General features: G+C 71.8%; 41 protein-coding genes (1 of these 41 cut by a window edge). 23 read left to right on the top strand and 18 right to left on the bottom strand.

Annotated elements, in window-relative coordinates:
- From ACFC1R_RS03905 to ACFC1R_RS03885, 5 genes are all read right to left on the bottom strand, one after another.
- On the bottom strand, positions 1 to 126 hold the 5' portion of the coding sequence (locus ACFC1R_RS03905; RefSeq protein WP_375932166.1) for an Ig-like domain-containing protein. The gene continues 765 nt to the left of window position 1, outside the view; the window shows 126 of its 891 coding nt (coding positions 1-126); the start codon lies at positions 124 to 126; its stop codon lies beyond the left edge, outside the window.
- A 41-nt stretch (positions 127 to 167) separates the two neighbouring features.
- Positions 168 to 1,355: an Ig-like domain-containing protein gene (locus tag ACFC1R_RS03900; RefSeq protein WP_375932163.1), complete on the bottom strand. Its 1,188-nt coding sequence runs from the start codon at positions 1,353 to 1,355 to the stop codon at positions 168 to 170.
- A gap of 41 nt (positions 1,356 to 1,396) precedes the next feature.
- Positions 1,397 to 2,596 carry an Ig-like domain-containing protein gene (locus tag ACFC1R_RS03895; protein WP_375932160.1) on the bottom strand — a complete coding sequence of 400 codons (1,200 nt, stop codon included), beginning with the start codon at positions 2,594 to 2,596 and terminating at the stop codon, positions 1,397 to 1,399.
- Between the two features lie 171 nt (positions 2,597 to 2,767).
- Positions 2,768 to 4,036, bottom strand: a complete 1,269-nt coding sequence (locus ACFC1R_RS03890; RefSeq protein ID WP_375932157.1) for an Ig-like domain-containing protein — start codon at positions 4,034 to 4,036, stop codon at positions 2,768 to 2,770.
- A gap of 170 nt (positions 4,037 to 4,206) precedes the next feature.
- Complete coding sequence (locus tag ACFC1R_RS03885; protein WP_375932154.1) at positions 4,207 to 5,394, bottom strand: Ig-like domain-containing protein; 1,188 nt, start codon at positions 5,392 to 5,394, stop codon at positions 4,207 to 4,209.
- A 238-nt stretch (positions 5,395 to 5,632) separates the two neighbouring features.
- On the opposite strand from ACFC1R_RS03885, the gene glgX reads away from it, so the two are divergent.
- The 3 genes from glgX (at position 5,633) to ACFC1R_RS03870 (ending at position 11,684) form a co-directional block, all read left to right on the top strand.
- On the top strand, positions 5,633 to 7,918 hold the full coding sequence (glgX, locus tag ACFC1R_RS03880) for a glycogen debranching protein GlgX (protein WP_375932151.1): 2,286 nt from the start codon (positions 5,633 to 5,635) through the stop codon (positions 7,916 to 7,918).
- Positions 7,919 to 7,992: 74 nt separating this feature from the next.
- Positions 7,993 to 9,795 (top strand): ABC transporter ATP-binding protein, encoded by a 1,803-nt coding sequence (locus ACFC1R_RS03875; RefSeq protein WP_375932149.1) that lies wholly within the window; start codon positions 7,993 to 7,995, stop codon positions 9,793 to 9,795.
- Positions 9,795 to 11,684, top strand: coding sequence for an ABC transporter ATP-binding protein (locus ACFC1R_RS03870; RefSeq protein WP_375932146.1), 1,890 nt, complete (start codon positions 9,795 to 9,797; stop codon positions 11,682 to 11,684). The genes ACFC1R_RS03875 and ACFC1R_RS03870 overlap by 1 nt, the downstream gene beginning before the upstream one ends.
- A gap of 71 nt (positions 11,685 to 11,755) precedes the next feature.
- Here the strand turns inward: ACFC1R_RS03870 and glgP are convergent, their stop codons facing one another.
- On the bottom strand, positions 11,756 to 14,461 hold the full coding sequence (glgP, locus tag ACFC1R_RS03865) for an alpha-glucan family phosphorylase (protein WP_375932143.1): 2,706 nt from the start codon (positions 14,459 to 14,461) through the stop codon (positions 11,756 to 11,758).
- Positions 14,462 to 15,303: 842 nt separating this feature from the next.
- Between glgP and ACFC1R_RS03860 the strand changes: the two genes are divergently transcribed.
- The 8 genes from ACFC1R_RS03860 (at position 15,304) to pyk (ending at position 29,505) form a co-directional block, all read left to right on the top strand.
- The gene (locus tag ACFC1R_RS03860; protein ID WP_375932140.1) at positions 15,304 to 17,259 is read left to right on the top strand and encodes an alpha-1,4-glucan--maltose-1-phosphate maltosyltransferase; all 1,956 of its coding nucleotides are present in this window, start codon (positions 15,304 to 15,306) and stop codon (positions 17,257 to 17,259) included.
- Complete coding sequence (gene treS, locus ACFC1R_RS03855; protein WP_375932137.1) at positions 17,256 to 18,959, top strand: maltose alpha-D-glucosyltransferase; 1,704 nt, start codon at positions 17,256 to 17,258, stop codon at positions 18,957 to 18,959. The genes ACFC1R_RS03860 and treS overlap by 4 nt, the downstream gene beginning before the upstream one ends.
- Positions 18,960 to 19,226: 267 nt before the next feature.
- Positions 19,227 to 20,717 carry a maltokinase gene (locus ACFC1R_RS03850; protein WP_375932134.1) on the top strand — a complete coding sequence of 497 codons (1,491 nt, stop codon included), beginning with the start codon at positions 19,227 to 19,229 and terminating at the stop codon, positions 20,715 to 20,717.
- A gap of 73 nt (positions 20,718 to 20,790) precedes the next feature.
- A complete protein-coding gene (glgB, locus tag ACFC1R_RS03845; protein ID WP_375932131.1) occupies positions 20,791 to 23,241 on the top strand; it encodes a 1,4-alpha-glucan branching protein GlgB in 2,451 nt (816 codons plus the stop codon).
- A gap of 229 nt (positions 23,242 to 23,470) precedes the next feature.
- Positions 23,471 to 24,400 carry an undecaprenyl-diphosphate phosphatase gene (locus ACFC1R_RS03840; protein WP_375932128.1) on the top strand — a complete coding sequence of 310 codons (930 nt, stop codon included), beginning with the start codon at positions 23,471 to 23,473 and terminating at the stop codon, positions 24,398 to 24,400.
- 210 nt (positions 24,401 to 24,610) lie between these two features.
- A complete protein-coding gene (gene pta, locus ACFC1R_RS03835; protein ID WP_375932125.1) occupies positions 24,611 to 26,767 on the top strand; it encodes a phosphate acetyltransferase in 2,157 nt (718 codons plus the stop codon).
- Positions 26,764 to 27,972 carry an acetate kinase gene (locus ACFC1R_RS03830; protein ID WP_375932122.1) on the top strand — a complete coding sequence of 403 codons (1,209 nt, stop codon included), beginning with the start codon at positions 26,764 to 26,766 and terminating at the stop codon, positions 27,970 to 27,972. The genes pta and ACFC1R_RS03830 overlap by 4 nt, the downstream gene beginning before the upstream one ends.
- A gap of 102 nt (positions 27,973 to 28,074) precedes the next feature.
- Complete coding sequence (gene pyk / locus ACFC1R_RS03825; protein ID WP_375932119.1) at positions 28,075 to 29,505, top strand: pyruvate kinase; 1,431 nt, start codon at positions 28,075 to 28,077, stop codon at positions 29,503 to 29,505.
- Positions 29,506 to 29,577: 72 nt separating this feature from the next.
- Here the strand turns inward: pyk and ACFC1R_RS03820 are convergent, their stop codons facing one another.
- From ACFC1R_RS03820 to trxA, 4 genes are all read right to left on the bottom strand, one after another.
- A complete protein-coding gene (locus ACFC1R_RS03820; protein ID WP_375932116.1) occupies positions 29,578 to 30,969 on the bottom strand; it encodes a hypothetical protein in 1,392 nt (463 codons plus the stop codon).
- Positions 30,966 to 31,511 (bottom strand): DUF6114 domain-containing protein, encoded by a 546-nt coding sequence (locus tag ACFC1R_RS03815; RefSeq protein WP_375932113.1) that lies wholly within the window; start codon positions 31,509 to 31,511, stop codon positions 30,966 to 30,968. Before ACFC1R_RS03815 ends, ACFC1R_RS03820 begins: the two co-directional genes overlap by 4 nt.
- 126 nt (positions 31,512 to 31,637) lie before the next feature.
- Positions 31,638 to 32,267 carry a DUF6230 family protein gene (locus ACFC1R_RS03810; RefSeq protein ID WP_375932110.1) on the bottom strand — a complete coding sequence of 210 codons (630 nt, stop codon included), beginning with the start codon at positions 32,265 to 32,267 and terminating at the stop codon, positions 31,638 to 31,640.
- Positions 32,268 to 32,940: 673 nt separating this feature from the next.
- Positions 32,941 to 33,933: a thioredoxin gene (gene trxA, locus ACFC1R_RS03805; protein ID WP_375932107.1), complete on the bottom strand. Its 993-nt coding sequence runs from the start codon at positions 33,931 to 33,933 to the stop codon at positions 32,941 to 32,943.
- 400 nt (positions 33,934 to 34,333) lie between these two features.
- On the opposite strand from trxA, the gene ACFC1R_RS03800 reads away from it, so the two are divergent.
- A complete protein-coding gene (locus ACFC1R_RS03800; protein WP_375932104.1) occupies positions 34,334 to 34,996 on the top strand; it encodes a TetR/AcrR family transcriptional regulator in 663 nt (220 codons plus the stop codon).
- 127 nt (positions 34,997 to 35,123) lie between these two features.
- Here the strand turns inward: ACFC1R_RS03800 and ACFC1R_RS03795 are convergent, their stop codons facing one another.
- Both ACFC1R_RS03795 and ACFC1R_RS03790 read right to left on the bottom strand, forming a co-directional pair.
- Positions 35,124 to 36,110, bottom strand: a complete 987-nt coding sequence (locus ACFC1R_RS03795; RefSeq protein ID WP_375932101.1) for an SDR family NAD(P)-dependent oxidoreductase — start codon at positions 36,108 to 36,110, stop codon at positions 35,124 to 35,126.
- Positions 36,107 to 37,252, bottom strand: coding sequence for a glycosyltransferase (locus tag ACFC1R_RS03790; RefSeq protein ID WP_375932098.1), 1,146 nt, complete (start codon positions 37,250 to 37,252; stop codon positions 36,107 to 36,109). Before ACFC1R_RS03790 ends, ACFC1R_RS03795 begins: the two co-directional genes overlap by 4 nt.
- A gap of 64 nt (positions 37,253 to 37,316) precedes the next feature.
- Here ACFC1R_RS03790 and ACFC1R_RS03785 point away from each other — a divergent pair, with 64 nt between their 5' ends.
- Entirely contained in the window at positions 37,317 to 38,021 is a 705-nt protein-coding gene (locus ACFC1R_RS03785) for a response regulator transcription factor (RefSeq protein ID WP_375932095.1), read from the top strand.
- Between the two features lie 74 nt (positions 38,022 to 38,095).
- A complete protein-coding gene (locus ACFC1R_RS03780; RefSeq protein ID WP_375932284.1) occupies positions 38,096 to 39,442 on the top strand; it encodes a sensor histidine kinase in 1,347 nt (448 codons plus the stop codon).
- 149 nt (positions 39,443 to 39,591) lie between these two features.
- Here ACFC1R_RS03780 and ACFC1R_RS03775 read toward each other — a convergent pair whose 3' ends face one another.
- From ACFC1R_RS03775 to ACFC1R_RS03765, 3 genes are all read right to left on the bottom strand, one after another.
- Complete coding sequence (locus ACFC1R_RS03775; RefSeq protein ID WP_375932092.1) at positions 39,592 to 41,277, bottom strand: methylmalonyl-CoA mutase; 1,686 nt, start codon at positions 41,275 to 41,277, stop codon at positions 39,592 to 39,594.
- 176 nt (positions 41,278 to 41,453) lie between these two features.
- The gene (locus ACFC1R_RS03770) at positions 41,454 to 41,786 is read right to left on the bottom strand and encodes a DUF3817 domain-containing protein (RefSeq protein WP_375932090.1); all 333 of its coding nucleotides are present in this window, start codon (positions 41,784 to 41,786) and stop codon (positions 41,454 to 41,456) included.
- A 44-nt stretch (positions 41,787 to 41,830) separates the two neighbouring features.
- Positions 41,831 to 42,346, bottom strand: a complete 516-nt coding sequence (locus ACFC1R_RS03765; protein WP_375932087.1) for a MarR family winged helix-turn-helix transcriptional regulator — start codon at positions 42,344 to 42,346, stop codon at positions 41,831 to 41,833.
- Positions 42,347 to 42,842: 496 nt separating this feature from the next.
- Between ACFC1R_RS03765 and ACFC1R_RS03760 the strand changes: the two genes are divergently transcribed.
- Both ACFC1R_RS03760 and ACFC1R_RS03755 read left to right on the top strand, forming a co-directional pair.
- On the top strand, positions 42,843 to 44,486 hold the full coding sequence (locus tag ACFC1R_RS03760; RefSeq protein ID WP_375932084.1) for a M4 family metallopeptidase: 1,644 nt from the start codon (positions 42,843 to 42,845) through the stop codon (positions 44,484 to 44,486).
- 593 nt (positions 44,487 to 45,079) lie between these two features.
- Complete coding sequence (locus ACFC1R_RS03755; RefSeq protein ID WP_375932081.1) at positions 45,080 to 46,726, top strand: M4 family metallopeptidase; 1,647 nt, start codon at positions 45,080 to 45,082, stop codon at positions 46,724 to 46,726.
- A gap of 97 nt (positions 46,727 to 46,823) precedes the next feature.
- Here ACFC1R_RS03755 and ACFC1R_RS03750 read toward each other — a convergent pair whose 3' ends face one another.
- The gene (locus ACFC1R_RS03750) at positions 46,824 to 47,138 is read right to left on the bottom strand and encodes a DUF3817 domain-containing protein (protein WP_375932078.1); all 315 of its coding nucleotides are present in this window, start codon (positions 47,136 to 47,138) and stop codon (positions 46,824 to 46,826) included.
- A 214-nt stretch (positions 47,139 to 47,352) separates the two neighbouring features.
- On the opposite strand from ACFC1R_RS03750, the gene ACFC1R_RS03745 reads away from it, so the two are divergent.
- The 5 genes from ACFC1R_RS03745 to ACFC1R_RS03725 all read left to right on the top strand — a co-directional run bounded on the left by ACFC1R_RS03745 (position 47,353) and on the right by ACFC1R_RS03725 (position 51,066).
- Complete coding sequence (locus ACFC1R_RS03745; protein ID WP_375932075.1) at positions 47,353 to 48,129, top strand: DUF2127 domain-containing protein; 777 nt, start codon at positions 47,353 to 47,355, stop codon at positions 48,127 to 48,129.
- Positions 48,130 to 48,208: 79 nt separating this feature from the next.
- Complete coding sequence (locus ACFC1R_RS03740; protein WP_375932072.1) at positions 48,209 to 48,847, top strand: AIM24 family protein; 639 nt, start codon at positions 48,209 to 48,211, stop codon at positions 48,845 to 48,847.
- Positions 48,847 to 49,497, top strand: coding sequence for an AIM24 family protein (locus ACFC1R_RS03735; protein WP_375932069.1), 651 nt, complete (start codon positions 48,847 to 48,849; stop codon positions 49,495 to 49,497). Before ACFC1R_RS03740 ends, ACFC1R_RS03735 begins: the two co-directional genes overlap by 1 nt.
- Positions 49,498 to 49,640: 143 nt before the next feature.
- Complete coding sequence (locus ACFC1R_RS03730; RefSeq protein WP_375932281.1) at positions 49,641 to 50,483, top strand: AIM24 family protein; 843 nt, start codon at positions 49,641 to 49,643, stop codon at positions 50,481 to 50,483.
- 67 nt (positions 50,484 to 50,550) lie between these two features.
- On the top strand, positions 50,551 to 51,066 hold the full coding sequence (locus ACFC1R_RS03725; protein WP_375932066.1) for a MarR family winged helix-turn-helix transcriptional regulator: 516 nt from the start codon (positions 50,551 to 50,553) through the stop codon (positions 51,064 to 51,066).
- A 91-nt stretch (positions 51,067 to 51,157) separates the two neighbouring features.
- Here ACFC1R_RS03725 and meaB read toward each other — a convergent pair whose 3' ends face one another.
- Both meaB and ACFC1R_RS03715 read right to left on the bottom strand, forming a co-directional pair.
- On the bottom strand, positions 51,158 to 52,114 hold the full coding sequence (gene meaB / locus ACFC1R_RS03720) for a methylmalonyl Co-A mutase-associated GTPase MeaB (RefSeq protein WP_045298936.1): 957 nt from the start codon (positions 52,112 to 52,114) through the stop codon (positions 51,158 to 51,160).
- 117 nt (positions 52,115 to 52,231) lie between these two features.
- Positions 52,232 to 53,419: an acetyl-CoA C-acetyltransferase gene (locus ACFC1R_RS03715; RefSeq protein ID WP_375932063.1), complete on the bottom strand. Its 1,188-nt coding sequence runs from the start codon at positions 53,417 to 53,419 to the stop codon at positions 52,232 to 52,234.
- 300 nt (positions 53,420 to 53,719) lie between these two features.
- Between ACFC1R_RS03715 and mce the strand changes: the two genes are divergently transcribed.
- Both mce and ACFC1R_RS03705 read left to right on the top strand, forming a co-directional pair.
- Positions 53,720 to 54,163: a methylmalonyl-CoA epimerase gene (gene mce / locus ACFC1R_RS03710; protein ID WP_375932060.1), complete on the top strand. Its 444-nt coding sequence runs from the start codon at positions 53,720 to 53,722 to the stop codon at positions 54,161 to 54,163.
- Between the two features lie 397 nt (positions 54,164 to 54,560).
- A partial coding sequence (locus tag ACFC1R_RS03705) for a hypothetical protein (RefSeq protein WP_375932058.1) occupies positions 54,561 to 57,671 on the top strand: 3,111 nt, incomplete at its 3' end.

Here is a 57,671-nt window from a genome sequence, read left to right as displayed (position 1 = left end):
GGCGCTCTGCTGCACGGCCGCCGCCGGCTGGGCCGCGAACGCACTGCCGCCGCCGACCGCGACACCGCCGACCGCGGTGGTCAGCACCAGCGCGGTCGCGGCCGTCCTTCGGGGTATCCGCCTCATGTCCCCGTCCTCCCCTACGAGTTCGTACCGGCCGTGGCCGGCTACCAGTTCTGCCAGTCCGTGTTCCAGCCGCTGAGGCCGTTGTCCGGGGCCACCTCGGCACCCTTGGAGTTGACCACGGTGACCGGGTCGCCCACCAGAGCGGAGTTGAAGTACTTTCCGGCGTTCGAACCGTCGCTCCCGTACCGGGCGTCCGCGACCCCGATGCAGCCGTGGCTCGCGTTGTAGGAACCCATCGCGCCGATGGCCCAGGAGTTGCCGTGGACGTAGGTGCCGGAGTCGGTGAGCCGCATCGCGTGCGGGACGTCGGAGAGGTCGTAGGACTCGGCCGCCGAGACGCCGCTGACGCCCTGCGAGCTCATCCGGGTGCGCTCGGCCTTCTCCGAGATCACCATGGTGCCGTTCCAGGAGTCGAAGCCCGGCTTGCCCGCGGTGATCGGCACCGTGTCGACCGTCTCGCCGTCCCGGACCACGGTCATGGTGTCCTTGCGGGCGTCGACCGTGGTGCGCTGGTCACGGCCGATGGTGAAGGTCTGGTCGCTGTCCACCCCGCCGTAGACGTCCGGCGAGACCTCGACGCTCTTCAGCCGGTAGTGCACGGTCACCTTGGTGCCCGACTTCCAGAACTTCTCCGGCCGGAAGTCGACCCGCTGGTCGCCGAACCAGTGGCCCTTCACCACGGTGTTGTCCGAGGTCTCGAAGCTGATGCCCTTCTCGACCGCCGCCCTGTCCTTCACCGGCTTCCTGAAGTTGAGCGAGACGATCATCGCGACGCCGTACTTGCCGTCGTTGTCGATGTTGTCGTACGGGCCCGCGTCCTTCTCCGGGGTCAGGGTGCCGAAGGTGCTGTCCGCCTGGGTGGCGACGCCGTCGGCGTCGATGGCCTGGGCGGTGACCTTGTACTGCGAGGCGACCGACAGGTTCGCCGAGGGCACCCAGCTGGCACCGTCCGCGGATATCGCCCCGGCCACCGCCTTGCCGGCCTGGTCCGTCACCGTGACCTTGCTCAGCTTGCCGCTCGCCACCGACACCTTCAGCGCACCCGACGGCTTCACGTCGCTCGCACCGCTCGCGGGCTCGATCGCGATCCGCGCCGCCGACACGGTCGGCTTCGGCGACGGTGCGATCCGGGCCGCGGCGTCGCCGGAGGCCCCGCCGCCGCCCGCGCTGCAGGCCACGGTGGTCAGCACCAGCACCCCTGCGGTCAGGCCCCCGCGGATCAGCTTCATGTCCCTGTCTCCCCTACGCGTTCGTACCGGCGGTGACCGGCCTACCAGTTCTTCCAGTCGAGGTTCCAGCCGCTCAGACCGTTGTCCGGCTTGACGTCGTCACCCACCGAGTTCTTGACCGTCACCACGTCACCGACGATCGAGTCGGCGTAGAACTTGCCGGCCGAGCTGCTGTCGTCGCCCTTGTCACCGGGCGCGTCCCGCAGGCCGATGCAGCCGTGGCTGACGTTCTGGTGGCCGAAGACGCTCGCGTCGGACCAGTTGTTGCCGTGGACGTAGGTGCCCGAGTCGGTCAGCCGCAGCGAGTGCGGGACCGGGTGCTTGTACGGGGTGCCCTCCAGGCCCGGCACGGTGGAGGAGTCCATGATCGCCGAGCCCTCGCGGGCCTCGATCACCATCGTGCCGTTGTAGGCGTTCCAGGACTTCGGCGAGGAGGCGCCGGTGCTGATCGGGATGGTCTGGACCACCTGACCGTCCTTCTCGACGGTCATCTGGTGGGTCTCGGCGTCGACCGTGCTCTGCTTGTCACGGCCGATGGTGAAGGTCTCGTCGCTGTCCACCCCGCCGTAGACGTCCGGCGAGACCTCGACGCTCTTCAGCCGGTAGTGCACGGTCACCTTGGTGCCCGACTTCCAGAACTTCTCCGGCCGGAAGTCGACCCGCTGGTTGCCGAACCAGTGGCCCTTCACCACGCTGCCGTCACTGGCCTCGAACGTGATGTTCTTGGCCACGTCGTCCTTGTTCTTGACCGGCTTCTTGAAGTCGACCCGGACGATCATGCCGACACCGTAGGTGCCGTCGTCGCTGATGTTGTCGTGCGCGCCGGCGTCCTGCTTCGGAGTGAGCGTGCTGAAGCTGCTCTCCGCCGTCGCCACCACGCCCTTGTCGTCCGCCGCCTGGGCGGTGACCTTGTACTGCGCGCCGACCGACAGGTTCGCCGAGGGCACCCAGCTGGCACCGTCCGCGGATATCGACCCGGCCACCGCCTTGCCGGCCTGGTCCGTCACCGTGACCTTGCTCAGCTTGCCGCTCGCCACCGACACCTTCAGCGCACCCGACGGCTTCACGTCGCTCGCACCGCTCTTGGGCTCGATCGCGATCTGCGCCGCCGACACCGCCGCCTTGGAGTCGGCCGGCTTGCCCCCGTCCGAGGACCCGCCGTTGCCGCCACCACCGCTGCTGCAGGCCGTGGTCAGCGCCAGCGCGCCTCCGAGCAATCCTGCCACCAGGGCCCTGCTCACCGACTTCACGTTCGTCCCCTCAAATCCCTGGATCCCAGCGGTATACACGTCGTATCCGCTCGATAAGTTGCGCCCGACACCGAGGATCGAGTCACGAAAGCACAACAACGGTCCGGCCACTCGCCGGAGCGGCCGGACCGTGCCGTGCTGTCCGAGGAGGCCGATCGGCTCCTACCAGTTGGCCCAGCTCAGGTTCCAGCCACTCAGACCGTTGTCCGGCTGGACCGTCTTGCCCTTGGAGTTGACCACCTTCACCACGTCGCCGACGATCGAGTCCGCGAAGAACTTGCCGGCCGTGGAGGAGTCGTCGCCGCCCTTGGCGTCCTGCATCGAGATGCAGCCGTGGCTGGCGTTGGCCTTGCCGAACGACGAGCCCCAGTAGTTGCCGTGCACGTAGGTGCCCGAGGTGGTGAGCCGCATCGCGTGCGGCACGTCCGAGATGTCGTACTCGGAGCCCTTGACGTTGGAGACGGTGGCCGAGTTCATCCGGGTCACCTTCTCCTTGCTGGAGATGACCATGGTGCCGTTCCAGGACGGGTTGTCGTCGTTCCCGGCCGTGATCGGAATGGTCTTCACCGTGCTTCCGCCCTGCTGGACGGTCATCTGGTGGGTGGCCGCGTCCGCGGTGCTGATCCGCTCCCGGCCGATCTTGAACGGCTCGTCCCGGTCCACGTCGCCGTAGACGCCGGGCGCGACCTCGACGTTCTTCAGCCGGTAGTGCACGGTCACCTTGGTGTCCGGCTTCCAGTACTTCTCCGGCCGGAAGTCCAGCCGCTGGCTGCCGAACCAGTGGCCCTTCACCGTGCTGCCGTCGCTGGTCTCGAACGTGATGTTCTTGACCACGTCGTCCTTGTTCTTGATCGGCTTGTTGAAGTTCACCGAGACGATCATGCCGACGCCGTAGGTGCCGTTGTCCGCGATGTTGTCGGTGGCGGCGGCGGTCTTGGCCGGGGAGAGCGTGGTGAAGCTGCTGGTGGCGGCCGAGACCAGCCCGGCCGAGTCCTTGGCCTGGGCGTTCACGGTGTAGACCGTACCCACCGCGAGCGCGGTCCCGGGCTTCCAGCTCAGGCCGTCGGCGGCGATCCGGCCCTCCACCGCCGTGCCGTTCTTGTCGGTCATCTCGACGGTGGTCAGCTTGCCGTCGGCCACCGTGACCTGGAAGCCGGACGGGGCCACGTTGGTGGCGCCGTCCTTGGCCGAGACCGTCACCACGGCCGCCGAGGTCTTCGGTACGGCCGAGGCCGAGGAGCCGCCCGCGGAGCCGCCCGCGGCGTCGTCCTTGGCCGCCGAACCGCCGGAGCTGCAGGCCGCACCGAGCAGGAGCACGCCGCCCATCACCAGCGCGACGCCGGCCCGTCGGCCCGTCCCGCGGGCAACGCCTCGCCGGGTCGGCCCCGGGGCCGTCGATATCGCGGCGCCGGCCGTCTGCACGGGCTTCACTGCTGCTCCCCTCCCGGTATCCACACCGAATACACGCATCACGAGCCCGGAAAGTTGCACCGGACCGGAGAATTCCGCCGCACCCGGCCGTCGGAGCAGAGCCTCGGCCGGTGCGGTACGTCAGGATAACTGGAGCATCTGAGTGAATCCTGGGCGGAGGTCGTGCGTACTCAGTGCGCCACCGGATCGACCACCGGGTGCCACTGATCCCACGGCAGGTTCCAGCCGTTGAGCCCGTTGTCCGCCGGCACCCGGGCACCCTCGTGACCGTGCACCTCGACCACGTCGCCGACCAGCGAGTGGTCGAACAGCCACCCCGCCGCGCTGCCGTTGGAGCCGCCCTTCTCGTCCTCCAGGCCGATGCAGCCGTGGCTGGTGTTGGCGCTGCCGAAGACGTCCCTGGGCGTCCAGTAGTTGCCGTGCAGGAAGGTGCCGGACTGGGTGAGGCGCATGGCGTGCGGCACGTCATTGATGTCGTACTCGTCGCCCAGCCCGACGGTCTGCGAGTCCATCCGGGTCGCCTCGAACTTCTCCGAGATCACCATGGTGCCGAGATAGGTGAGGTGCTCCGGGCCGCCCGCGGAGATCGGCAGGGTGTTGACCACCCGGCCGCCCTGGCGGACGGTCAGGCGGTGGCCGTCCAGGTCGACGGTGCTGATCTGGGAGCGCCCGACGGTGAAGTGGACGTCCTTCTGCTGGGTGCCGTAGTCGCCGGGTGCGCCCTCCACGTCCTTCAGGTGCAGCGACAGGGTCACCCTGGTGCCCGGCACCCAGTACTTCTCCGGGCGGATGTCCAGCCGCCGGTTGCCGAACCAGCGGGCGCGCAGCGGCACCCGCGGCCTGGCACTGACCCCGATGCCGTGCTCCACCGCGGCCCGCTCGGTGATCGGGCGGTTGAAGTGCAGCGAGACCGGCATGCCGACGCCGACCGTGCTGCCGTCCTCGGGGGTGAAGAAGGCCGCGAAGGTGTGCTCGGGGGTGACGGTGGTGAAGGAGGTGTGGCTGACCGACCGCAGACCCTCGCGGTCCTTGGCCACCGCGTCCAGCCGGTAGGGGGTGGTGAGGGCGAGCCTGGCGTCCGGGATCCAGCTGGCCCCGTCGGGGCTGGTGTGCCCGGTCAGCTGGTTGCCCCGGCGATCGGCGAGGCGGACGGAGACCAGCCTGCCCCGTTCGACCGTCACCCTGACCCCGCCGTCCAGCGGGACGTTCTGGCTGCCGTCCACCGGACTGGTGGTGATCACCGCGCGGGAGACCTGCGGTGCGGAGTCGCCGGACGGCGCGCCGCCGGAGCACCCGCCGGTCAGCAGCAGCCCGACCGCCCCTGCGCACCGGCCCCAGACCCGTACTGCCGGATGCATGTTCCGGCCCTCCCAGTTTCAGTTGTTCCCATCGGTTCCGCCCGATGCCGGGCATAACGACCGCATCGTCGGGCGGACACGAGGGAACGATTTCAGTCGGCGGACGCCTGCAGGACCAGCGTACGAACACGATCGTTCACGGTCCGTCACGAGACACGCCGTCACGTGACAGCAGCAGCCGATCAGGGAACAAGAGGGAGGCGGGGAACGGGACTCCCCGCGCTGGGAGGGTGCGGGCATGGTGGCGTGGCAGGAGCTGGGGCAGGAGGCCCTTCGACGTGCGCCCGCCAGAGCCCACCCCGACGGAACCGCCCCGCCACCGGTCGCCACCGCCCCCTGGCCCGGTAGCTGGCAGCCGCTCGGCGCCCGGTTCCGGACCGGCCCGCAGGGCAGCCGGGGCACCAATTTCGCGCTCTGGGCCGCCGGGGCCGAGGCCGTGGAGCTCTGCCTCTTCGACGAGGAGGGCCGGGAGAGCCGGCACCCGCTCACCGAGCAGAACTTCCAGACCTGGCACGGCTACCTGCCGGGGGTCCTCCCCGGCACCCGCTACGGCTACCGGGTGCACGGCCGGTGGGACCCGTGGACCGGCGCCCGCTGGAACCCGGCGAAACTGCTGCTCGACCCGTACGCCCGCGCCATCGACGGCCACTACGCCAGCCACGACGCCGTCTGCACCGCCGTCCGCAACTGGCCCGAGCGCGAGGTGGCCGACACCGTGCGGGACAACCGGGACTCCGCCCCGTACGTGCCCAAGGCCGTGGTGGTCCACGACGACGACGACTGGTACGACGACCAGCGGCCCAAGACCCCCTGGGCCGAGACCGTGCTGTACGAGCTGCACGTCCGGGGCTTCACCATGCGCCACCCCGGCGTCCCCGCCGAGCTGCGCGGCACGTACGCCGGACTGGCCCACCCCGCCGCGCTGGAGCACCTGACCGGCCTCGGCGTCACCGCCGTCGAACTGCTGCCGGTCCACCACCACGTCAGCGAGGACCACCTCCAGCAGCGCGGGCTCGGCAACTACTGGGGCTACAACACGCTCGGCTACTTCGCCCCGCACGCCGGGTACTCCGCGGGCGGCAGCCGGGGCCAGCAGGTGGGCGAGTTCAAACGGATGGTGCGCGCGCTGCACGCGGCGGGCATCGAGGTGATCCTCGACGTGGTGTACAACCACACCGCCGAGAGCGGCGTGATGGGCCCGGCCCTCTCGCTGCGCGGCATCGACAACGGCGCCTACTACCGCCTGGACCGCAGCCGCCGCGGCTACGCCGACTACACCGGCTGCGGCAACACCCTGGACACCCGGCAGCCGCAGGTGGTCCGGCTGATCACCGACTCGCTGCGCTACTGGGTCACCGAGATGGGCGTGGACGGCTTCCGTTTCGACCTCGCCGCGGCCCTCGCCCGGGGCAGCGACGGCGTCGAGATGCACCACCCCTTCCTGGCCGCGGTCTCCCAGGACCCGGTGCTCAGCCGGGTCAAACTGATCGCCGAGCCCTGGGACGTCGGCCCGGGCGGCTACCAGGTCGGCGGCTTCCCGCCGCTGTGGGCCGAGTGGAACGACAAGTACCGCGACACCGTCCGCGACTTCTGGCGCGGCGCCCGCCCCGACGTCCGGGAACTCGGCTACCGCCTCTCCGGCTCCTCCGACCTCTACCAGCGCGGCGGGCGCCGGCCGTACGCCTCCGTCAACTTCATCACCGCCCACGACGGCTTCACCCTGCGGGACCTGGTCTCCTACCAGCGCAAGCACAACGAGGCCAACGGCGAGGACAACCGGGACGGCACCGACGACAACCGGTCCTGGAACTGCGGCGCCGAGGGCGAGAGCGCCGAACCCGGGATCGTCGAACTGAGGCACCGTCAACTGCGCAACATGCTCACCACCCTGCTGCTCTCCACCGGCGTCCCCATGCTCACCGCCGGGGACGAACTCGGCCGCACCCAGGGCGGCAACAACAACGCCTACTGCCAGGACACCGACGTCAGCTGGCTCGACTGGTCCCTGCTGGACGACCCCGAGTGGCGGGCGCTGCACCGCCTGACCGCTCGGCTGATCCGGCTCCGGCGCGAGCATCCCGTCCTGCGGCAGCGGGCCTTCTTCTCCGGACGCGCGGCGGTGCCGGGCGGGCAGCAGGACCTGGCCTGGTTCACCGCGCACGGACGGGAGATGACCGAGGCCGACTGGTTCGCGCCGACTGCCGTGCTCGGCATGCTGCTCTCCGGCACCGCGATGTCCGAACGCGACCGGTACGGCCGCGCCCTCACCGACGACAGCTTCCTGCTGGTCCTCAACGCCGGCGCCCAGGCGGTCCCCTTCACCCTCCCCGGCGAACCCTGGGCCGCGGCCTACGAATCCGTCCTCGACACCGCCCGCCCCGACCTCACGCCCCGCCACCACCAAGCCCTGGCCGTCGTCCAGTTGGCCGCCCGCTCCTGCCGCCTGTTCCGCATCGCCGCGGACCGGCCGGGCCCGGGCCGGGCGGGCGCGGACCGGCCGGGCGGCCCGGCAACAGGCCGGTGACCATGGCTGGTTCACGTCGTCAGGCCCGTAAAACCAGATGAGAAATGACAGGCCCCGCGCCTACCCTCTCCGCGATGGCCACGAACCAAACTCCCGTTCCCGTCCACCGGTCCGCGGTGCGCTCACTCCTGCGCCTGTGGCCCTACGCACACGAAGTCCGCTGGCGGATCGTCGGCTCGGTCACCGCAGCGCTGATCGCCTCCGGCAGCGTCCTCGTCGTCCCGCTGGTGCTCCGCGGCATCGTGGACGGCCCGATCGCCGACCACGACCTGCGCGCGCTCTGGCCGCTCGCCGGGCTGCTCCTGCTGCTCGGACTGGTCGAGGCCGGCCTGTTCGGCGTCCGACGGGTGATCGTGGCCCGCCCGCTCGCCCGGGTGGAACGCGCCATGCGCGGCGACCTCTACGCCAAGCTCCAGCGCCTGCCGGTCTCCTTCCACGACCGCTGGCCCTCGGGGCAGTTGCTCTCCCGGGCCACCTCCGACATGTTCACCATGCGGCTGTTCCTGACCTTCCCGCTGGTCTTCCTGATCGTCAACTCCCTGGTCTTCCTGACCGGTACGGTGCTGATGTTCACCCTGGACTGGCGCCTCGGACTGATCACCCTGCTGCCCGCCGTGCCGCTGATGGTGCTCACCCGCCACTTCGAGTCCAGGTACGCCGCGCTCGCCCGCCGCTCCCAGGACCAGAACGGCGACCTGGCCACCGTGATCGAGGAGTCCATCCTCGGCATCCGCATCCTCAAGGCCTTCGGCCGCCACCGCACCATGGCCGAGCGCTTCAAGCAGCAGACCCGCGAACTGCGCGGCACCGAGCTGGCGAAGGCCGACCAGCTGGCCAACCTGTGGGCCGTGATCGTCGGCCTGCCCGAGTTCGCCCTCGGCTGCGCGCTGGCGGTCGGCGCGATCCGGGTCGCCGACGACCAGCTCACCACCGGCACCCTGGTCGCCTTCCTCTCCACCGCGCTCGCCCTGCGCTGGCCGGTGGAGTCGCTCGGCTGGCTGCTCGCCTACGCCAACGAGGCCGCCACCGCCACGGACCGGTTCTTCGAGGTGATGGACGAGCCCGAGCACCCCGACCTGCCCTCCGGACACCCGGCCGGGGGCGAGCCGGGCATCCGGTTCAGCGGCGTGCGCTTCCGCTACCCGGACGCCCCCGCCGACTCCCCCGACCTGTTGCGCGGCGTCGACCTGCACATCCGCAGCGGCGAGACGATGGCCCTGGTCGGGGCGACCGGCAGCGGCAAGACCACGCTCACCGCGCTGCTCCCCCGCCTCTACGAGGCGACCGGCGGCCGGATCACCCTGGACGGCACCGACATCCGGGACATCGCCCGGCCGCGACTGCGCGAGCTGGTGTCGGTCGCCTTCGAGGAGCCGACCCTGTTCTCCGCCACGGTCCGGGAGAACGTCCTGATGGGCTCGCCGGACGCCACCGCCGAACAGCTCACCGCCGCGCTGGACACCGCCCAGGCCGGCTTCGTCGAGCGGCTTCCGGCCGGGGTCGAGACCCAGGTCGGCGAACAGGGACTGAGCCTCTCCGGCGGTCAGCGGCAGCGCCTCGCGCTGGCCCGCGCGGTGGTCGGCGAGCCGGACTTCCTGGTGCTGGACGACCCGCTCTCCGCCCTGGACGTGCACACCGAGGCCCTGGTCGAGCAGGCGCTCCGCCAGGTGCTCGGCGGCACCACCGCACTGGTGGTGGCGCACCGGCCGAGCACCGTACTGCTCGCCGACCGGGTCGCGGTCCTGGACCAGGGCCGGATCGCCGCGGTCGGCACCCACCAGGAACTGCTGAAGAGTTCGCCGGTCTACCGCGAACTGATGTCGGGCGAGGCCGCCACCGGTCCGGCAGCCCCGGCGCTCGAAGGGAGCCCCGCCTGATGACCACCACCGTCGAACCGGCGAAGTCCGAGAAGCCCGAGGATTCCGCCAAGCCCGGCGAGGCCGCCGGCACCGCGACCGGGGCCGCCGGGGCCGAGGAGCTCCCGCCGCCCGACGAGGGCGAGGACATCCCGGTCCCACCGGGCGCCGCCCGCACCCTGCTGCGCGAGCTGCTCGGCCCGCACCGCCGCCGGATCGCCGTCGCGATGCTGGTGGTCATGGTCCAGCAGGCCGCGCTGCAGTCGGGCCCGCTGCTGGTCGCCCTCGCGATGGACCGGGGCATCCCGGCACTGCGCGAGCACGACAGCGGCCCGCTGGTCGCCGTGATCGCCGCCTACCTGGGCTGCGGCCTGCTGAGCACCGTGCTCCAGCGGGCGTTCATCCGCCTCAGCGGCCGGATCAACCAGGACATCCTGCTCGACCTGCGCGGCCGGATCTTCCGGCACGCCCAGCGGCTCGGCCTGGACTTCCACGAGCGCTACACCTCGGGCCGGATCATCTCCCGGGCGACCAGCGACGTGGACGCCCTGCGCGAACTGCTCTCCGAGGGCCTGCAGGAGCTGCTGACGGTCGTCCTGTCGGTCTGCTACATCGCCGTGGTCCTGCTGGTGATGGACTGGCGGCTCGGCCTGGCGGCGCTGGTCTCCTTCCTGCCGATGTACCTGATCGTCCGCTCGTTCCGGCGCCGCTCGCTGCGGGTCTACCGGCGCTCCCGGACGGCGGCGGCCGGGCTGATCGTCAAGTTCAGCGAGACCATGAACGGCATCCGTCCGGTCCAGGCGTTCCGCCGCGAGGCGGCCAACAACGAGGCCTTCGACACCACCAACCGCCAGTCGGCCGCCGCCACCGCGGACGGCCTGCTGGAGATGGCCAGGTACGTCGGCTTCTCCCGGGCCACTGCCAACGTCTGGATCACCGGCGTGGTGGTGCTCGGCGCCTTCCTGGTCAGCGACGGCAGCCTGGAGCTCGGCGTGCTCACCGCGTTCGTGCTCTACCTCCGCCGGCTGTACGACCCGATCGACCAGCTGGCGATGTTCCTGAACAGCTACCAGTCGGCCGCCGCGGCACTGGAGAAGATGGCCGGTCTGCTCGCCCACGAGCCCACGGTCGCCGAGCCCGCGTCGCCCCTCGAACTGCCCGCGAACACGCTGAAGGGCCGCGAGGTGGGCTTCGAGCAGGTCCGCTTCGCGTACCGGACGGGCAAGGAGGTGCTGCCCTCCTTCGACCTGGTGCTGCCCGCCGGGCAGACCACCGCCGTGGTCGGCGCGACCGGCGCCGGCAAGTCCACGCTGGCCAAGCTGCTCGCCCGGTTCTACGACCCGACCAGCGGCCGGATCACCCTGGACGGCGTGGACCTGCGCGATCTCTCCACCGCCGGACTCCGGCGCGGGGTGGTCATGGTGACCCAGGAGTCCTTCCTGTTCTCCGGCACGGTCGCCGAGAACATCGCCATCGGCAGGCCCGGCGCCACCCGTGAGGAGGTGGAGCAGGCGGCCCGGGAGATCGGCGCGTACGAGTTCATCGCGGCGCTGCCCGACGGGTTCGACACCGACGTCCGCAAGCGCGGCGGCCGGATCTCCGCGGGCCAGCGGCAGTTGGTGGCCTTCGCCCGGGCCCTGCTCGCCGACCCGGCGGTCCTGATCCTGGACGAGGCCACCTCCTCGCTGGACGTGCCGGGCGAGCAGGCGGTCCAGCGGGCGATGCGGACCGTGCTGGCCGGCCGGACAGCCGTGATCATCGCGCACCGGCTCTCCACCGTGGAGATCGCCGACCGCGTCCTGGTGATGGACCAGGGCCGGATCGTCGAGGACGGCACCCCGGCCGAGCTGATCGACGGCCGCGGCCGGTTCGCCGACCTCCACCACGCCTGGCGGGAGAGCCTGGTCTGACGCCCCCGGGCGGGGGCGTCCCGGGTGTGCCCGCCCCCTGCCCGAGGGACCCGGCCGGTCTGCTGCGGGCGCTACCGCAGCAGACCGGTCTCCATGCCGGCGGTCTCCGCGGGCAGCGCGACCAGGCCCGGCTCGGCCGGTGAGGCCAGCAGGCGGTGGGTGGGGAGGACCCGGACGGTGTAGCCGAACGGGCCGGTGCGGCAGAGTTCGAGCGAACCCTCGTAACGGTGGCGGCCGTCGAGGTCGGCGCCGCCGGTCGGCTTGAGCACCAGGACGACGGCGTCCGAGATCGCGTCGGACTCGTCCACCCGCCCGGACACCACCTGCACCTCCACGTCGGCCGACTCCAGCTGCCCGAGCGAGACCTGGACCCGGAGGGTGAGCGTGGAGCCCAGTTCCTGGGCCTCGGCCAGGCCCTCGGCCTCGACGTGCTCGACCCGGACGGCCGGCCAGCCCTCGCGGACCCTGGACTTCCACTCCGCCAGCTCCCGTGCCCCGGCGTAGCCGGGCCCGCCGGGCAGCCCGTCACTGAGCTCCCGCCGGGCCACGGCCGCCGGCGCGTACAGCCGCTCGACGTAATCCCGGACCATCCGTCCGGCCAGCACCTTCGGCCCCAGGGTCACCAGGGTGTGCCGGACCATGGCGATCCAGCGGTGCGGCAGCCCGTCCGCGCCCCGGTCGTAGAACCGGGCGGCGACCTGGTGCTCGATCAGGTCGTAGAGCGCGGCGGCCTCGATGTCGTCCCTGCGGTCGGCCTCGGTGCTGTCGGGGTCGAGCGCGGAGCCGATGCCGTCGGCGGTCGGGATGGCCCAGCCGTTCTGGCCGTCGTACCACTCGTCCCACCAGCCGTCCAGGATGGAGAGGTTGAGGCAGCCGTTGAGCGCCGCCTTCATCCCGGACGTGCCGCAGGCCTCCAGCGGCCGGAGTGGGTTGTTCAGCCAGACGTCGCAGCCGGGGTAGAGGTGCTGGGCCATGGCCATGTCGTAGTCGGGCAGGAAGACGATCCGGTGCCGGACCGCCGGGTCGTCGGCGAACGCGACCAGCTGCTGGATCAGCCGCTTGCCGCCGTCGTCCGCCGGGTGGGCCTTGCCCGCCACCACGATCTGCACCGGCCTGGTCGGATGCAGCAGCAGCTCCCGCAGCCTGGCCCGGTCGCGCAGCATCAGGGTGAGCCGCTTGTACGAGGGGACCCGCCGGGCGAAGCCGATGGTGAGCACGTCCGGGTCGAGGGTGCCCGAGACCCAGCCGAGCTCGGCGTCGCCCGCACCGCGCTGGCGCCAGGAGGCGCGCACCCGGTGCCGGGCCTCCTCGACCAGCTGGCTGCGCAGGGTGCGGCGCAGCTCCCAGATCTCGGCGTTGCCGATCCGCTCCAGGCCGGTCCAGCGCTTGGCCTCGCCGGTCATCATGGCGTCCTCGGCGCGCTCCAGGCCGATCTCGGTGGCGCCGAGCCGGACCACGGCCGGGTCGATCCAGGTGGGGGCGTGCACGCCGTTGGTGATCGAGGTGATCGGGATCTCGGTGGCGTCGAAGCCGGGCCACAGCCCGTTGAACATGGACCGGCTGACCTCGCCGTGCAGGGTCGAGACGCCGTTGGCCCGCTGGGCCAGCCGCAGGCCCATGGCCGCCATGTTGAACAGCTTGGGGTCGCCGCCCGTCCAGGTCTCGGCGCCGAGCGCGAGCACCTGCTCCACCGGCACTCCGGCGAGCGCGGCGTCGCCGCTGAAGTGCCGGGCGACCAGGTCGCGGTCGAAGCGGTCGATCCCGGCGGGGACGGGGGTGTGGGTGGTGAAGACGGTGCCCGCCCGGACGGCCTCCAGGGCGGCGGCGAAGCCGAGGCCCGGCGAGTCGTCGGCGGGCTTCTCCCGCTCGTCGATCAGTTCGCGGATCCGCTCGACGCCGAGGAAGCCCGCGTGGCCCTCGTTGGTGTGGAAGACCTCGGGCTCGGGGTGGCCGGTGAGCCGGCAGTAGGTGCGGACGGCGCGGACGCCGCCGATGCCGAGCAGCATCTCCTGGAGCAGCCGGTGCTCGCTGCCACCGCCGTAGAGGCGGTCGGTGACGTTGCGGTCGGCGGTGCTGTTGGGTTCGATGTCGGAGTCGAGCAGCAGCAGCGGCACCCGCCCGACCTGGGCCTTCCAGATGTGGGCGGCGAGGGTGCGTCCGGCCGGGAGGGCCAGGTCGACCCGGCAGGGGCTGCCGTCGCCCTCCCGGAGCAGGCTGACGGCCAGTTCGTCCGGATCGAGCAGGGGGTAGCGCTCCAGCTGCCAGCCGTCCCTGGAGAGCGACTGGCGGAAGTAGCCGTGCCGGTAGAACAGGCCGACACCGATGATCGGCACCCCCAGGTCGCTGGCGGCCTTGAGGTGGTCCCCCGCCAGAATGCCGAGCCCGCCGGAGTACTGGGGCAGTGCGGCGGCGATCCCGTACTCGGGCGAGAAGTAGGCGATGGCGGCGGGCAGCGGGCCGCCCTCGTCGCCGGGCGGCTGGGCGGTCTGGTACCAGCGCGGTCCGGTCAGGTAGTCGCGCAGGTCGTCGTGGAGGTCGCCTAGTCTGCGCAGGAAGCGGCGGTCGGCGGCCAGCGCGGCCAGCCGGGTCGCCGGGACCTCGCCGAGCAGCCGCACCGGGTCCTCGCCGACCGCGGCCCACACCTCGGGATCGACGGAGCGGAACAGCTCCCTCGTCTCCGGATGCCAGGACCAGCGGAGATTGAGCGCGAGTTCGTGCAGCGGCTGGAGTTGTTCGGGCAGGACGGTGCGGACGGTGAATCTGCGGATTGCCTTCACGGCGTGAAGCCTAGACCCCCCAATGGAGATGATGGGCCGTCACCTTTCGTATTGCGCACTCGTTCGGGCTATTGGTGAGATCACATTCGGCGCACACGGCCGCACAGGGGGCGTGCGGGGGCGCATTCCTTGGCTCATATGCGCTCCTGGCGCATGAACAGCCGGGAACAGCTACGTTTCCGCTGGCCGATATGCCCCTGCCTACCGTCCGAAATCACGCGCTTACCCATACGCAGGGCTTGCCGGTGGTGCGAGGATGCACAAAGGTCGTTGGTGCTGCGGGGAGTGCGATCCGGGTGGCGCCTCCCTGCTGCCCCACGGCCGGAAACCTCTTGCGTTGACGAACCATCAGTGCCTTCGTAGCCCATTCGGCCTCAGCCGTGGTCCTCACGCGTGTCCTGGCTCTTGATCCACTCGTTCACGGGTGGGTTGGGCCACTCTGGGGCGTGCTCCGAGGGCTGCGCGCCGGGCGCGCGCACGGCGGCGCGGGCAGGTCTTTCCGGCCGCACGTCCTCCCTCACCCACGTAGTCCTCCCGGTACTCCCCCGGCCCCGCACCGGCCCGCGGGAGCTGCCGCCGATCTCGGGCAGGAGTTTGGCATGCACGGCGACACACGGGACCAGTCCATCTCGGTGACGGGCGAGCCCGATACACCCTCAGACGTGGAACCGCCACTGCCGGCTCCACGAGCGGCAGCCCGCCGGGCCTCCGGCCGTCAGACTCCTGATCAGCAGGCTGCCGTCGGCAGTTCCCGCCGGACGTCCACGCCCCGGACGTCGTCCGCCCCCCGGAAGTCAACCTCCCGAAGGGCCCCAGCCCGCAAGACGACAGAGAGCGACACCGTGATCGGCCGCATCCCCGTCCTTGACGTCACCCCCCTGATCGACGCCGGGCGCCGTCCCGCCAAGGCCGTGGTCGGCGAGAGCTTCCTGGTCACCGCCACCGTCTTCCGCGAGGGCCACGACGCGGTCAACGCCAACGTGGTGCTGCGCGACCCGCGCGGCCGCAGCGGTCCGTGGGCGCCGATGCGTGAGCTGGCGCCCGGTACCGACCGCTGGGGCGCGTACGTCGCGCCGAGCGCTCCCGGGCGCTGGTCCTACCTGGTGGAGGCCTGGTCCGATCCCGTCGCGAGCTGGCGCAAGACCGCCTCGGTGAAGCTGCCCGCCGGGATCGACACCGCGCTCGTCCTGGAGGAGGGCGCGCACCTGCTCGAACGCGCCGCCGCAGGCGTACCGAAGAAGGAGGGGCGCGCGCAGGTCCTGGCCGCCGTGGACGCGCTGCGCGACCCCGGGCTGCCCCCGCTCAGCCGGCTGGCCGCCGCGCTCGCGCCCGAGGTGACCGAACTGCTGGCCCGCTACCCGCTGCGCGAGCTGGTCAGCACCTCCCGCCCGCTGCCGCTCCAGGTGGACCGGCCCCGGGCGCTGTTCGGGTCCTGGTACGAGTTCTTCCCGCGCTCCGAGGGCGCGGTGGTGGACCCGGACGGCAACCTCCCGCCGGTCTCCGGCACCTTCCGCACGGCGGCCGAACGGCTGTCCGCGGTCGCCGCGATGGGTTTCGACGTCGTCTACCTGCCCCCGATTCACCCGATCGGACGCGCCTATCGGAAGGGTCCGGACAACACCCTGACCGCCGGTCAGCACGACGTCGGCTCGCCCTGGGCGATCGGCTCCCCCGAGGGCGGCCACGACGCGGTCCACCCCGACCTCGGCACCATCGAGGACTTCGACCACTTCGTCGCCGAGGCGAGCGGTCTCGGCCTGGAGGTCGCCCTGGACTTCGCGCTCCAGTGCTCCCCCGACCACCCCTGGGTCAACAAGCACCCCGAGTGGTTCACCCACCGCCTGGACGGCACCATCGCGTACGCCGAGAACCCGCCCAAGAAGTACCAGGACATCTACCCGATCAACTTCGACCAGGACTTCGACGGCCTGGTCAAGGAGACCCTGCGGGTGCTGCGGCACTGGATGGCCCACGGCGTGCGGATCTTCCGGGTCGACAACCCGCACACCAAGCCGGTGGCGTTCTGGGAGAAGGTCCTCGGCGACATCGCCCGCACCGACCCCGACGTGCTCTTCCTGGCCGAGGCGTTCACCCGGCCCGCGATGATGCACACCCTCGGGAAGGTCGGCTTCCACCAGTCGTACACCTACTTCACCTGGCGCAACACCAAGCAGGAGCTCACCGAGTACCTCACCGAGCTGTCCGGCGACGCGGCCGCGTACATGCGCCCCAACTTCTTCGCCAACACCCCGGACATCCTGCCCGAGTACCTGCAGACCGGCGGCCGGGCCGCGTTCGCCGTCCGGGCCGCGCTCGCCGCCACCCTCGCGCCCACCTGGGGCGTCTACGCGGGCTACGAGCACTGCGAGAACCAGCCGGCCCAGCCCGGGTCGGAGGAGTACCTGCACTCGGAGAAGTACGAGCTACGGCCGCGCGACTGGACCAGCCCGGACACCCTGGCCCCGCTGATCACCACCCTCAACCGGCTGCGGCGCCGCCATCCCGCCCTCCAGCAGCTGCGGAACATCACCTTCCACGACACCGACAACGAGCAGATCCTCGCGTACTCGAAGAAGGCCACCACCCCCGACGGCCTGGCCGACCACGTGATCACCGTGGTCAACCTCGACCCGCACCACGCCCAGGAGGCCACCGTCACCCTCGACGGCGACCACAGCCTGAGCGTGCACGACGAACTCACCGGCGCCGCGTACACCTGGGCCAGGCACAACTACGTCCGGCTCGACCCGGCCACCGGCCCGGCCCACATCCTCACGGTTCGGAGGAACCCTCAGTGACAGTCAACGAGCCCGTCGCCGACACCTTCGCCGAAACCTCACCCAAGAACCTGGACCCCGAGTGGTTCAAGCGCGCGGTCTTCTACGAGGTCCTGGTGCGCTCCTTCCAGGACAGCAACGGCGACGGGGTCGGTGACCTCCAGGGGCTCACCTCCAAGCTGGACTACCTGCAGTGGCTCGGGGTGGACTGCCTCTGGCTGCCGCCGTTCTTCGCCTCCCCGCTGCGCGACGGCGGCTACGACGTGGCCGACTACAAGGCGGTGCTGCCGGAGTTCGGCGACCTGGCCGACTTCGTGGAGTTCGTGGACGCCGCCCACAAGCGCGGCATGCGCGTGATCATCGACTTCGTGATGAACCACACCAGCGACCAGCACCCGTGGTTCCAGGCCTCCCGCAACGACCCCGACGGTCCGTACGGCGACTTCTACATGTGGGCGGACGACGACAAGCAGTACCCCGACGCCCGGATCATCTTCGTCGACACCGAGACCAGCAACTGGACCTACGACCCGGTCCGCAAGCAGTACTTCTGGCACCGCTTCTTCTCCCACCAGCCCGACCTCAACTACGACAACCCGCGGGTGCAGGAGGAGATGATCGCGGGCCTGCGGTTCTGGCTGGACCTCGGCATCGACGGCTTCCGCCTGGACGCAGTGCCGTACCTGTTCGCCCGTGAGGGCACCAACTGCGAGAACCTGCCGGAGACCCACGAGTTCCTGCAACGGGTCCGCAAGGAGATCGACGCCGACTACCCGGACACCGTGCTGCTCGCCGAGGCCAACCAGTGGCCCGAGGACGTCGTCGACTACTTCGGCGACTTCGGCTCCGGCGGCGACGAGTGCCACATGGCGTTCCACTTCCCGGTGATGCCGCGGATCTTCATGGCCGTGCGCCGGGAGTCCCGCTACCCGGTCTCGGAGATCCTCGCCAAGACGCCGACCATCCCGTCCGGCTGCCAGTGGGGCATCTTCCTGCGCAACCACGACGAGTTGACCCTGGAGATGGTCACCGACGAGGAGCGCGACTACATGTACGCGGAGTACGCCAAGGACCCGCGGATGCGCGCCAACGTGGGCATCCGCCGGCGGCTCGCCCCGCTGCTGGAGAACGACCGCAACCAGATCGAGCTGTTCACCGCCCTGCTGCTCTCGCTGCCGGGCTCCCCGGTGCTCTACTACGGCGACGAGATCGGGATGGGCGACAACATCTGGCTGGGCGACCGGGACGGCGTCCGGACGCCCATGCAGTGGACGCCCGACCGCAACGCGGGTTTCTCCTCCGCCGACCCGGGCAGGCTCAGTCTGCCGCCCATCATGGACCCGGTGTACGGCTACCAGGTGACCAACGTCGAGGCGCAGCAGAGCAGTTCGTCCTCCCTGCTGCACTGGACGCGTCGCATGATCGAGATCCGCAAGCTCAACCCTGCGTTCGGCCTCGGCAGCTACACCGAGCTGCCCTCCAGCAACCCCGCGGTGCTGGCCTTCGTGCGCGAGTACGAGGGCGACCTGGTCATGTGCGTGAACAACTTCTCGCGGTTCGCGCAGCCGACCGAACTGGACCTGCGGCGGTACGGGGGGCGGTACCCGGTCGAGCTGATCGGCGGCGTGCGCTTCCCGTCCATCGGCGAGTGGCCCTACCTGCTCACCCTGGCCGGGCACGGCTTCTACTGGTTCCAACTGCGCAACCCCCGCGCCAAGTAACGCCCGTGGGGTTGCGACCGCCGAGAGACGGTCGCGAAGTAACGATCCATCAGGTTCCACCCCCCGGGGGCGCGAGAACCACCACCCGCGCCCCCGGGTTCTCTCTGCACCACCGCGTACGGCTAACAGCCCAACGGCCACCCACACTATGGCGTGACACCCGAGCCCGGCTCGCGTGCCGTCGCCGTCGCGCCGCCGAAATCCGGAAGACTGACGGACCCGGCCAGACCCGTCGGGCAGTCGGCCCGCTTCCGGGGAAAGGGAGTCATGTCCGAAACCTCCCGTTCTCAAGCCCATGTGCACAGCGATCCCGCGGAGCCGGTCCCCGGGCCTGTCGGAACACGCGGCACCGGGGTCCGGAGAACCAGCCCCGGGGTCAGCGAACTGGTCCAGGCCGCGCTGCCGCTGATCGCCGCCTGGCTGCCCGGCCAGCGGTGGTACGCGGGCAAGGGGCGCGCGATCACCGGTCTCACGCCGGTTGTCGGCACTCCGCTCCAGGTCGGCGACCCGACGCTGCTGCACCTGCTGCTCAGGGTCGAGCACGCCGGTGACGGGTCCGCCGCCTACGGCGACATCTACCAACTGCTGCTGGGCATCCGCTCGCAGCCGTCGACCGGGATCGCCCCCTCCGCCGTGCTCGGGCGGCTCAGCGGCGGCCAGCACGACGGCGCGGCGGTCTACGACGCGGTGCACGACCCCGAGCTGACCGGGCGGCTGCTGGAGCACATGGCCACCGGTGACCGGTTCGGCTCGCTCTCCTTCCGCCGCACCCCGGGCCCCGGGCTGCCGGGCAACCTGCCGGGACGGGCCTCCACCGCCGAGCAGTCCAACAGCTCGGTGATCTACGGAACCTCCTTCATCCTCAAGCTGTTCCGCCGGATCAGCCCCGGCACCAACCCGGACCTGGAGCTCTCACTGGCCCTCTCCCGGGCCGGCTCCACCCGGATCCCCCGGGTCGCCGCCTGGTTCGAGTGCCGCCTGGAGCGATCGGAACCGGCCACCCTCGGACTGCTCCAGCGCTACCTCCCGGACGCCGAGGACGGCTGGGAGCTCGCCCTCGACCAGGTCGCCAGGCTCAAGGGCGACCCGTCCCCCGGCAACTTCGCGATCGAGGCGCACCGGCTCGGCCGGGCCACCGCCGAGGTGCACCGGGTGCTCGCCCGCACCATGCCGGTGGCCAGGCTCGACCGCGCCCAGGTCGGCCTGCTCGCCGGGGCCATGGCCGACCGGCTGGACAGCGCGGTGGCCGCCGTCCCCGGCCTGCTGCGCTACCGGGCCGCGCTGCGCACCGCCTTCCGGCAGCTGACCGCCGACCACCTGGACGGGCTCGCGGTCCAGCGCATCCACGGCGACCTCCACCTCGGCCAGGCGATGCGCACCCCGCACGGCTGGGTCCTGCTCGACTTCGAGGGCGAGCCCGCCAAACCGCTCGCCGAGCGCCGCCTCCCGCAGCCCGCGCTGCGGGACGTCGCCGCGATGCTGCGCTCCTTCGACTACGCCGCCGCCCACCTCCTCGCCGGAGCGCCGCCCGATCCCGAGCTGGCCCACCTCGCGGCGGCCTGGGCGGGGCGCAACCGGACGGCGTACTGCGCGGGTTACACCGCCGGCGGCGGGAGCGATCCGTCCGCCTCGCCGGAACTGATGCGCGCGCTGGAGATCGACAAGGCGGTCTACGAGGTGGTCTACGAGGCTCGGCACCGGCCCAGCTGGCTGCCGATCCCGCTGGCCGCCATCAACCGCCTGGCCCTGACCGTCTGACTCCCGAACACCCCACCCGGACGGGGTCGGGCCCCCGCTCCGACCCGCCACCGATGCCCAGGAGGACCCAGCCGTGACTCCGCTCGGCCCGAAGCCCGACCGCACCACGCCCCCCGTGCCCGCGACCTTCCTCCCAGGGCGGGGCGGGAGGTCCGGCGAGAGCACGCCGGTACGGTCCGCCGACCCGGCCCGGGCGGAGCGGCCCGCGGGACTGGACCCGGAGCTCGGCCCCGGTCCGGGACCGGCCGCCGTGCCCGCGCCCTCGCCCGAGCCATCGCCCGAGCCGGAGCGGCCGGAGCGGGCCGAGCGCTCCGACGTGGTGCAGGCGGCGCTGCGGCTCCCGGAGGCGCCGCTGCCGCCGGCCGAGATCGAGCGCCTGCTGCGCGGCGAGCACCACGACCCGCACGCACTGCTCGGCGCCCACCCCACCTCCGAGGGCATCGCGATCCGGGTGCTCCGCCCGTTCGCGGAGCGGGTGGTGGTGGAGACCGAGCACGGCCCGGTCGAACTGACGCACCTGCAGGGCGGCCTGTTCACCGGCCTGCTGCCGGGCCGGACCGTGCCCGCGTACCGGCTGCTGGTGACGTACCCGGGCGGCGGTCCGCTGGTCCAGCACGACGGTTACCGGACCAGGCCCACGCTCGGCGACCTCGACCTGCACCTGATCTCCGAGGGCCGGCACGAACAGCTCTGGCAGGCGCTCGGCTCGCACGTCCGGGAGGTGGACGGGGTCGCGGGCACCGCCTTCGCCGTCTGGGCGCCGAACGCCGTCGGGGTCCGGCTGATCGGCGACTTCAACCACTGGGACGGCACCGGCCACCCGATGCGCTCGCTCGGCTCCTCCGGCATCTGGGAGCTCTTCGTCCCGGGGCTGGGCGAGGGCGCCCGGTACAAGTACGAGATCCACACCCGCCAGGGCTGGGTGCTCGGCAAGGCCGACCCGCTGGCCCGCGCCGCCCAGTGCCCGCCGGACACCGCCTCGGTGGTGACCGTCTCCCGGCACGTGTGGCAGGACGCCGAGTGGCTGGCCCGGCGCGCGCACACCGTGCACCACCGCACCCCCATGTCGGTGTACGAGCTGCACCTGGCCTCCTGGCGCCCCGAGCTCACCAACTACCGCGAGATCGCCGGGGAGCTCCCCGGCTACCTCACGGACCTGGGCTTCACCCACGTGGAGTTCATGCCGGTGATGGAGCACCCCTTCGGCGGCTCCTGGGGCTACCAGGTCTCCGGCTTCTACGCGCCCACCGCCCGGCTCGGCACCCCCGACGACTTCAAGTACCTGATCGACACCCTGCACCGGCACGGCATCGGCGTGATCGTCGACTGGGTGCCCGCGCACTTCCCCAAGGACGACTTCGCGCTCGCCCGCTTCGACGGCGAGCCGCTCTACGAGCCCGCCGACCCGCTGCGGGCCGAACACCCCGACTGGGGCACGCTGGAGTTCGACTACGGCCGCACCGAGGTCCGCAACTTCCTGGTCGCCAACGCCGTCTACTGGTGCGAGGAGTTCCACATCGACGGCCTGCGGGTGGACGCGGTCGCCTCGATGCTCTACCTCGACTACTCCCGCGAGGGCGGCGGCTGGAGCCCCAACCGGTACGGCGGCCGGGAGAACCTGGACGCCGCGTCCTTCCTCCAGGAGATGAACGCAACGGTCTACCGCCGCTGCCCCGGGGTGGTCACCATCGCCGAGGAGTCCACCGCCTGGGACGGCGTCACCCGGCCCACCGACAGCGGCGGCCTGGGCTTCGGCCTGAAGTGGAACATGGGCTGGATGCACGACTCGCTGGTCTACATGTCCAAGGAGCCGGTGCACCGCAAGTACCACCACAACGAGATGACCTTCTCGATGGTGTACGCCTACTCGGAGAACTACATCCTGCCGATCTCGCACGACGAGGTGGTCCACGGCAAGCAGGCGCTGGTCGCCAAGATGCCCGGCGACTGGTGGCAGCAGCGCGCCAACCACCGCGCCTACCTCGGCTTCATGTGGGCCCACCCGGGCAAGCAACTCCTCTTCATGGGACAGGAGTTCGCCCAGGGCGCGGAGTGGGACCACGAGCACGGCCCGCAGTGGTGGGTGCTCGACGAGGGCTGGCCGGCCGCCGAGGAGCACCGGGGCGTCCGGCGCCTGGTGCGCGAGCTCAACCACGTCTACCGCGACGCGCCCGCGCTCTGGGAGCAGGACACCACCCCCGACGGCTTCCGCTGGTTGGACGGCGGCGCGGCCGACGACAACCTGCTCTCCTTCGTCCGCTACGCCGCCGACGGCACCCCGCTGGTCGCGATCAGCAACTTCTCCCCCGTCGTCCGGCACTGCCACCGCACCGGCCTGCCCGCGCTCCGGAGCGCCGACCAGCTCTGGCGCGAGGTGCTCAACACCGACGCGCAGGAGTACGGCGGCAGCGGGATCGCCAACTCCGAGCCGATCAAGGCCGAGGCCACTCCCTGGAACGGCCAGCCCCGCAGCGCCGAACTGATCCTGCCGCCGCTCGCCACCCTGTGGCTGCGCCCGGCCTGACCGGCCCGCCGCGCCCGGCCGCCCGGCTGATCGGCTGACCACCGGCCCGGCCGGGCGGGTGATCGGCCGGCTGATTGGCCGGCTGATGAGCACTTGGCGAACAGTCGGGGAACGACATCCACACGTCTACGGCGCCGTAGTACGTTCGCGACGGCCGACCCTCCGGACGCGTGTCCGGGGTGCGTTGTCGCGCCCGCCGAGAGCCGTACCGCAGAGCCGAGAGTGTGTGATGTCGTCCCTGACCTACGTGGAATCCGTCGGTGTGGGCCTGTTGCAGGGCGTCACCGAGCTCTTCCCGGTGTCCAGTCTCGGCCACAGCATCCTGATACCCGCCCTGATCGGCGGGCAGACCAGGGCCGACCTGGACGTCACCGCCGACGGATCGCCGTACCTGGCCGTGCTGGTGGGCCTGCACCTGGCCACCGCACTGGCCCTGGTGGTGTTCTTCCGGCGGGACTGGATCCGGATCATCCGCGGGCTGTTCAGCTCGATCCGCGACCGCGAGGTCAGCTCGCCCGACCAGAAGCTGGCCTGGCTGCTGGTGGTCTCCACCATCCCGGTCGGCATCGCCGGACTCGCGCTCGACCACCTGCTGCGCGACGCCCTCGGCAAGCCCACCCCGGCCGCCGCCTTCCTCGCCCTCAACGGCCTGGTACTGCTCGGCGCCGAGCGGCTCAAGCGCGGCGGCACCGGACGCCGCAGGGCCGGACAGCACCCCGTGGCCCACACCCCGGCGCACGTCCCTGACACCGATCCGGCCCTCGACTCCGACCGGCGGATCGCCCGGCTTAGCTACCGCCAGGGCGCCTGGATCGGCGCCGCGCAGATCCTCGCCCTCTTCCCCGGCATCAGCCGCTCCGGCGTCACCATGAGCACCGGCGTGCTGCGCGGTCTGGGCCACGAGGACGCCGCCCGGTTCTCCTTCTTGCTCGCCACCCCGGTCATCCTGGCCGCCTCCGCGCTCAAGCTCCCCGAGCTGCTCAAGCCGGAGAACGCCGCGGTGCGCGGCCCGCTGCTGGCCGGCAGCCTGGCGGCCTTCGTCGCCGGGTACGTCTCGGTCCGCTTCCTCACCAAGTACTTCGAGACCCGCAGCCTGACGCCGTTCGCGGTCTACTGCACCGTGGCCGGCCTCGGCTGCCTGGCCTGGTTCAACGTCTGAGGGCCGGCGGTGGGGCCCGGTCCGGCCTGCCGGCGCAGCCGGGCACGCGCTCCGAGGACGCGCGGTCCGGGCCTTTGGTCCCTCCCTCCGGGGACCGTCGTCCCTTGCCCGATCCGGTCCGTCTCATCTGCGGGCGAAGATCTTCGGTACGAATGTATGGTCGATATGTCTTCTTCTTGCTGATCATGCCGACGAAACGGAGATTGCCACGTGGCGCGCAGCGTGTACGTGACCGGGATCGACCGGGGGGACGGCCGGCAGGCCGTGGAGCTCGGGGTCATGGAACTGCTCACCCGCCAGGTGGACCGGGTCGGCGTCTTCCGGCCGCTGGTGCACGCGTCCGCCCCCGGCGGGCCCGGATCGGACCACGTGGTGGAACTGCTCCGCAGCCGGTACCGGCTCGACCTCTCCCCCTCCGAGCTGTACGGGCTGACCTACGAGGAGGCCGCGGCGCTGCAGGCCGCCCAGGGCCAGGACGAGCTGGTGTCCGCCCTGGTGGACCGGTTCCGCGCGGTGGAGCGCAAGTGCCAGGCGGTGCTGGTGCTCGGCACGGACTTCGCCGACACCAACATCCCGGACGAGCTGGCCTTCAACGCCCGGCTGGCGAACGAGTTCGGCGCCTGGGTGCTCCCGGTGGTCGGCGGCCACGACGAGGATCCGCAGGCCGTGATCGCCGAGGTCCGCAACGCCCACCGGGCCTACCGCGACCTCGGCTGCTCGACCCTCGCGATGATCGCCAACCGGGTCGCGCCGGGTGCCAAGCAGCAGGTCCAGCGGGTGCTCACGGAGAAGCTGTCGATCCCCTCGTACGTGATCCCCGAGGAGCCGGCGCTGGCCGCGCCGACCGTGGGGCAGCTGGTCGAGGCGACCGGCGCCGAGGTGCTGCTCGGCGATGCGGCCGGGCTCGCCCGGGACGTGCGGTCCTTCGTCTTCGGCGGCGCGATGCTGCCGACCTTCCTGGACGCGCTGACCGAGGGCGCGCTGGTGGTGACCCCCGGCGACCGCGCCGACCTGATGGTGGGCTCGCTCGCCGCGCACGCCGCCGGTGCCCCGCCGATCGCCGGCGTCCTGCTGACGCTCGGCCAGCACCCGGGCCCGAACGTGATGGCGCTGGCCGCCCGGCTCGCCCCCGGCACCCCGGTCGCCGTGGTACCCGAGGGCAGCTGGCTGACCGCCGCCGCGCTGACCCACCTGGAGGGCAAGCTCGGCCCGGCCAGCCCCCGGAAGGCCGAGATCGCCCTCGGACTCTTCGAACTCCACGTGGACACCGCCGAGTTGACCAGTCGGATCGAGCTGAGCCGGTCCGAGCGGGTTACCCCGATGATGTTCGAGCACGCGCTGCTGGAGCGTGCCCGCGGCGAACGCCGGCACGTCGTGCTGCCCGAGGGCACCGAGGAGCGGGTGCTGCGCGCCGCCGAGGTCCTGCTGCGCCGCAACATCTGCGACCTCACCCTGCTCGGCGAGCCGGAGGCGATCCGCCGCAAGGCCGCGGGCCTGGGCATCGACCTCCCGTACGAGGAGGCCGCCGCCCACCGCGCCCAGGTGCACATCGTCGACCCGGCGACCAGCCCGCTGCGCCGGCAGTTCGCCGAGCTGTACGCCAGGCTGCGCGCCCACAAGGGCATGACGGTCGAGCTGGCCCTGGACGTGGTCACGGACGTCTCCTACTTCGGCACCCTGATGGTGCAGGAGGGCATCGCCGACGGCATGGTCTCCGGTGCGGTGCACTCCACCGCCGCGACCATCCGTCCCGCCTTCGAGGTGATCAAGACCTCGCCGGGCGCCGCGATCGTCTCCTCGGTCTTCTTCATGTGCCTGGCCGACCGGGTGCTGGTCTACGGCGACTGCGCGGTCAACCCGGACCCGGACGCCCAGCAGCTGGCCGACATCGCCGTCCAGTCCGCCGAGACCGCCGCCCAGTTCGGCGTCGAGCCGCGGGTCGCGATGCTCTCGTACTCGACCGGCACCTCGGGCTCGGGCGCGGACGTGGACAAGGTCCGCAAGGCCACCGAGATCGTCCGCGAGCTGCGCCCGGACCTCCTGGTCGAGGGCCCGATCCAGTACGACGCCGCAGTGGACGCCCGGGTCGCGGCCACCAAGCTGCCGGGCTCGGCGGTGGCCGGGCGGGCGACCGTGCTGATCTTCCCGGACCTCAACACCGGCAACAACACCTACAAGGCCGTGCAGCGCTCGGCCGGCGCGGTGGCGGTCGGCCCGGTGCTCCAGGGGCTGCGCAAGCCGGTCAACGACCTGTCGCGCGGTGCCCTGGTCCACGACATCGTCAACACCGTGGCGATCACGGCCATCCAGTCCCAGGGCCGGCCCCAGGGCCGGTCCCAGAGCCCTTCGGAAGGAGCCGGACAGTGAGTGCAGGCACCCGGGTACTCGTCCTCAACGCCGGCTCCTCGTCGGTCAAGTACCAGCTGATCGACATGCTCGACGGCTCCCGGCCGGCCTTCGGCCTGGTGGAGCGGATCGGCGAGGCGGGCGGGCGGCTCGTGCACACCCCGCAGGGCGGCCCCGAGCGGGAGACCCTGCAGGCCTTCCCGGACCACGCCGCCGCGCTGAAGGCGGTCGCCGAGGAGCTCGCCGCCGACGGGACCGGCCTGGACTCGCCCGGGCTGGCCGCGATCGGCCACCGCGTGGTGCACGGCGGCAAGCGGTTCACCGCCCCGACGCTGATCACCGACGAGGTGCTCACCGAGATCCGCCGGCTGATCCCGGTCGCCCCGCTGCACAACCCGGCCAACATCACCGGCATCGAGGTGGCCCGCCGGCTGCGCCCGGACCTGCCGCAGGTGGCCGTCTTCGACACCGCCTTCCACGCGGGCATGCCGGAGTACGCGGCCCGCTACGCGATCGACAAGGCGGTGGCCGACGAGCACCGGGTCCGCCGCTACGGCTTCCACGGCACCTCGCACCAGTACGTCTCCCGGGCCACCGCCGCACTGCTCGGCAAGGACCCGGCCGAGCTGAACGTGATCGTGCTGCACCTGGGCAACGGCGCTTCGGCCTCGGCCGTCTCCGGCGGCGTCTGCCTGGACACCTCGATGGGCCTGACTCCGCTGGAGGGCCTGGTCATGGGCACCCGTTCGGGTGACGTGGACGCGGGCGTGGTCTTCCACCTGCACCGGGTCGGCGGCCTGGGCATCGACGAGATCGACGACCTGCTGAACCGCCGCAGCGGCCTGCTCGGCCTGTGCGGGGACAACGACATGCGCGAGATCATGCGCCGCGCCGACGAGGGCGACGCCGACGCCCGGCTGGCCTTCGACGCGTACATCCACCGGCTGCGCAAGTACATCGGCGGGTACTACGCCGTGCTCGGCCGGGTGGACGCGATCGCCTTCACGGCCGGGGTCGGCGAGAACGCCGCGCCGGTGCGGGCCGCGGCCACCGCGGGCCTGGAGGAGCTGGGCATCGCGGTGGACCCCGAGCTGAACTCGGTCCGCTCGCGCGAGGCCCGGGTGATCTCCCCGGAGTACGCACGGGTGACGGTGGCCGTGGTGCCGACGGACGAGGAACTGGAGATCGCCCGGCAGGCCTTCGCCCTGGTGCACGCTACGAGCTGAGCCCGTATCAGCCCGACGTCCCACCGGTCGAGACGGTTCGTTGGCGATACCTCAGCATTCGCGCCAAATGCGTCTATAACACGAACGGATAGACTGACCGATATGCGCCGAGCGAAAATTGTCTGCACCCTGGGTCCGGCGACGGACTCCTACGAACAGCTGAAGGCCATCGTCGAAGCGGGCATGAACGTCGCCCGACTCAACATGAGCCACGGCTCGCACGCCGAGCACGAGGAGCGGTACCGCAAGGTCCGCCAGGTGTCCGAGGACACCGGCCGCACCATCGGCGTGCTGGCCGACCTCCAGGGCCCGAAGATCCGACTGGCGACCTTCGCCAACGGCCCGGTCACCGTCGACAACGGCGACGAGTTCACCATCACCACCGAGGACGTGCCGGGCGACCAGCACATCTGCGGCACCACCTACAAGGGCCTCCCGGGCGACGTGAAGCCCGGCGACCCGGTTCTGATCAACGACGGCGTCATCGCCCTGGAGGTCGTCAGCGTCGACGGCCCGCGGGTGAAGACCGTGGTCATCGAGGGCGGCGTGCTCTCGAACAACAAGGGGATCAACCTCCCCGGCGCGGCCGTGAACGTGCCGGCCCTGTCCGAGAAGGACAAGGACGACCTGCGCTTCGCGCTCCGCATGGGCGTCGACATGGTCGCGCTCTCCTTCGTCCGCAACGCCGCGGACATCGAGGACGTCCACAAGGTGATGGACGAGGTCGGCATCCGCGTCCCGGTCATCGCCAAGATCGAGAAGCCGCAGGCCGTCGAGGCCATGGAGGAGATCGTCCTCGCCTTCGACGCCATCATGGTGGCCCGTGGCGACCTCGCCGTCGAGTACCCGCTGGAGCGGGTGCCGCTGGTCCAGAAGAAGCTGATCACGCTGGCCCGCCGGAACGCCAAGCCGGTCATCGTCGCCACCCAGATGATGGAGTCGATGATCCACGCCTCCCGGCCGACCCGCGCCGAGGTCTCGGACGTCGCCAACGCCATCCTGGACGGCGCGGACGCGGTCATGCTCTCCGCCGAGTCCAGCGTCGGCAAGTACCCGGTCGAGACGGTCAAGACCATGAGCCGGATCGCCGAGAAGGCCGAGGAGGAGATGCTCTCGCAGGGTCTCCAGCCGCTGAACCCGGGCCGCAAGCCGCGCACCCAGGGCGGTTCGATCGCCCGCGCCGCGTGCGAGCTGGGCGACTTCCTGAACGCCAAGTCCCTGGTCGCGTTCACCAAGTCCGGCGACACCGCCCGCCGCCTGTCCCGCTACCGCTCGCCGATCCCGGTGATCGCCTTCACCCCGGACACCGCCACCCGCAACCAGCTCTCGCTGAGCTGGGGCGTCGAGGCGTACGTGACCGAGCAGGTCGCCACCACCGACGAGATGGTGGTCCAGGTCGACCAGGAGCTGCTGAGCATGAAGCGGCTCAACGAGGGCGACACGGTCATCGTCACCGCCGGTTCGCCGCCCGGCATCCCCGGCAACACCAACATGGTCCAGGTGCACCACCTGGGCGCCCGCGCCGGGCTGTAGTCCCCGGTAGCGCCGTGGGGCGCGCCTCCCGTCCGTGACGGAGGGCGCGCCCCACCGGCGTTCCCCGGCCGGCTACTGCCCGTAGGGGAGGTTGTCGTTGTACATCTGCATGCCCGGGATGTGCAGGGTGCCGCCGAACTGGCCCGCCTGGACCGCGGTGACCTGCTTCAGTTCCAGGTCGAGCGGGATCGGGATGCTGCCGATCAGGTCGTACAGCCACTGCGGCAGGGTGTCCGGGGTCAGCGTGATCTCGCCGAGGTCGATCGGGATCGGCAGGCCGAGGATCTTGCTGAGGTGGCCGGAGAGCCGCTCCACGTACATGGTCACCTCGCCGTTGCGCAGCGTGGAGGTCGAGCCGGGAGCGCCCTTCACGTGGAAGGTCACACCGTTGCCCTCCAGTGTCGACATGTCGAGATCGCCGATGTCGACCCGGTCCACCATGAACTTCAGCACCCGCTTGGTGGTGGTCGCCGTGCGGACGTCCACCACGCCGTAGAACTTCGCGCCGTACAGGCCGAGCGTGGACGAGTGCAGCGTCCAGTTCTGCTCCGGGACGACCCGGCCCTGCTCCGCCTTGGCGGCGGCCAGGCCCCGGGTGTCCACCTGGCAGTTCGGGTCCTTGCCGGGCGAGGAGGACGACGAGGGGCCGGCGGTGGACCCGGGCCCGCCGGACGGGCTCGCGCTCGGGGACGGGTCCGCGGCGGGCTCCGAGGGCTTGGAGGACTCCGAAGGCGCCGAGGCGGTCGCGGTGGCCGTCCCGGTCGGGCCGGGCGACGGGGCCTGCGGGTCGGCCTCGGGGGTCCGCGGGCCGGGCGCCTCGGTGGCGGTCTTGGCGGGTGTGGCCGACCCGGCCGGCGCCGGGGTGGACCGCGGCGTGGGGGTCGGCGTCGGAGTCGGGGTCGACGTCCGGTGACCGCCCAGGTGCAGGATCGGGTCGAGGATGTCGTCCAGGAGACCGGCCGGCCGGACCGCCCCGGCCTTGGGGTCGGCCTTCGCGACGGAGTCCGCGGCGGCCGGCACGGCGGCCGACGCATCGGGCTTCGGGGCGGGCGAGCCGGTCGCCGCCGCCTGCTGGGGCCGGGGGTGCGTGGTCGCAGTGGCGCCGACGGTCGGCTGCGGCGTGGCGGTCGGCGACGACTGCGCGGTCCGCTGCTGTTCCTGCGGACCGGGACGCTCGGTGGGCTGCGCGCTCTTCGTGGACGTCGGCGTGGGGTCCGGCACCGGGGTGATCTCGCTCTTCGGCACCGGCGTCTCTTCGAGCACCGTGTCGGGGGCGGTGGGACACCCGCTGTCCTTCTGGACATCGGCCATGGCAATGCTCGGAATGGTCCCCATCAGCAGCACCGTGGGTACGGCCGCAATCGCCAGTGCCTTACCCCGCAGGCGGGTCCTGGCACTGACCCGGGGCGCGGCGTGCCGGGGGCCCGGCACCCGGGCGACCGGCTCCTCGCCGCTGCCGGTCACCGCTGCTCCCCGGGGTCGGCCTGCTCCACGGACACCGTCGGCTGCGCGGCCTGGACCGGCTCGACGGGCGCGGCGGCGTACTCGGCGGTGCCGTGCTCCGCCGCCTCGGCCGACCCGCCCACCGGGGCGGCCGACTGCTTCAGCGGGGCCCAGGCGCAGAGCAGCCCTCCGGAGACCAGGCCGAGGATCAGACCCACCCCGAAACCGCCCAGGTTGGAGACCGGGACGGAGACCAGGGACAGGATGGTGACGGCGACACCGCAGAAGATCCGTACCAGCGGCTGGAACCAGGACGTCACGCCCAGGGTCATCATCAGGAGCCCGATGAGCATCGATCCGGCGCCGGCCGTGGTGGCCATCGTGACGGTCAGCTGCCCCAACTGCAGGTTCGCATAGGGGAAGTACAGGATCGGGAGGCCGGCGATCACGGCCAGCAGACCGCCCCAGAACGGCCGGGTACGGCGCCAGGCCCGGAATCGCAGTCGGAGCCGACCGAAGCCGCTCGCCCCTTCGGGCCACTCGATGGCAGTTGCGCTGGACACGATACGAGCTCCTCGATTGCGGTAACGAGGGACGAACAGGTGGTACGGCAGGGACGGCGACATCGCCACCGCCCCTGCCACGGTGGACCGTTGGCCGGCGGTGCGGCACCGCCGGCCGTCAGTGCCCTAGAAGCACTCGACGCCCGCGCCGTCGCCCTGGGCCAGGCCCAGCTTCAGGCCGTTGAGCGAGAAGCTGCTGGCCGAGGTCGACCACGCGGTCTGCTTCACGTTGGTGAGGTGGGCGTGCGTGGCGGTCTGGCCGAACATCCCGGCCCCGCCCTTGGCGGGGCTGGGCAGGGTCGACGCGTCCTGGCCGATGTTGATGTTGTCGAACTGGGCGTCCGCCTCAAGGCTGTTGAGGCCGATCACCAGGTTGTCGGCCTGGACGTACTTGTCCTTGGTGTCCCCACCCGCGTGCAGCTGGAGGGTCCACTTGCCGAGCAGCGGGATGTCGGTGGTGACGGACTGGCACAGGTGCTGGATGGTCGCGTGACTGAAGGTCGACACCGCGACGGCCTCGTGGGCCTTCGGGTTCGGGTCCTTGTCGTTGGTGTGGTGGAGGACATCGCCGTACTGGGCGAAGTTGTCGCCCTGCAGGTCGTCCGCGTAGACCTTGAACTTCTGTCCGGAGATGCTGAACGACGCGGCGAGCGCGTTGTTCGCCAGGCCGACACCGATCGCGGCGGTGGCCGCGATGCTCGGGACCATCACCAGGGCGAAGCGCTTCCAGCGGGTCTTGCCGTAAGTCTGGGACATGCGTGTCCTCCTTCTAGGACGTACATCTCCGACCGCGTCCGGTGCTTCGGGCACCGTCCGGGGCCTGGGATGGGAGAGAGCTACGTCCTCGGTAACGGAGAGCGCCGTGGGCATCGGCGGACCCGGGTTCGGCCGTCATGACGGCACACCCGTTCCAGGCACCGGCTGTCTTCGCGACAGCGGGTACGACCGACGACACCGGCGATCACCCCCGAGCGACAACCAGCGACCGCGCGGGGATGCGCGACCGCGAGGAGGACAGGAACCGCGCGTGGGATCCGCGGACACCCCCCTGCCCTCAAGCCTCAGGACCGGGCCTTCGGCTGCCCGGTGGGGATCCCCTCGTAGGGGACCGGGCGTGGCTGATCGTGCTTGAATCCCGGGCGAAGCACAAGGGGTTCATTACTGACGGGTAATCCAACAGCAGTCGCTGTTGATCATGAACTCCGGAAAATCAACACGGAGAGTGACAATCGAGCGCGTGTACGCCGGTGAAATTTGCCGGAAACACGGACGAAACACCCCTGGCGGTCACCAGAGGTGACCGCCAGGGGGCATTGTCAAGATTTGATAAAGCTCGGAATTTTTGACTGCTTTGTCGTCAAATCCCCAGCGACACCGCAGGTCACCCGCCGTGCCACCGGACCGTCCCGGCCGATGGGCTGACGACCCGTCAGAACAGCACCCTGGCGAGCGCGCCGCGTGCCGCCGTCACCCGGGGGTCGTCCGCGCCGATCACCTCGAACAGTTCCAGCAGCCGGAGCCGGGCGGTGTCCCGGTCCTCGCCGAAGGTCCTGCCGACGGTGTCGACCAGCCGGCCGAAGGCGTCCTCGACGTGCCCGCCGACCAGGTCCAGGTCGGCGGCCTCCAGCTGGGCCGCGACGTTCTTCGGGTCGGTGGCGGCGGCCGTGCGGACCGCCTGCGGGTCCAGCGCCTCGACCCGGCGCAGCAGCTGAGCCTGGGCCAGGCCCAGCTTGGCCTCGGTGTTGCCGGGCTGGTCGACGAGGACGTTCTGGTACGCCTGGATGGCACCGCCCAGGTCACCGCGGTCGAGGGCGTCGTGCGCGGCGGCCAGTGCCGGGTCCTCCGGAGCCGACGGGGCCACGGGGGCCTCGCCGCCCGGGACGCCCGAGCCGCCGACGATGCCGAAGCGCTGCTCGGCGACGGCGATCAGCTGGTCCAGGATCTTGCGGACGTTGGCCTCGTTCTCGGCGCCCTGGAAGAGCGGGACGAGCTGACCGGCGACCACGGCCATCACGGCCGGGATGCCCTGGATGCCGAACTGCTGGGCGATCAGCTGGTTGGCGTCCACGTCGATCTTGGCGAGCACGATCCGGCCGGCGTACTCCTCGGCGAGCCGCTCCAGGATCGGGCTGAGCTGCTTGCACGGGCCGCACCACTCGGCCCAGAAGTCGACGACCACCGGCACCTCGGCCGACCGCTGCACGACCTCGGACTCGAAGGTCTCCTCGGTGACATCGATGACGAGCTGGTACGCCGCGCCCTGCGGGACGACCCCGGCCGCCTCGGCGGCGGCGTTCTGGCGGGCGCGCTCGGCCCTGGCCTGCTCGGCCTTCTGCGCGGCCTCACCGGCCGCCTTCACTGCGGCGAGGTCGACCGCACCACGCAGGGCGGAGCTGTTGAGAGACGAATTCCGTGGCTGCATGGCTCTATCCTCCCCCGTCCGCACGAGTGACGTGCACCAACCGCCGGAATGGGTCGCACCGAACCGGCTTCCCCGCCCCCTTCGGGAGTCCCCTCCCGTGCAGCCCGACGGCTGCCGTACCGCTGAGAGTCGGCGCGGATCCCCACCCGCGCCGCGCGCCCGCCCGATCCCTGGGGTCGAGGCGCGTGGTTGCCACTCTTTCGCTACGAGTCGTAGCGTAACTGCACCCCGACCCGGTGCCGCAAGACCCCCTCGGGATCTCGGGACGTGAGCTGTCCCACTTTCCCGCACGGTCCACTGCCACCGGGTGGACATGTCGCTACGGTTACCAGACCCACCCACGTTACTCACCGGTAGATCGCATGACCGCGCATCTGACCGGTCCAAGCAAGGAGGCTCGGTGGCCCCCACCACCCAGCAGCCCGCTGCCCCGGACCAGGCCGCGCCCCCACGAGGCAAGGGCCGTCCCCGCAGTGTGGCCGCCGACCGGGCGATCCTCGACGCCACCAGGGAGGCCCTGGCCGAACTCGGCTGGGGCAAACTGACCATGGGTGATGTCGCGGTCCGGGCCGGCGTCGCCAAGACAACCCTTTACCGACGCTGGCCGTCCAAGAACGAACTCGTGGTCGACGCGGTCGCAAGCCTCTTCGACGAGCTGGAGATGGTCGACCTCGGCAGCCTGCGCGCCGACATCGAGGCCGTGGTCGCCCAGTTCGCCGCCCTGCTGGCCCGCCCGGAGACCCAGGCCGCCCTGCTCGCCCTGTTCGCCGAGGGCTCCCGCGACCACCTGCTGCGCCGCCGCATCCGTGAACGCATCGTCGAACCGCAGAAGTACCTGGTCCAACAGGGCCGCGCGCAGGCCCAGTCCCGCGGCGAACTCGGCGCCGACCTCGACGAGGCCACCGCCGCCGAGGAGATCGACATCATCTTCGACACCATCGCGGGCACCGTCGAACACCGCGTCCTGGTCAGCGGCCACCCCATCACCCCCGACTGGATCCACCGCTTCACCACCCTGCTCCTGAGCCCCCTCGGCCAGGCCGCCGCCACCGCCGACCACTGACACCGCCCCCGGCGGCCGGTCCGGACCGGCCCGGCCCAGACCGGACCGGGTTTCACCGCGACACTCCGTGCGGCGGCCGTGGGCCGGTTCCGGGACGCCCCCGGCACCGCTCCGGAACCGGCCAGGGTCAGACCTGGTAGCGGCCGGGGGCGAAGGCGGCGAGGTTGTCGGCGATCCAGCGGGAGGTGGCGGCGAGGCCCTCCTCCAACGTGACCCGCGGCTGCCAGCCGGTCAGGGTACGGGCCTTGGTGTTGTCGGAGAGCAGGCGTTCGACCTCGCTGCCGGTGGGGCGCAGGCGGCCGGGGTCGACGACGACCTCGGCGTCCTTGCCGGAGGCGGCGATCAGCGAGCGGGCCAGGTCGCCGATGGAGATCTCGGTACCGGTACCGAGGTTGAGCACCTCACCGAGAGCGCGGTCGGCGACGGCGGCGGCCAGGAAGCCCTCGGCGGTGTCGGTGGCGTAGGTGAAGTCGCGGGTCGGGGTGAGCGAGCCGAGCCGGATCTCCCGCGCGCCGGAGTGGAGTTGGGCCAGGATGGTCGGGATGACGGCCCGTGCGGACTGCCGGGGGCCGTAGGTGTTGAACGGCCGGACCACGGTGACCGGCAGCTCGAAGGAGTGCCAGTACGAGAGCGCCGCCATGTCCGCGCCGATCTTCGAGGCGGAGTACGGCGACTGCGGCTGCAGCGGGTGCCGCTCGCTGATCGGCGCGGTGATCGCGGTGCCGTAGACCTCGCTGGTGGAGGTGTGCACCAGCCGTGCGCCGTGGCGCAGGCAGGCGGCGGCGACGTTCTGGGTGCCGACCACGTTGGTCTGCACGTACGCCTCGGGCGACTGGTAGCTGTACGGGATGCCGATCAGCGCGGCCAGGTGGAAGACCGTGTCGCAGCCGTCCACCGCGTCCAGCACCCGCCCGGCGTCGCGGACGTCCCCGGCGAGCATCTCCACCTCGCCCCCGGCGAGATGGCGGGCGAGGTGGCCGCGCTCGGCGTACGGCTTGTAGTGCACCAGGGCCCGCACCCGCGCCCCGCGCCGCACCAGCAGGTCGACCAGCGTGCTGCCGATGAATCCCTCGGCGCCGGTGACGAGTACGCGCTTGCCGTTCCAGTCGTTCATGCAGTGCTCCCGATCAGAGAAGTGGGTCGGCCGATGGTGCGGAGCACCTTGGCGGCGAGCAGGTCGGCCGCCCTGGCGTGGGTGCCGGGGTCGGCGGCGCGGCCCATCGCGGCGAGCCGCGCCGGGTCCGCCAGCAGCGGTTCGACGATCGAGGCGAGCCGCTCGGTGGTGCACTCGCCGTCGGGCAGCAGGACGCCCGCGCCGGCGTCGACGAGCACCCGGGCGTTGTGGGTCTGGTGGTCGTGCGGCGCGTGCGGGTACGGGACCAGGACGGCGGGCAGGCCGATGTCGGCCAGTTCGGCGACGGTCGCCGAACCCGCCCGGCAGACCACCAGGTCCGCGGCGGCGTAGGCGAGGTCCATCCGGTCCAGATAGGGCACGGCCCGCGCGACGGGCGAGGAACCGAGCCTGGCCCGGACCTCGTCCAGCGCGGCGGGCCCGGTCTTGATCAACAACCGGAGGTCCGGGCGGCCGCGCCAGCGTGCGGCGAGGCCGACCGCTGCCTCGGTGAGCCGGGCCGCACCCAGGCTGCCACCGTTGAACAGCACCAGCTGGACGCCGGGCGGCACCCCGAGCCGGGCCCGGGCCTCGGCCCGCAGCGCGGAGCGGTCGAGTCCGGCGAGCGCGCCGACCAGCGGCATGCCGACCGTCTCGGCCCGGGTCCCGGGCGGCAGGTGCTCCCTGGTCCGGTCGAAGGCGAGCGCGAGGTGCGGGGTGAGCCGGGCGGCGAACCGGTTGGCCCGGCCGGGTACGGCGTTGGACTCGTGCACCACGCTGGGCAGTCCGGCCATCCGGGCCCCGACGATCACCGGGGCGCTCGGGTAGCCGCCCATCCCGACCGCGACCTGGGCTCCCTGGCTCCGCAGGATCTCCCTGCACTGGGCGCCGGACTTCAGCAGGGCCGCGGGCAGCAGGTAGCGCCTGAGGCCCAGCGAGGCGTCGAAGGGGATCATGTCCACGGTGTGCAGCCGGTAGCCGGCCTCCGGGATCAGTCTGGTCTCCAGGCCGCGCTCGGTTCCGACGAAGGAGATCTCGGCCGCCGGGTCGGCCCGGCGCAGCGCCTCGGCGAGGGCGAGGCCCGGGTAGATGTGGCCGCCGGTGCCACCGGCGCCGATGACCACCGACAAGTGTGTTGTCCGCATGGCCTCGACGGTCGCGAGTCGGCCTAAGAGAGTTCTAATAGCCGCATTTGAGAGGCTTGTCCCCATGAGCAGCGTGCCCGAGAGCAGTAGGACGCCCAAGGTCCTGGTGGTGGACGACGACCCCGAGGTGCGGGCCGCCGTGGAGGACGGCCTCGCGGTCGCGGGGTACGCCGTCCGGGGTGCGGGCGACGGCCTGGCCGGACTGACCGAGCTGTCGGCCTGGCAGCCGGACGCCCTGGTGCTGGACCTGATGATGCCGGTGCTCGACGGCCTGGCGGTCTGCCGCCGGCTGCGGGCGCTCGGCGACCGTACGCCGATCCTGGTGCTCACCGCCCGCGACTCGGTCAGCGACCGGGTGGACGGACTGGACGCGGGCGCCGACGACTACCTGGTGAAGCCCTTCGCGCTGGACGAGCTCACCGCCCGGCTGCGCGCGCTGCTGCGCCGGGCCGCACCCGCCGTGCCCGACCAGGGCTACGTGCTGGGCGATCTGACGGTCGACCCGGTCAGCCGCACCGGCAGCCGGGCGGGCCGGGCACTGGAGTTCTCCCGGACCGAGTTCGCACTCCTGGAGGTGCTGCTGCAGAACCCGGGGCAGGTGCTGCCGCGTGAGCTGATCATGGAGCGGGTCTGGGGCGCGGACTTCGGCCCGGACTCCAACTCGCTCGCGGTGTACATCGGTTACCTGCGCCGCAAGCTGGAGGCGGCCGGCGAGCCCCGGCTGGTGCAGACCGTGCACGGCGTCGGCTACCGGCTGGACGCGCCGTGAGCACGGCCGCCGAACCCGCCCCGGGAGCCGGCGAGCCGCACTCCCGGCACGCCCGCTGGCGCCGCCGAAGGCCGCTGCGCACCCGGCTGGCGCTGGCCACCTCGACGGCGGTCGCCCTGGTCACGCTGGGCGTCTGCGCGGCCGGATTCAGCATCATGCGCTACGAGCTGGTGCACCAGCTCGACCTCCAGCTGACCCAGCACGCCACCCTGGTCCAGCAGCAGAACCGGGGGCAGGGCCCGCAGGTGCTCTACGCCGAGTGCGGCTACCTGGCGGCGCCCGCCTGCACCCAGATCGTGCCGGCCGAACCGGCCGCGGACCCGGCCGCGCCGTACTTCCTCCCGGTCACCCCCGCCACCCGGGCGGTCGCGGCCGGACAGCGCGGCGGCTACTACAGCGCCATCACGGTGAGCGGTCACCCGGCCCGGATGCTGACCACCCGGTTCGGGTCCGGCACCGCCGTACAGGTGGCGCTGCGCTCGGACGCCGTCCAGCAGGGCGTCCGGCAGGCCGGGGAGTTGATGGCCGTGGTCGCCGGGGCCGGCGTCCTGCTCGCCGGGGTCCTCGGCTACGCCGCCGCCCGCACCGGCCTGGCACCGGTCGCCCGCCTGACCGCGACCGCCGAGCGGATCGCGGCCACCCGGGACGCGACCGTACGGATCGACCTGCCCGACGCGCGCGGCCGACGCGGCGGCCGGGATGCCGGTGCGGATGAAGTGACCCGCCTGGCAGGGGCGTTCAACGCGATGCTGGGCGAGCTGGAGCAGTCGGTGACCGCCCAGCGGCGGCTGGTCGCGGACGCCTCGCACGAGCTGCGCACCCCACTCACGGCGCTCCGCACCAATGCCGAACTGCTCGCCAGGACGGACCGGTTGACGCCCGAGCAGCGGGCGCGGGCGACGGCCGGTCTGCAGCGCCAGCTGCGCGAGGTGACCGGCCTGGTGAACGACCTGATCGAACTGGCCAGGGACGAGGAGCCGCAGGCCCTGGTCGAACTGGTCCGGCTCGGCCCGCTGGTGGCGCACTGCGTGGAGACCGCCCGGGGCCACTGGCCCGCCGTCGCCTTCGAGTACGCCCCGCAGGGTGACCCGACGCTGCCCGGGGTGCCCGCCCGGCTGGTGCGGCTGGTGGGCAACCTGCTGGACAACGCGGCGAAGTTCAGCCCGCCGGGCGGGCCGGTGGAGGTGACGCTGACCGATCGGCGGCTGACCGTCCGCGACCACGGCCCAGGCATCGCGCCGGAGGACCTCCCGTACGTCTTCGACCGGTTCTACCGCGCCTCCGCCGCACGTGCCCTGCCCGGCTCGGGCCTGGGGCTGGCCATGGCCCGCCAGATCGCCCGTGCCCACGGGGCCGACCTCACCGCCGAGGCCGCCCCGGGTGGCGGCGCGCTCTTCCGCCTCACGCTGCCGTCGGCCTGACGGCGGCCCGACGGCGGCCCGACGGCGGCCGCAGGGCCCTGTGGCGGCGCGGTTGCCCGCGCCGCCGAGGAGCCCTGCGACCACTCCGGCAAGCCGCCCCGGGCGCCACCGGAGCGCCGGAAGGCCGTTGCAGGGTCACCGGAAGGCCGCTAGAAGGCCGCGGTCTCCCGGTAGACGCCCCACTCGGCGCGGAGGGCGTTGCAGATCTCACCGAGGGTGGCCTCCGCGCGGATCGCGGCGAGCATCGGCGGGATCATGTTCTCCCCGGACCGGGCGGCGTCGAGCATGGCGTCCAGTCCGGCCCGGACCGCGGCCTCGTCGCGGGCGGCCTTGCGGGCACCGAGCACCCGGACCTGCTCGCGCTCGACCTCGTGGCTGACCCGGAGGATCTCCAGCTCGGGGGTGACGCTGCCGGGGTGGCAGTTGACGCCGACCACGCGCTTCTCGCCCTTCTCCAGCGCCTGCTGGTACTGGAAGGCGGCCTCGGCGATCTCGCCGGTGAACCAGCCCTCCTCGATGCCGCGCAGGATGCCGGAGGTCATCGGCCCGATCGGGTGGTCGGCCGTGGCCTTGTCGAGGATGCGCTGGAAGATCGCCTCGGCCTGGGCCTCGATCCGGTCGGTGAGCGCCTCGACGTACCAGGAGCCGCCCAGCGGGTCGGCGACGTTGGCGACGCCGGTCTCCTCCATCAGCACCTGCTGGGTCCGCAGCGCGATCTCGGCGGCCTGCTCGGAGGGCAGCGCGAGGGTCTCGTCCAGCGCGTTGGTGTGCAGCGAGTTGGTGCCGCCGAGGACCGCCGAGAGCGCCTCGACCGCCGTGCGCACCACGTTGTTGTACGGCTGCTGGGCGGTGAGCGAGACACCTGCGGTCTGGGTGTGGAACCGCAGCCACTGGGCCTTGTCGGTCTTGGCGCCGTAGCGGTCGCGCATCCAGCGGGCCCAGATCCGGCGGGCGGCGCGGAACTTGGCGATCTCCTCGAAGAAGTCCAGGTGGGCGTCGAAGAAGAACGAGAGTCCGGGCGCGAAGACGTCCACGTCCAGGCCCCGGGAGAGGCCCAGCTCCACGTAGCCGAAGCCGTCCGCCAGGGTGTAGGCGAGCTCCTGCGCGGCCGTCGCCCCGGCCTCGCGGATGTGGTAGCCGGAGACCGAGAGCGGCTTGTAGGCCGGAATGTTGGCGGCGCAGTACGCCATGAGGTCGCCGATCAGGCGCAGGTGCGGCTCGGGGGCGAAGAGCCACTCCTTCTGCGCGATGTACTCCTTGAAGATGTCGGTCTGCAGGGTGCCGTTGAGCACGCCCGGGTCGACGCCCTGGCGCTCGGCGGCGACCAGGTACATGCAGAAGATCGGGACGGCCGGGCCGCTGATCGTCATCGAGGTGGTCACCTCGCCGAGCGGGATGCCGTTGAAGAGCACGTCCATGTCGGCGGCGGAGTCGATGGCGACACCGCAGTGGCCGACCTCGCCGAGCGACTTGCCGTCGTCGGAGTCGTAGCCCATCAGGGTCGGCATGTCGAAGGCGACCGAGAGGCCGCCGCCGCCGGCCTCCAGGATCATCCGGTAGCGCTCGTTGGTCTGCTGGGCGTTACCGAACCCGGCGAACTGCCTTATCGTCCACGTCCGGCCGCGGTAGCCGGTGGGGTGCAGGCCGCGGGTGTAGGGGTACTCCCCGGGCCAGCCGATCCGCTCGAACCCCTCGTACGGCTGCCCGGCGGGCGGGCCGTAGACCGGCTCCACCTCCTCGCCGCTCAGGGTGGTGAAGTCCGCGTCGCGCTTGCGCGCCTTGTCGTACCGCTGCTGCCAGCGCCGGCGGCCGGCCTCGATCTCGTCGGCGTCCATCGACTCCGAACTCCACTCCGTACGGCCGCCACCGTGTGGGGACGACACAGCTAGTAGGACGTCCTACCAATTTACTCGGACGTCCTACTATCTGTCGATGGCCGACCCGCCCCGGGAGCGGAGACGCGAAGGGGCGCCCCCTCCGCTACGGGAGGGGGCGCCCCTGGTCGAGGCGGTCAGGCGCCGACCGGCTCCGGGGTGGCGACCAGCGGCGCCACCTCGCGGGAGACCTTGCGCTCGACGAAGAAGACCGCGGTCGGGATCGTGCCGGCCAGCAGCACCCAGACCAGCTTGCCGATCGGCCACTTCGCCTTGGTGCCCAGGTCGAAGGCGAGCACCACGTAGACGACGAACAGCCAGCCGTGCGCGATGCCGGCGGCGGTGGTGAAGCCGGCCGCGCCCGAGATGCCGAGCACGTACTTGGCGATCACGCCGAGGGTCAGCAGGATCAGGAGGACGCCCGTGACATAGGCCATCGTCCGGTAGCGGGTCAGCACACTCTGCTTCATGCCATCGAGGGTAACCGCCCGCTTCGGGGGTATTTGCGGCACCCCTACTCCGTGGGCGGGGCGAAGTCCCCAGCTGCCACCCGCAGCGGCCTGAGCAGCTCGAACACCTGCTCGCACTGGTCCTCGTCGTAGCCCTCCAGGCCGAAGTCCATCGCCATCAGCGCCCGGGTGGCCTCCTCGACCACGGCCCGGCCGCGCTCGGTGATCGTCGCGAGCACCCCCCGGCCGTCCAGCGGATTGGGACGGCGGGAGACCAGGCCGGCGCCCTCCAGCCGGACGATGGTGTTGGTGACGCTGGTCGGGTGGACCATCAGCCGCTCGCCGATCTTGGAGAGCGAGAGCTCGCCGGTCCGGCTGAACGTGAGCAGCACCAGCGCCTCGTACCGGGCGAACGTCAGCCCGAACGGTCTGACCACCGCGTCCACCCGGGAGAGCAGGATCTGGTGCGCGCGCATCACCGAGGTGATCGCCGCCATGGCGGGGACACTTCCCCAGCGACGGGTCCAGAGTTCGTCGGCGCGGGCGATCGGGTCGAAGTCGAGAGCTAGGGGCTTGGCCACCTCACCACCGTACCGGCGGGCCCGGACGCAGGTCTCGGGTGTCCACGATGATGGACGGCCCGCCCGGCCCGGGGGCCGGCCGCCATCACAAACCGGGACATAGGGCCTGTGCATTTCCGCGCCGATCCCGCACCCGAAGATCCCAGTTGCTCGAATTCGCCGACCGCAAGGTCTCGATTTGTTCAAAAGCCGCCATGCCGGGTCGGTGATATGCCCGATTCATCCGGCAATCTGATGCTCTTTCAGGACCCATCACACCGTAATGACATGGCGCTTTTCCGCCAACTCCTGCTAAATATTTGTCACTCCATCGGCATGTCCGGTCATGCCGCCTGTTCCGCACGGCACCGGCCGCCCCACCACTTCGGTCGCCGTCTCCCGACCGCACGGAGCAGCACACACCTCACGCCCGTTTCGCCCCAGTCGGCGCCAATCCCTGGTGCCCCGGAACGCGGCACAACCGCGCATCGGCGGTTGACATGGAAGGAATCCCTAGTTGAAGCGAAAGCTCAGCGCCGTCCTCTCCGCCTCGGCGGTCCTCGCCGCGGCCATCCAGGTCAGCTCCGGGACGGCGCAGGCGCTGCCCTTCACCGCCGATGACGCGGTGACCGCTCAGCAGCCCGCCCAGCTGATCGCTCTCGCCGACTCCCAGTCCTCGGCCACCGCCAAGGCCCTGGGCCTGGGCAGCCAGGAGAAGCTGGTCGCCAAGGACGCCGTCGTCGACGCCGACGGCACCCGCCACCTGCGCTACGAGCGCACCCTCGGCGGGCTGCCGGTGATCGGCGGCGACCTGGTCGTGCACCAGGACGCCAAGGGCCGGATCCAGTCCGTGGACCGCGCGGTCGAGGCCAAGCTCGCGCTGCCCAGCCTCACCCCGGAGCTCTCCGCCGCCAAGGCCGCCGCCAACGCGACCGGCGCGGTGAAGGCCACCGTGGGCATCACCAAGGACGAGGACACCGCGGCCCTCAAGGAGGTCGGCAGCACCGGCCGGGCCGAGCTGGTCGTCTGGGCCTCCTCGGGCACCCCGCGCCTGGCCTACCGGACGACCGTCGAGGGCGTGCGCGCCGACGGCACCCCGAGCCGCCAGCAGCTGGTCACCGACGCCGCCAGCGGCGAGGTGCTCTCCACCCACGAGGACATCCAGACCGCCGGTGCGGCCGGCACCGGCCGGGGTGTGTTCGACGGCTCCGTGAAGCTGACCACCACGCCGTACAAGACGTGGTTCCAGCTGAAGGACCCCACCCGCGGCAACCAGTACACCACCACGCTGAAGAACGGCACCTCCGGCCAGGGCACGCAGTACATCGACCTGGACAACCGCTGGGGCAGCGGGCAGGTCGCCAACGGCCAGTCCGCCGCCGTGGACGCCCAGTTCGGCGCCGCGGCGACCTGGGACTTCTACAAGAGCACCTTCGGCCGCAACGGCATCCGCAACGACGGGGTCGGCGCCTACAGCCGCGTGCACTACGGGCAGAACTACGTGAACGCGTTCTGGGACGACAGCTGCTTCTGCATGACGTACGGCGACGGCGCGGGCAACACGCACCCGCTGACCGCCCTGGACGTCGCGGGCCACGAGATGAGCCACGGCGTGACCTCGCACACCGCGGGCCTCAACTACTGGGGCGAGTCCGGCGGCCTGAACGAGGCCACCTCGGACATCATGGGCACCGGCGTCGAGTGGTACGCCAACCTGCCCGCCGACAAGCCGGACTACCTGATCGGCGAGAAGATCGACATCAACGGGGACGGCACGCCGCTCCGCTACATGGACAAGCCGTCCAAGGACGGCGCCTCCGCCGACTACTGGTCCTCCGGCGTCGGCAACCTGGACGTCCACTACTCGTCCGGCGTCGCCAACCACTTCTTCTTCCTGCTGTCCATGGGCAGCGGCGCGAAGAGCGTCAACGGCGTCAGCTACAACTCCCCGACCTACGACGGCGTGCCGGTGGCCGGCATCGGCCGCAACAAGGCCCTCCAGGTCTGGTACCGGGCGCTGACCGTCTACATGACGTCGACCACCAACTACCAGGGCGCGCGCGTCGCGACCCTGAAGGCGACGGCCGACCTGTACGGCGGCACCGGCTCCACCGAGTACAAGCGCGTCGCCGCCGCCTGGAAGGCCGTGAACGTCAACTGACGCTCCGCCCCTCGGGCAGCCGAACCGGCAGCCGGGTTCCCGTCCAACGGGAGCCCGGCTGCTGTGCGTTGTGCCCCCGGAAGGGGGTGGCGGCGGCTAGCAGCCGGTCCGGGCGGCGAACAAGAGGGTGTGCTGGCGAAATCCCGCCATCCCAGCATGTGGACATACCAGGACATCAAACGTTCACAATATTGCGGCAATGTGCCACCCAGCGAACGGCGTTAGGCGAATTCGGCCACCACTCCGACCCGCTTCCGGCTCGCCTCCGGCTCCGTTCGGGCCGGAACCCACCCGCCGGCCCGCCGCCCGACCCCGTCGCGTCATGTATCTGACACATGCTCAACACAGATGTATGGGCGCACGTTGGCGGGAGTTTGCCAATTATTGCCCCAGACCTGTCATTTCATCAGTTCGATTGTCATGCTTCTGGCCAGCCCCGTACCCGGCACCGGCCGCCCCACCACTCCGGCCGATGCCGGCAGACCGCACGGAGCAGCACGTCAGCGCCCGTTTCCGCCCCAGCAGGCACTAACCCCGGTGCCCCGGAGCGAGGCGCGACCGCGAAGCAGCGGTTGAACCGGAAGGAACCGTACGTGAAGCGAAAGCTGACAGTCGGAGCCGTTCTCTCCGCCTCGGTGATCCTCGCCGGAGCGATCCAGGTCAGCGCCGGGACCGCGCAGGCCAGCCCCTCTCCGGCCGCCGGGACCTTCGCCGGTCAGCAGCACACCGAGCTGATCGCCCTCGCCGACTCCCAGTCCTCGGCCACCGCCAAGGCCCTGGGCCTGGGCAGCCAGGAGAAGCTGGTCGCCAAGGACGCCGTCGTCGACGCGAACGGCACCCGCCACCTGCGCTACGAGCGCACCCTCGGCGGGCTGCCGGTGATCGGCGGCGACCTGGTCGTGCACCAGGACGCCAAGGGCCGGATCCAGTCCGTGGACCGCGCGATCGAGGGCAAGCTCGCGCTGCCCAGCCTCACCCCGAAGCTCTCCGCCGACCAGGCCGCCGCCAAGGCGACCGGCTCGGTGAAGGCCACCATCGGCGCCGCGGACTCCGAGGACGCCGCGCTGACCTCGGTCGACAAGAGCAGCCAGGCCAAGCTGGTCGTCTGGGCCTCCTCGGGCGCCCCGCGCCTGGCCTACCGGACGACCGTCGAGGGCATGCGCGCCGACGGCACCCCGAGCCGCCAGCAGCTGGTCACCGACGCCGCCAGCGGCGAGGTGCTCTCCACCCACGAGGACATCCAGACCGCGAACGCGACCGGCACCGGCAAGGGCGTCTTCGTCGGCACCGTGCCGCTGACCACCAACCAGAGCGGCAGCACCTACCAGCTGAAGGACGCCACCCGCGGCGGCCAGTACACCACCAACCTCTCGGGCAAGACCTCGGGCAACGGCACGCTCTACACCAACTCCACCAACAGCTGGGGCAACGGGCTGGCCTCCAACACCCAGTCCGCCGCCGTGGACGCCCAGTTCGGCGCCGCCGTCACCTGGGACTTCTACAAGAACACCTTCGGCCGCAACGGCATCCGCAACGACGGGGTCGGCGCCTACAGCCGCGTCCACTACGGCAAGAACTACGTGAACGCGTTCTGGGACGACAGCTGCTTCTGCATGACGTACGGCGACGGCACCGGCAACACGCACCCGCTGACCGCGCTCGACGTCTCCGGCCACGAGATGAGCCACGGCGTCACCTCCAACACCGCCGGCCTCAACTACTCGGGCGAGTCCGGCGGCCTGAACGAGGCCACCTCGGACATCATGGGCACCGGCGTCGAGTGGTACGCCAACCTGCCCGCCGACAAGCCGGACTACCTGATCGGCGAGCTGATCAACATCAACGGGGACGGCACGCCGCTCCGCTACATGGACAAGCCGTCCAAGGACGGCGCCTCCGCCGACTACTGGTCCTCCGGCGTCGGCAACCTGGACGTCCACTACTCGTCCGGGGTCGCCAACCACTTCTTCTACCTGCTGTCCGAGGGCAGCGGCGCGAAGGTGGTCAACGGGGTCAGCTACAACTCCCCGACCTACAACGGCGCCGCCGTCGCCGGCATCGGCCGCGACAAGGCCCTGCAGATCTGGTACCGCGCGCTGACCACCTACTTCACCTCCACCACCAACTACAAGTCCGCCCGCACCGGCACCCTGAAGGCCGCCTCCGACCTGTACGGCGGCACCGGCTCCGCCGAGTACAAGGCGGTCGCGGCCGCCTGGACGGCCGTGAACGTCAACTGACGCTCCCGCCCCGGTAACAGCGCAGCCGGGCCCCTCTCCCGCGGGAGAGGGGCCCGGCTGCGTCCGGCATCAGACCTCCGACGTCAGGTGTCGGGCGTCAGGCGGTGGCGGGCACGGCCTGCTCGCCGCGCTCCTCCCTGGCCAGCATCCGCTCGGCGAAGAAACCGCCGGTCGGGAGCACCGACAGGACGAAGAGCAGCGCGCTGCGCTTGGCCGGCCAGCGCTGCTGCTGGGCGGCGAGCACCAGGAAGACCACGTACAGGATGAAGAGCACGCCGTGGACCATGCCCATCACCGGCACGGCGTTGAAGCTGGTGGTCCGCTTCAGCACCGAGCAGACCAGCAACAGCAGGAAGGAGAGGCCCTCGGGGCCGGAGACAAGGCGCAGGCGGTGGACGGCGCTGCTCTTCACGATGGATACCTCATGATCGGGGGTCGGCGGGCGGGCTTGTGAACGGACGCACAAGCCGCCAGCCCATTATCACCGACCCGACATCCGGCCCCCGGGCGGGGTGAACCCTCGGCACGCACCCCCGCGGGGGCGTGCCCCCGCCGTCGCTCCGAGGTCCTATCCTGCTGCCGCACGGTCTGACGGTCAGGCCGGCGAAGATCGCGGGGGAAAGACCTTGTTCACCATCGACTGGAACCGCCGGACCTGCTCCCGGCGCGGCCACACCACCTACGCCCCCACCGAGCCCGCCCTGCGGGAGCGGCTGCACGCGCAGACCGCGCTCGGCGATGCCTGGCGCTGCCTGCGCTGCGGGGACTTCTCGCTCGGCGCACCGCACGGCTCGGGCCCGGCCGACGAGGCGCCGCTGGTGCCGCGTGGCAAGGCGCTGCGCGACCTGTTCATCATCCGCTTCCTGGCGATCGAGCGACTGCTGCGGGGCATACTGATCGTCCTGGTCGCCTGGGCGGTGTGGAAGTTCTCCAACAGCCAGGACGCCGTGAAGGACCTGTTCAACGAGAACCTGACCGTCTTCAAGCCGGTCACGGACCACTTCCACTGGGACCTCGAGCACTCCCCCATCGTGGACAGCATCCGCAAGACGTTCGACTACAAGCACAGCACCCTGCTGATCGTCGCGGGCGCGCTGCTGGCGTACGCGCTGATCGAGATCGTCGAGGCGTACGGCCTCTGGGTGGGCCGCCGCTGGGCCGAGTACCTGACCGTGGTGGCCACCGCCGCGTTCCTCCCGCTGGAGGTGTACGAGCTGACCGAGCACGTCAGCGTGCTGAAGATCTGCACCCTGGTGCTGAACATCCTCGCGGTGCTGTGGATCCTGCTCTCCAAGCGGCTGTTCGGGCTGCGCGGCGGTGTGGTGGCGTTCGAGGCGGAGCGGCACTCGGCCTCGCTGCTGGAGGTCGAGCAGTCGGCCGGGGCGGCGCACGCGACGGTCTGAATCTCCGTTTCGTCCCAGCTGCGTACCGGTTCACCGGTGCCTGCTGACCGGGACGGCCCGCGACCGCTACATTCGGGCGGTGGCACAGTTTCGACTTCAGGGCTCCAAGGTGCTCGCCGTAGACATGGCGGGCGACTCGGTGAAGGCCCGTAACGGCTCGATGGTCGCGTACACCGGCCAGATGAACTTCAAGAAGCTCACCGGCGGCGGTGACGGCCTGCGCGGCATGGTCGCCCGCCGCCTGACGGGCGAGCAGATGACGGTCATGGAGGTGAAGGGGCAGGGCACCTGTTACTTCGCCGACAAGGCGACCGAGGTCAACCTGGTGCGCCTGAACGGCGAGACGCTGTACGTCGAGTCGGACAACCTGCTCTGCACCGAGGCCTCGCTGCACACCGGCACCAGCTTCACCGGCCTCAACGGGATGGCCTCGGGCAACGGCCTGTTCACCACCAAGGTCGAGGGCAGCGGCTGGGCGGCGCTCACCTCCAACGGCCCGGCGATAATCCTGCGGGTCACCCAGGGCACCCCGCTGCGGGTGGACCCGGGTGCGTACGTCGCGCACACCGGCAACCTCAGCCGGCACCTGAAGTCGGGTGCCGGCTGGACCACTCTGATCGGCGAGGGCGGCGGCGAGGCGATGCAGGTCGAGTTCACCGGCGAGGGCCTGGTCTACGTCCAGCCCTCCGAGAAGACCACCTTCGGAGGGGACGTCTGATGCCCTTCACGAAGATCAACAACAAGATGGTCGAGGCCCGGGTCCTCCCCGGCCAGCGGCTGTTCAGCCAGCGCGGCGCGATGATCGCCTACACCGGCGACGTCACCTTCAAGCCCAACCTGATGGGCGGCCAGGGCGGCGTGATGTCGATGATCGGACGCCGGGTGGCCAACGAGGACACCCCGCTGATGACCGTCGAGGGCCAGGGCAGCGTGATGTTCGGCCACGGCGGCCACCATGTCCACGTGATCGACCTGGCCGGCGACACCCTCTACGTGGAGGCCGACCGGCTGCTCGCCTTCGAGGGCTCGCTCCAGCAGTCCACCATGTTCATGGGCGCCCAGGGCGGCGTGATGGGCATCGTGCGCGGCCAGGTGACCGGCCAGGGCCTGTTCACCACCCAGCTGACCGGTCAGGGCTCGGTCGCGGTGATGGCCCACGGCGGCGTGATCGAGCTGCCCGTCGTCCAGGGCCAGCCGGTCCACGTGGATCCGCAGGCGTACGTGGCGCACCGCGGCGACGTGCGCAACAAGCTGTCCTCCGCGCTCGGCTGGCGCGACATGATCGGACGCGGCTCCGGCGAGGCGTTCCAGCTGGAGCTGTCCGGACACGGCACGGTGTTCGTGCAGGCGAGCGAGGAGAAGCTCTGATGTCCTACCCTCCCCAGCAGCCCTACGGACAGCAGCCGTACGGACAGCAGCCTTACCCGCAGCAGCCCTACCAGCAGCCCTACTCCGAGCAGCAGTACCAGCAGTCGTACCAGCCGACCCAGCCCGGCATGCAGCTGCCGCCGATGCCGCCCGCACCTCCGGGGGCGCCGGCGCCGCTGCCGCAGCAGAACGGCGGCGGCCCGGTGGTGCACGACATGCACAGCCTGCCCGTCAACGACAACGTCAACCCGTACGCCTTCTCGGTGGACCTCAACGGTCCGTACTACCTGCAGAAGGGCAAGATGGTCGCCTACTACGGCGACATCCGCTTCTCCGGCATCGGCCGGGGCGTGCTCGACCGGGTGCTGGAGCAGAACTTCAACTCCCCGCTGCACGCCGCCGACTGGGTGGTGGCCGAGGGCCGGGGCAAGCTGCTGCTGGCCGACCGGGCGTTCGACCTGAACTCCTACGACCTGGAGAACGGCAACCTGACGGTCCGGTCCGGCAACCTGCTGGCCTTCGAGCCCTCGCTGGCCCTCAAGCAGTCGATCATCCCCGGGTTCCTCACCCTGATCGGCACCGGCAAGTTCGTCGCCGCCTCCAACGGGCCGGTGCACTTCGTGGAGCCGCCGATCCGGGTCGACCCGCAGGCGCTGGTCGGCTGGGCGGACTGCCCGGCCCCCTGCCACCACTACGACCACAGCTACCTGCACGGGGTGCTCGGCGGCATCCGGCACCTGACCGGGATCGGCGGGGCCTCCGGCGAGGAGCACCAGTTCGAGTTCATCGGGGCCGGGCAGGTCCTGCTGCAGTCCAGCGAGACGCTGATGGCCGAGCGCTCGGTGGGCGTCGTGGAGAGCGAGCCCGGGGTGCCCGGCGGCGGGGTGCCGCAGCAGCCCGGACACGGCGGGCAGCAACTGCCCAACATCCCCGGACTGGGCAACCTGGGCAACCTCGGTGACCTGGGCCGACGGTTCGGGCTCTGACCCCCAGCACTTCTAAGAGTACTTATAAGTTTGTACAACATTTAACAACCTCGGCTATGCTTGTCCCATGGACATGCACAGCCCCGACACCGCGGTCTCCTCCTCCCCCCTCGGTGAGGAGGAGACCCCCTGGCTCTCCGCCAAGGAGCAGCAGTTCTGGCGTGCCCATCTGGAGGTGGCCAAGCTCCTGGACTACCAACTGGGTCGCGAACTCCAGCCGCACAACCTGGCCAGCAACGACTACGAGATCCTGGTCGTCCTCTCCGAGTCCCCCGACCGGCGGATGCGGATGACCGACCTGGCCACCGCCACCCTCCAGTCCAAGAGCCGACTCTCGCACCAGATCACCCGGATGGAGAGCGCCGGCCTGGTCCTCCGCCAGGACTGTCCCGGCGACCGCCGCGGCCTCTACGCGCACCTGACCGAACTGGGCTGGGAGACCATGCAGAAGGTCGCCCCGGACCACGTCCGCAGCGTGCGCCACCACTTCATCGACCGGCTCAGCCCCGAGCAGATCGACGCGATGTACGCCGCGCTCGCCCCCATCGCCGAACACCTCCGCGCCCTCCGCGGCCGGGCCTGACCCGGCCGGCGGCCCGCGACCCCGGGACGGTGCGCGGACGCCGGCCCGTGCGCCCCGGTGGGTCCGGCGGCTTGGTGCCGCCGCGGTGGGCTCAGGCGCCCGTCAGCCCCGAGACCAGCTGGTCGGCCGCCCCGTAGGGGTCGAGCCGGCCGGCGGCGACCCGTTCGGCGAGCGCGTCCAGGTGCCGGTCGCCGTGCAGGTCGCCGATCCGGGCCCGGAGCGCGGCCAGCGCGATGGCCTCGATCTCGTCGGCCGCCCGGCGGCGGCGCCGGACGGCCAGCTCGCCGGTCTCGGCCAGCCAGGCGCGGTGCTTCTCCAGCGCCTCGACCAGCTCGTCCACGCCCTCGCCGCGGGCCGCGACGGTCTTGACGATCGGCGGCCGCCAGTCACCGGGCTCGCGGGCCTCGCCGAGGCCGAGCATGTGGTTGAGCTCCCGGGCGGTGGCGTCCGCACCGTCCCGGTCGGCCTTGTTGACGACGAAGACGTCGCCGATCTCCAGGATTCCGGCCTTGGCGGCCTGGATGCCGTCGCCCATGCCGGGGGCCAGCAGGACGACCGAGGTGTCCGCCTGCGCGGCGATCTCCACCTCGGACTGGCCGACGCCCACCGTCTCCACCAGGATGACCTCGCACCCGGCGCCGTCCAGCACGCGCAGGGCCTGCGGAGCGGCCCAGGAGAGGCCGCCGAGGTGGCCCCGGGTGGCCATCGAGCGGATGAACACCTCGGGGTCGGTGGCGTGCTCCTGCATCCGCACCCGGTCGCCGAGCAGCGCCCCGCCGGAGAACGGCGAGGAGGGGTCGACCGCCAGCACTCCGACCCGCTTGCCGAGCCGCCGGTAGGCGGAGACCAGCGCGGAGGTGGAGGTGGACTTGCCCACCCCGGGCGAGCCGGTCAGCCCGACCGTGTACGCCTGCCCGGTGTACGGGGCGAGTGCGGCCATCGCCTCGCGCAGCTGGGGAGCGGCGTTCTCCACCAGCGTGATCAGCCGGGCGACGGCGCGCGGCCGGCCCTCCCGGGCCTGTTCGACCAGCGTCGGCACATCGACCATCAGTGTCTGCTCCTCGCTCACGACCTCGGCCACGGTCCGCCACCGGCGGGTGGCCGCAGGCGGGCGGGGCCGCCGGCCGCTGGTGCCGGCCGGCAGCCCCGACGCTACGTCGGACGGTCAGGCCTGCGGAACCCTGACGATCAGGGCGTCGCCCTGGCCGCCGCCGCCGCACAGCGCCGCCGCGCCCACCCCGCCGCCACGGCGCTGCAGTTCGAGCGCCAGGTGCAGCACGATCCGGGCACCGGACATGCCGATCGGGTGGCCGAGGGCGATGGCGCCGCCGTTGACGTTGACCTTCTCCTCGGTGATGCCGAGGTCCTTCATCGACTGGTGGGCGACGGCTGCGAACGCCTCGTTGATCTCGACCAGGTCGAGGTCCTCGACCGCGATGCCCTCCTTGGCCACCGCGTGCCTGATGGCGTTGGACGGCTGCGACTGCAGCGAGTTGTCCGGCCCGGCCACGTTGCCGTGCGCACCGATCTCGGCCAGCCAGGTCAGGCCCAGCTCCTCGGCCTTGGCCTTGCTCATCACGATCACGGCGGCGGCGCCGTCGGAGATCTGCGAGGAGGTGCCGGCCGTGATCGTGCCGTCCTTGGCGAAGGCGGGACGCAGCTTGGCCAGGCCCTCCACGGTGGTGTCCGCGCGGATGCCCTCGTCCTGGCTGAAGAGGACCGGCTCGCCCTTGCGCTGCGGGATGGCCACCGGCACGATCTCCGCCTCGAAGAGGCCGTTCTTCTGCGCCGCGGCGGCCCGCTGGTGGGAGCGCGCGGCGATCTCGTCCTGCACCTCGCGGCCGATGCCCAGGCGGGTGTTGTGCTTCTCGGTGGACTCGCCCATCGGGATGTTCTCGTACGCGTCGGTGAGGCCGTCGTGGGCCATCGCGTCGAGCAGCTCGACCGCACCGTACTTGTAGCCCTCGCGGGACTTGGGCAGCAGGTGCGGGGCGTTGGTCATCGACTCCTGGCCGCCGGCCACCACGATGTCGAACTCGCCCGCGCGGATCAGCTGGTCGGCGAGCGCGATGGCGTCCAGGCCCGACAGGCAGACCTTGTTGATGGTCAGTGCGGGCACGTTCATCGGGATGCCGGCCTTGACGGCCGCCTGCCGGGCCGGGATCTGGCCCGCGCCCGCCTGCAGCACCTGACCCATGATCACGTACTGGACCTGCTCGGCGGAGATGCCCGCCCGCTCCACGGCGGCCTTGATGGCGAATCCGCCGAGATCGGCGCCGGAGAAGCCCTTGAGCGAGCCGAGCAGGCGGCCCATCGGGGTTCGGGCACCGGCGACGATCACTGAAGTAGTCATGAGACGAGCCCCTTCGCGCGTCAAGGCCAGGTGGGGGTCCCCCGGGCCGGAGGCTGGGGGCGTGTGGGGATGCCGCTCAATGTACTGACCCGTAACCCGTGCGTCACCGCAGCGGCGGTGTGATCAGCAGCACTGGCACTCCCCAGTCAACACCGTGTCAGCACGCCGTGGGTGAAGTTTCGCGGGTGCGGAATCCGGCACGCCGTGTGAGCAGGCTCGCACGGCGGGCTCTGGCGCCGTCGAACCCCGATGCGCTGCACTGGTGGCCACCTGACCGCGACCGCTCCCGGAGGACCCACCGTGCTGACCCGTATCGACCACATCGGCATCGCCTGCTTCGACCTGGACCGGACCGTCGAGTTCTACCGCAGCACCTACGGCTTCGAGGTCTTCCACAGCGAGGTCAACGAGGAGCAGGGGGTGCGCGAGGCGATGCTGAAGATCAACGGGACGGACGACGGCGGCGCCTCGTACCTCCAGCTGCTGGAGCCCACCCGGGAGGACTCCACGGTCGCCAAGTGGCTGGCCAAGAACGGTGAGGGCGTGCACCACATCGCCTTCGGCACCGCCGACGTGGACGGCGACGCGGCGGCGATCAGGGAGAAGGGCGTCCGGGTGCTCTACCAGGAACCGCGCCGGGGCTCGATGGACTCCCGGATCACCTTTCTGCACCCCAAGGACTGCGGTGGCGTGCTGACCGAACTGGTCACCTCCGCACGCCCGTCGGAGCACACCGAGCACTGAACGACTCATCAGTAACCTTGCAAAGGACCCACGCACCCGTTCCCCCCGGAGCCGCGCACACTACAATGCCCAGGTGCACTGAGGCTCCGGGGAGGACCGGTTCCGAATGGGCACGGCCAAGGGCGGGAGTAGCCGAGCAGCTGACGGCTGGTCCTGTTGTCGGGGAGTCCACTACGCGGACACGGGCTGAACAGTCACAGTTCGGATCTGTCACCATTCTCCACTAGGCAAGGGTTCGCTCAGGAGTCCACCCGGACGGCGGAGCGCGGAGATCCGCGCGCCCACCTGCCGAGGGCTCCGACCGCGGCACCCGCCGCGGCAGCAAGGACCAGTCGGTCCGGTCCCCAGCAGGAACGGGGGCGGGACGGACCGGGTCGAGGACGCGACCAGGGGACGGATGGACCGCGGAGTGCGGGGCAACGACCGCTACGAGGGTGACGATCACCTCTCCCAGTTCGAGGCCGAGATGGAGCGGACTCGCAAGGAGCGGGACAAGTCCATCGAGCATGCCGAGGACCTCGCCTACCAGGTGGAGGTGCTCCGGGCCAAGCTGCACGAGTGCCGACGGCAACTCGCCCAGCCGCGCGCCTTCGACGCCGTCTCCGGCCAGGCCGAGCAGATCCTGCAGACCGCGGAGATGCAGGCGCAGGCGCTGCGCGCCGACGCCGAGCGCCAGCTCCGCGAGTCGCAGGCGGCCACCCAGCGGCTGATGGCCGAGGCCGCCGAGCGCACCGCCCGGCTCGAGGCCGAGCTCGCCGCCCGTCGCCGCCAGCTCGACGAGGAGCTCGCCGAGCTCCGCCGCAGCGCCGAGCGGCACGTCAGCGAGAACGTCAGCTGGGCCGAGCAGACCCGGGCCGGCACCGAGCAGGAGGCCCAGCGCCTGCTCCAGGACGCCCGGGCCGAGTCCGAGCGCCTGGTCGCCGCCGCCCGCGCCGAGGCCGCCGCCCTCGCCGACCAGGCCCGCGCCCGGACCGCCGCCGACGTCGACGCCGCCCGCGGCGAGGCCCAGGCCGCCGCCGAGGCCGCGCTGCTGCGCGCCCAGAAGGACGCCGAGCGCCTGCTCCGCGCCGCCTCCGAGCAGGCCCAGCAGGCCAGCGCCCAGGCCGAGGAGCTGCGCGACACCGCCGCCAGCGAGGCCGGCCAGCAGCTGGCCACCGCCCATGCCGAGATCGACGAGCTCAAGCGGCGCGCCACCGCCGACCAGGAGCGGGCCGGGGCCGCCCTGGCCCAGGCCCAGGCAGAGATAGAGCGGCTGCGCGCCGAGGCGCTGGCCGAGGCCGAGCGGGCCCGCCGGGAGGCCGCCGACCTGCACGCCCAGGCCGAGGCCGCCGCGAACCGCCTGCACGCGGAGGCCGTCGCCGCCGCCGAGCAGAAGGCCGCCGACGGCGACGCCGCCAACGAGCAGCGTTCGCAGACCGCCAAGGCCGAGATCTCCCGCATGGTGGCCGCCGCCAGCCGCGAGGCCGAACTGATCAAGGCGGAGGCCTCCAACGCCACCGCCCAGGCCGAGGCCGCCAAGGCCGCCGCCGCCGAGGAGAGCGAGCGCCTGCGCGGCGCCGCCGAATCCGTCGCCACCCAGCTGCGCACCGAGGCCGAGGCGGCCATCGCCGAGCTGCGCGCCGAGGCCGAGCGCGAGGTCGCCGACCTGCGGGCGCAGGCCGAGGCCGCCGCCGAGGCACTGCGCGCCGAGGCGCTGGAGCAGGGGCGCGCCGAGGCCGCCAAGGATGCCACCGTCCAGCTGTCCAAGGCCGCGAAGCAGGCCGAGGAGGTGCTCTCCAGCGCCTCCGAGGACGCCAGGACCACCGTCGAGGCCGCCGCCGCCGAGGCCGAGCGGATCCGCAACGAAGCCGGTGCCGAGGTCGAACTGCTCCGCGAGCAGGCCAAGGCCGCCGTCGAGCAGGCCCAGAACGCCGCCCTGGACGACGCCGCCGGCATCCGCCGCGAGATGGAGCGGATGCACGACGAGGCCGCCCGGCTGCGGGCCGAGGCCGAGGAGCTCCGGGCCCAGGCCGCCGCCGAGGCCGAGCGCGTCCGCAACGACGCCCGCCGCCAGGCCGTGGTCCAGATCGAGGAGTCCGCCAGGCAGGCCGAGGAACTCCTCACCAAGGCCAAGTCCGACGCCGACGAGCTGCGCGGCGGGGCCGCCGGCGAGGTCGAGAAGATCCGCGAGCAGGCCAAGGCGCAGGCCGTCGAGATGCAGGGCCGGGCCGAGCAGACCCTCGCCCGGGCCCGTACCGAGGCCGCCAAGCTCGCCGCCGCCGCCGAACAGCACCACCAGGAGGCGGTCGCCGCCGCGAAGGCCGCCGCCGCCGAGAACCGCGCCGCCGCCGAGCGGGAGACCGCCGAGCTGCGCCGCGAGGCCGTCGAGTACGACCAGCGGGTCCGGGCCGAGGCCACCGCCGTGGCCGAGAAGCTCCGCACCGAGGCGGTCGCCGCCGCCGAGGCGCTGCGCACCGACGCCGCGCACAACGCCGAGACCGTACGGTCCGAGGCCGAACGCTCCGCCGTCGAACTGCGCACCGAGAGCGCGCGCGCGGCGAAGGCCGTCCGGGCCGAGGCCGCGCACGCCGCCGAGGCGCTGCGCACCGAGGCCGAGGACTGGGCGCACTCCCAGCGCACCGAGGCCGAGAACTGGGCGCAGGCCCACCGCACGGACGCCGAGGGCTGGGCACGGCGGGAACGCGGCGAGGCCGAGGCCGCCGCCGCCGCACTGCGCGAGGAGAGCCGCCGGGCGTACGACGACGCCGCCGCGGGGCTCGAGCGCGAGCGCGAGGAGACCGCCGAGCAGCTCGCCGCCGCCCGCGCCGCCCGGGAGAGCGCCGAGGCCCGGGCCGCCGAGCTGACGGAGCGTACGGCCGCCGAGACCACCGCGCTGCGGGAGTCCACCGAGCAGGCCGCCGCCGACCTGCGCGCCGAGGCCGAACGGACGCTGGCCGCCGCCCGCACCGACGCCGCCGAGCAGTTGGCCGAGGCGGAGGGCGCCGCCCGGACCCTCCGGGAGGAGGCCGCGAGCGCGGCCGGGACCGTACGCGCGGAGGCGGCGGACGCCGCCGAGGCGCTGCGCACCGAGGGCGCCGAGGAACTGGCCCGTGCCCAGGAGCACGCCGCCGAACTCCGCCGCGAGGCCGAGGACCTGCGCGCCCAGGCCGACGCCGAGGTGGCCGAGCTCCGCGAGCAGGCCACGGCCGAGACCGACGAACTGCGCGAGCGGACCGCCGCCGAGGCCCGGGAGACGGCCGCTGAGGCCGCCGCCGAGGCCGAGCAGCTGACCACGACCGCCGAGCGCCGGGCCGCCGAGCTGGTCGGCGCCGCCGAGGACGAGGCCGCCGAGGTCCGCCAGTCCGTCGCCGGGCTGCACGAGGCCGCTTCCCAGCAGATCGCCGAACTGCGGGCCACCGCCGAACGTGAGAGCGCCGAACTGCGCGAGCAGGCCGAGGCGTACGACCGCGAACTGCGCGCCACCACCGACCAGGACACCGCCGAACAGCGCACCCAGGCCGACACCGAG

Source organism: Kitasatospora sp. NPDC056138 (assembly GCF_042264695.1).
Taxonomy (GTDB): domain Bacteria; phylum Actinomycetota; class Actinomycetes; order Streptomycetales; family Streptomycetaceae; genus Kitasatospora.
The sequence above is the reverse complement of the archived record's forward strand: the minus strand, read 5'-3'. Positions and strand labels throughout refer to the sequence as shown.

Bases quoted from the DNA above. Each gene is read 5' to 3' on its own strand.
- ACFC1R_RS03775 (WP_375932092.1), bottom strand. From the start codon at position 41,277: ATGGACGCCGACGAGATCGAGGCCGGCCGCCGGCGCTGGCAGCAGCGG.
- trxA (WP_375932107.1), bottom strand. From the start codon at position 33,933: ATGCAGCCACGGAATTCGTCTCTCAACAGCTCCGCCCTGCGTGGTGCG.
- ACFC1R_RS03785 (WP_375932095.1), top strand. From the start codon at position 37,317: ATGAGCAGCGTGCCCGAGAGCAGTAGGACGCCCAAGGTCCTGGTGGTG.
- ACFC1R_RS03885 (WP_375932154.1), bottom strand. From the start codon at position 5,394: ATGCATCCGGCAGTACGGGTCTGGGGCCGGTGCGCAGGGGCGGTCGGG.
- ACFC1R_RS03840 (WP_375932128.1), top strand. From the start codon at position 23,471: ATGTCGTCCCTGACCTACGTGGAATCCGTCGGTGTGGGCCTGTTGCAG.
- glgX (WP_375932151.1), top strand. From the start codon at position 5,633: ATGGTGGCGTGGCAGGAGCTGGGGCAGGAGGCCCTTCGACGTGCGCCC.
- ACFC1R_RS03795 (WP_375932101.1), bottom strand. From the start codon at position 36,110: ATGAACGACTGGAACGGCAAGCGCGTACTCGTCACCGGCGCCGAGGGA.
- ACFC1R_RS03870 (WP_375932146.1), top strand. From the start codon at position 9,795: ATGACCACCACCGTCGAACCGGCGAAGTCCGAGAAGCCCGAGGATTCC.
- meaB (WP_045298936.1), bottom strand. From the start codon at position 52,114: ATGGTCGATGTGCCGACGCTGGTCGAACAGGCCCGGGAGGGCCGGCCG.
- ACFC1R_RS03735 (WP_375932069.1), top strand. From the start codon at position 48,847: ATGCCCTTCACGAAGATCAACAACAAGATGGTCGAGGCCCGGGTCCTC.
- ACFC1R_RS03770 (WP_375932090.1), bottom strand. From the start codon at position 41,786: ATGAAGCAGAGTGTGCTGACCCGCTACCGGACGATGGCCTATGTCACG.
- ACFC1R_RS03900 (WP_375932163.1), bottom strand. From the start codon at position 1,355: ATGAAGCTGATCCGCGGGGGCCTGACCGCAGGGGTGCTGGTGCTGACC.
- ACFC1R_RS03850 (WP_375932134.1), top strand. From the start codon at position 19,227: ATGTCCGAAACCTCCCGTTCTCAAGCCCATGTGCACAGCGATCCCGCG.
- ACFC1R_RS03730 (WP_375932281.1), top strand. From the start codon at position 49,641: ATGCCGCCCGCACCTCCGGGGGCGCCGGCGCCGCTGCCGCAGCAGAAC.
- ACFC1R_RS03715 (WP_375932063.1), bottom strand. From the start codon at position 53,419: ATGACTACTTCAGTGATCGTCGCCGGTGCCCGAACCCCGATGGGCCGC.
- pyk (WP_375932119.1), top strand. From the start codon at position 28,075: ATGCGCCGAGCGAAAATTGTCTGCACCCTGGGTCCGGCGACGGACTCC.
- ACFC1R_RS03810 (WP_375932110.1), bottom strand. From the start codon at position 32,267: ATGTCCCAGACTTACGGCAAGACCCGCTGGAAGCGCTTCGCCCTGGTG.
- ACFC1R_RS03790 (WP_375932098.1), bottom strand. From the start codon at position 37,252: ATGCGGACAACACACTTGTCGGTGGTCATCGGCGCCGGTGGCACCGGC.
- ACFC1R_RS03875 (WP_375932149.1), top strand. From the start codon at position 7,993: ATGGCCACGAACCAAACTCCCGTTCCCGTCCACCGGTCCGCGGTGCGC.
- ACFC1R_RS03725 (WP_375932066.1), top strand. From the start codon at position 50,551: ATGGACATGCACAGCCCCGACACCGCGGTCTCCTCCTCCCCCCTCGGT.